Source organism: Proteiniclasticum aestuarii, assembly GCF_017368455.1.
In the GTDB taxonomy this organism is placed as follows: domain Bacteria; phylum Bacillota; class Clostridia; order Clostridiales; family Clostridiaceae; genus Proteiniclasticum; species Proteiniclasticum aestuarii.
Genome location: NZ_JAFNJU010000001.1, coordinates 461,371 through 519,041, shown reverse-complemented (window position 1 = coordinate 519,041; position 57,671 = coordinate 461,371). Strand labels below are relative to the sequence as shown.

Annotated in this window: 54 protein-coding genes, 3 tRNA genes and 1 riboswitch (2 of these 58 only partly in view); of the genes, 44 read left to right on the top strand and 13 right to left on the bottom strand. The window is 45.4% G+C overall.

Annotated elements, in window-relative coordinates; translation table 11 throughout:
• The 11 genes from J3A84_RS02555 to metK all read left to right on the top strand — a co-directional run.
• On the top strand, positions 1-62 hold the 3' end of the coding sequence (locus J3A84_RS02555) for a DUF1385 domain-containing protein (RefSeq protein ID WP_207598418.1). It extends 838 nt beyond the left edge of the window; 62 of the gene's 900 nt are visible here — the last part of the coding sequence; the start codon falls outside the window, past its left edge; its stop codon occupies positions 60-62.
• A 1-nt stretch (position 63) separates the two neighbouring features.
• On the top strand, positions 64-915 hold the full coding sequence (gene prmC / locus J3A84_RS02550; RefSeq protein WP_207598417.1) for a peptide chain release factor N(5)-glutamine methyltransferase: 852 nt from the start codon (positions 64-66) through the stop codon (positions 913-915).
• Between the two features lie 48 nt (positions 916-963).
• On the top strand, positions 964-2,043 hold the full coding sequence (gene prfA / locus J3A84_RS02545; protein ID WP_207598416.1) for a peptide chain release factor 1: 1,080 nt from the start codon (positions 964-966) through the stop codon (positions 2,041-2,043).
• Between the two features lie 42 nt (positions 2,044-2,085).
• Positions 2,086-3,135, top strand: coding sequence for an L-threonylcarbamoyladenylate synthase (locus J3A84_RS02540; RefSeq protein WP_207598415.1), 1,050 nt, complete (start codon positions 2,086-2,088; stop codon positions 3,133-3,135).
• A 2-nt stretch (positions 3,136-3,137) separates the two neighbouring features.
• Positions 3,138-3,569 (top strand): arsenate reductase/protein-tyrosine-phosphatase family protein, encoded by a 432-nt coding sequence (locus J3A84_RS02535; RefSeq protein ID WP_207598414.1) that lies wholly within the window; start codon positions 3,138-3,140, stop codon positions 3,567-3,569.
• Positions 3,570-3,571: 2 nt separating this feature from the next.
• Positions 3,572-4,036 carry a ribose 5-phosphate isomerase B gene (gene rpiB / locus J3A84_RS02530; protein ID WP_207598413.1) on the top strand — a complete coding sequence of 155 codons (465 nt, stop codon included), beginning with the start codon at positions 3,572-3,574 and terminating at the stop codon, positions 4,034-4,036.
• A complete protein-coding gene (upp, locus tag J3A84_RS02525; protein WP_207598412.1) occupies positions 4,036-4,665 on the top strand; it encodes a uracil phosphoribosyltransferase in 630 nt (209 codons plus the stop codon). Before rpiB ends, upp begins: the two co-directional genes overlap by 1 nt.
• Before the next feature lie 273 nt (positions 4,666-4,938).
• Positions 4,939-5,013: transfer RNA gene (locus J3A84_RS02520), tRNA-Thr, on the top strand.
• A gap of 7 nt (positions 5,014-5,020) precedes the next feature.
• Positions 5,021-5,105 (top strand) — tRNA-Tyr (locus tag J3A84_RS02515).
• Positions 5,106-5,190: 85 nt separating this feature from the next.
• A tRNA-Tyr gene (locus tag J3A84_RS02510) sits at positions 5,191-5,275 on the top strand.
• A 53-nt stretch (positions 5,276-5,328) separates the two neighbouring features.
• A riboswitch (SAM riboswitch) is annotated at positions 5,329-5,429 on the top strand.
• Between the two features lie 73 nt (positions 5,430-5,502).
• Positions 5,503-6,693 (top strand): methionine adenosyltransferase, encoded by a 1,191-nt coding sequence (gene metK, locus J3A84_RS02505; protein ID WP_207598411.1) that lies wholly within the window; start codon positions 5,503-5,505, stop codon positions 6,691-6,693.
• A 101-nt stretch (positions 6,694-6,794) separates the two neighbouring features.
• Here the strand turns inward: metK and J3A84_RS02500 are convergent, their stop codons facing one another.
• Positions 6,795-8,528, bottom strand: a complete 1,734-nt coding sequence (locus tag J3A84_RS02500; protein WP_207598410.1) for a DUF4153 domain-containing protein — start codon at positions 8,526-8,528, stop codon at positions 6,795-6,797.
• Between the two features lie 238 nt (positions 8,529-8,766).
• Positions 8,767-9,891 (bottom strand): N-acetylglucosamine-6-phosphate deacetylase, encoded by a 1,125-nt coding sequence (gene nagA / locus J3A84_RS02495; protein ID WP_207598409.1) that lies wholly within the window; start codon positions 9,889-9,891, stop codon positions 8,767-8,769.
• Between the two features lie 245 nt (positions 9,892-10,136).
• On the opposite strand from nagA, the gene recD2 reads away from it, so the two are divergent.
• The 7 genes from recD2 (at position 10,137) to pflA (ending at position 19,237) form a co-directional block, all read left to right on the top strand.
• Positions 10,137-12,356 (top strand): SF1B family DNA helicase RecD2, encoded by a 2,220-nt coding sequence (gene recD2 / locus J3A84_RS02490; protein ID WP_207598408.1) that lies wholly within the window; start codon positions 10,137-10,139, stop codon positions 12,354-12,356.
• Positions 12,357-12,381: 25 nt separating this feature from the next.
• Positions 12,382-13,365 (top strand): DEAD/DEAH box helicase family protein, encoded by a 984-nt coding sequence (locus J3A84_RS02485; protein ID WP_207598407.1) that lies wholly within the window; start codon positions 12,382-12,384, stop codon positions 13,363-13,365.
• A 136-nt stretch (positions 13,366-13,501) separates the two neighbouring features.
• Positions 13,502-13,966 carry a ComF family protein gene (locus tag J3A84_RS02480; RefSeq protein WP_207598406.1) on the top strand — a complete coding sequence of 155 codons (465 nt, stop codon included), beginning with the start codon at positions 13,502-13,504 and terminating at the stop codon, positions 13,964-13,966.
• Positions 13,967-14,407: 441 nt separating this feature from the next.
• Positions 14,408-15,103, top strand: a complete 696-nt coding sequence (locus J3A84_RS02475) for a polysaccharide deacetylase family protein (RefSeq protein ID WP_207598405.1) — start codon at positions 14,408-14,410, stop codon at positions 15,101-15,103.
• Between the two features lie 10 nt (positions 15,104-15,113).
• A complete protein-coding gene (locus J3A84_RS02470; protein WP_207598404.1) occupies positions 15,114-15,635 on the top strand; it encodes a YkoP family protein in 522 nt (173 codons plus the stop codon).
• A gap of 551 nt (positions 15,636-16,186) precedes the next feature.
• Positions 16,187-18,415: a formate C-acetyltransferase gene (pflB, locus tag J3A84_RS02465; protein ID WP_207598403.1), complete on the top strand. Its 2,229-nt coding sequence runs from the start codon at positions 16,187-16,189 to the stop codon at positions 18,413-18,415.
• A gap of 48 nt (positions 18,416-18,463) precedes the next feature.
• Entirely contained in the window at positions 18,464-19,237 is a 774-nt protein-coding gene (gene pflA / locus J3A84_RS02460; RefSeq protein ID WP_281069604.1) for a pyruvate formate-lyase-activating protein, read from the top strand.
• A 102-nt stretch (positions 19,238-19,339) separates the two neighbouring features.
• On the opposite strand, the gene rd is transcribed toward pflA, so the two are convergent.
• A complete protein-coding gene (rd, locus tag J3A84_RS02455; protein WP_207598402.1) occupies positions 19,340-19,501 on the bottom strand; it encodes a rubredoxin in 162 nt (53 codons plus the stop codon).
• 154 nt (positions 19,502-19,655) lie between these two features.
• On the opposite strand from rd, the gene J3A84_RS02450 reads away from it, so the two are divergent.
• Complete coding sequence (locus tag J3A84_RS02450) at positions 19,656-21,017, top strand: MATE family efflux transporter (protein WP_207598401.1); 1,362 nt, start codon at positions 19,656-19,658, stop codon at positions 21,015-21,017.
• Between the two features lie 99 nt (positions 21,018-21,116).
• On the opposite strand, the gene rocF is transcribed toward J3A84_RS02450, so the two are convergent.
• A complete protein-coding gene (rocF, locus tag J3A84_RS02445; RefSeq protein ID WP_207598400.1) occupies positions 21,117-22,028 on the bottom strand; it encodes an arginase in 912 nt (303 codons plus the stop codon).
• Positions 22,029-22,410: 382 nt separating this feature from the next.
• Here rocF and J3A84_RS02440 point away from each other — a divergent pair, with 382 nt between their 5' ends.
• Together J3A84_RS02440 and J3A84_RS02435 are read left to right on the top strand one after the other, a co-directional pair.
• Positions 22,411-23,361 carry an L-lactate dehydrogenase gene (locus J3A84_RS02440; RefSeq protein WP_207598399.1) on the top strand — a complete coding sequence of 317 codons (951 nt, stop codon included), beginning with the start codon at positions 22,411-22,413 and terminating at the stop codon, positions 23,359-23,361.
• Positions 23,362-23,469: 108 nt separating this feature from the next.
• Positions 23,470-23,793 (top strand): cupin domain-containing protein, encoded by a 324-nt coding sequence (locus J3A84_RS02435; protein WP_207598398.1) that lies wholly within the window; start codon positions 23,470-23,472, stop codon positions 23,791-23,793.
• Positions 23,794-23,870: 77 nt separating this feature from the next.
• On the opposite strand, the gene J3A84_RS02430 is transcribed toward J3A84_RS02435, so the two are convergent.
• Positions 23,871-24,488: a hypothetical protein gene (locus J3A84_RS02430; RefSeq protein WP_207598397.1), complete on the bottom strand. Its 618-nt coding sequence runs from the start codon at positions 24,486-24,488 to the stop codon at positions 23,871-23,873.
• Positions 24,489-24,708: 220 nt separating this feature from the next.
• On the opposite strand from J3A84_RS02430, the gene trmB reads away from it, so the two are divergent.
• Both trmB and J3A84_RS02420 read left to right on the top strand, forming a co-directional pair.
• Positions 24,709-25,362 carry a tRNA (guanosine(46)-N7)-methyltransferase TrmB gene (trmB, locus tag J3A84_RS02425; RefSeq protein WP_207598396.1) on the top strand — a complete coding sequence of 218 codons (654 nt, stop codon included), beginning with the start codon at positions 24,709-24,711 and terminating at the stop codon, positions 25,360-25,362.
• Entirely contained in the window at positions 25,362-25,751 is a 390-nt protein-coding gene (locus J3A84_RS02420; protein ID WP_207598395.1) for a hypothetical protein, read from the top strand. The genes trmB and J3A84_RS02420 overlap by 1 nt, the downstream gene beginning before the upstream one ends.
• Before the next feature lie 73 nt (positions 25,752-25,824).
• Here the strand turns inward: J3A84_RS02420 and tpx are convergent, their stop codons facing one another.
• Genes tpx through J3A84_RS02405 form a run of 3 tightly spaced genes read right to left on the bottom strand, consistent with a single transcriptional unit; the run spans position 25,825 to position 28,788 of the window.
• Positions 25,825-26,325 carry a thiol peroxidase gene (gene tpx / locus J3A84_RS02415; protein ID WP_207598394.1) on the bottom strand — a complete coding sequence of 167 codons (501 nt, stop codon included), beginning with the start codon at positions 26,323-26,325 and terminating at the stop codon, positions 25,825-25,827.
• A gap of 25 nt (positions 26,326-26,350) precedes the next feature.
• Positions 26,351-27,226, bottom strand: a complete 876-nt coding sequence (locus J3A84_RS02410) for a DUF2156 domain-containing protein (RefSeq protein ID WP_207598393.1) — start codon at positions 27,224-27,226, stop codon at positions 26,351-26,353.
• 41 nt (positions 27,227-27,267) lie between these two features.
• Positions 27,268-28,788 (bottom strand): Ppx/GppA phosphatase family protein, encoded by a 1,521-nt coding sequence (locus J3A84_RS02405; RefSeq protein WP_207598392.1) that lies wholly within the window; start codon positions 28,786-28,788, stop codon positions 27,268-27,270.
• A gap of 184 nt (positions 28,789-28,972) precedes the next feature.
• On the opposite strand from J3A84_RS02405, the gene argS reads away from it, so the two are divergent.
• The 10 genes from argS to J3A84_RS02355 all read left to right on the top strand — a co-directional run bounded on the left by argS (position 28,973) and on the right by J3A84_RS02355 (position 41,340).
• Positions 28,973-30,658: an arginine--tRNA ligase gene (gene argS, locus J3A84_RS02400; RefSeq protein WP_207598391.1), complete on the top strand. Its 1,686-nt coding sequence runs from the start codon at positions 28,973-28,975 to the stop codon at positions 30,656-30,658.
• A 119-nt stretch (positions 30,659-30,777) separates the two neighbouring features.
• Positions 30,778-32,379 carry a gamma-glutamyltransferase family protein gene (locus J3A84_RS02395; RefSeq protein WP_207598390.1) on the top strand — a complete coding sequence of 534 codons (1,602 nt, stop codon included), beginning with the start codon at positions 30,778-30,780 and terminating at the stop codon, positions 32,377-32,379.
• Positions 32,380-32,498: 119 nt separating this feature from the next.
• The gene (locus tag J3A84_RS02390) at positions 32,499-33,494 is read left to right on the top strand and encodes an ABC transporter ATP-binding protein (protein WP_207598389.1); all 996 of its coding nucleotides are present in this window, start codon (positions 32,499-32,501) and stop codon (positions 33,492-33,494) included.
• A gap of 3 nt (positions 33,495-33,497) precedes the next feature.
• Complete coding sequence (locus J3A84_RS02385) at positions 33,498-34,307, top strand: ABC transporter permease (protein WP_342590926.1); 810 nt, start codon at positions 33,498-33,500, stop codon at positions 34,305-34,307.
• A gap of 1 nt (position 34,308) precedes the next feature.
• Positions 34,309-35,100, top strand: coding sequence for an ABC transporter permease (locus tag J3A84_RS02380; RefSeq protein WP_207598388.1), 792 nt, complete (start codon positions 34,309-34,311; stop codon positions 35,098-35,100).
• 404 nt (positions 35,101-35,504) lie between these two features.
• Positions 35,505-37,400, top strand: coding sequence for a type I glutamate--ammonia ligase (locus J3A84_RS02375; RefSeq protein WP_207598387.1), 1,896 nt, complete (start codon positions 35,505-35,507; stop codon positions 37,398-37,400).
• 122 nt (positions 37,401-37,522) lie between these two features.
• Positions 37,523-37,936 (top strand): arsenate reductase ArsC, encoded by a 414-nt coding sequence (locus J3A84_RS02370; RefSeq protein ID WP_207598386.1) that lies wholly within the window; start codon positions 37,523-37,525, stop codon positions 37,934-37,936.
• A gap of 208 nt (positions 37,937-38,144) precedes the next feature.
• Positions 38,145-38,876 (top strand): ferredoxin reductase domain-containing protein, encoded by a 732-nt coding sequence (locus J3A84_RS02365; protein WP_207598385.1) that lies wholly within the window; start codon positions 38,145-38,147, stop codon positions 38,874-38,876.
• 115 nt (positions 38,877-38,991) lie between these two features.
• The gene (locus tag J3A84_RS02360; protein WP_207598384.1) at positions 38,992-39,354 is read left to right on the top strand and encodes a DUF5412 domain-containing protein; all 363 of its coding nucleotides are present in this window, start codon (positions 38,992-38,994) and stop codon (positions 39,352-39,354) included.
• Positions 39,355-39,390: 36 nt separating this feature from the next.
• Positions 39,391-41,340, top strand: a complete 1,950-nt coding sequence (locus tag J3A84_RS02355) for an amylo-alpha-1,6-glucosidase (protein ID WP_207598383.1) — start codon at positions 39,391-39,393, stop codon at positions 41,338-41,340.
• A 540-nt stretch (positions 41,341-41,880) separates the two neighbouring features.
• Here the strand turns inward: J3A84_RS02355 and hpt are convergent.
• The 5 genes from hpt to J3A84_RS02330 form a co-directional block, all read right to left on the bottom strand.
• Complete coding sequence (hpt, locus tag J3A84_RS02350) at positions 41,881-42,399, bottom strand: hypoxanthine phosphoribosyltransferase (RefSeq protein ID WP_242693927.1); 519 nt, start codon at positions 42,397-42,399, stop codon at positions 41,881-41,883.
• Complete coding sequence (locus J3A84_RS02345; RefSeq protein ID WP_342590933.1) at positions 42,392-43,309, bottom strand: cytidylate kinase family protein; 918 nt, start codon at positions 43,307-43,309, stop codon at positions 42,392-42,394. Before J3A84_RS02345 ends, hpt begins: the two co-directional genes overlap by 8 nt.
• Positions 43,310-43,481: 172 nt before the next feature.
• A complete protein-coding gene (locus J3A84_RS02340) occupies positions 43,482-43,676 on the bottom strand; it encodes a FeoB-associated Cys-rich membrane protein (protein ID WP_207598382.1) in 195 nt (64 codons plus the stop codon).
• A gap of 9 nt (positions 43,677-43,685) precedes the next feature.
• Complete coding sequence (feoB, locus tag J3A84_RS02335; RefSeq protein ID WP_207598381.1) at positions 43,686-45,437, bottom strand: ferrous iron transport protein B; 1,752 nt, start codon at positions 45,435-45,437, stop codon at positions 43,686-43,688.
• Entirely contained in the window at positions 45,437-45,664 is a 228-nt protein-coding gene (locus tag J3A84_RS02330) for a FeoA family protein (RefSeq protein WP_207598380.1), read from the bottom strand. The genes feoB and J3A84_RS02330 overlap by 1 nt, the downstream gene beginning before the upstream one ends.
• A gap of 236 nt (positions 45,665-45,900) precedes the next feature.
• Here J3A84_RS02330 and pgmB point away from each other — a divergent pair, with 236 nt between their 5' ends.
• The 11 genes from pgmB to mtaB form a co-directional block, all read left to right on the top strand.
• A complete protein-coding gene (pgmB, locus tag J3A84_RS02325; RefSeq protein WP_207598379.1) occupies positions 45,901-46,545 on the top strand; it encodes a beta-phosphoglucomutase in 645 nt (214 codons plus the stop codon).
• A gap of 23 nt (positions 46,546-46,568) precedes the next feature.
• Positions 46,569-47,294, top strand: a complete 726-nt coding sequence (locus J3A84_RS02320) for an HAD-IB family hydrolase (protein ID WP_207598378.1) — start codon at positions 46,569-46,571, stop codon at positions 47,292-47,294.
• Positions 47,295-47,317: 23 nt separating this feature from the next.
• On the top strand, positions 47,318-48,094 hold the full coding sequence (locus tag J3A84_RS02315) for a ribonuclease H-like domain-containing protein (protein WP_207598377.1): 777 nt from the start codon (positions 47,318-47,320) through the stop codon (positions 48,092-48,094).
• A 194-nt stretch (positions 48,095-48,288) separates the two neighbouring features.
• Positions 48,289-49,389 (top strand): DUF4236 domain-containing protein, encoded by a 1,101-nt coding sequence (locus J3A84_RS02310; protein ID WP_342590925.1) that lies wholly within the window; start codon positions 48,289-48,291, stop codon positions 49,387-49,389.
• Positions 49,390-49,748: 359 nt separating this feature from the next.
• Positions 49,749-50,801: a heat-inducible transcriptional repressor HrcA gene (gene hrcA, locus J3A84_RS02305; RefSeq protein ID WP_242693925.1), complete on the top strand. Its 1,053-nt coding sequence runs from the start codon at positions 49,749-49,751 to the stop codon at positions 50,799-50,801.
• Positions 50,788-51,447 (top strand): nucleotide exchange factor GrpE, encoded by a 660-nt coding sequence (gene grpE, locus J3A84_RS02300; protein ID WP_207598376.1) that lies wholly within the window; start codon positions 50,788-50,790, stop codon positions 51,445-51,447. Before hrcA ends, grpE begins: the two co-directional genes overlap by 14 nt.
• 12 nt (positions 51,448-51,459) lie before the next feature.
• On the top strand, positions 51,460-53,298 hold the full coding sequence (gene dnaK / locus J3A84_RS02295) for a molecular chaperone DnaK (RefSeq protein WP_207598375.1): 1,839 nt from the start codon (positions 51,460-51,462) through the stop codon (positions 53,296-53,298).
• A 116-nt stretch (positions 53,299-53,414) separates the two neighbouring features.
• The gene (dnaJ, locus tag J3A84_RS02290; protein ID WP_207598374.1) at positions 53,415-54,557 is read left to right on the top strand and encodes a molecular chaperone DnaJ; all 1,143 of its coding nucleotides are present in this window, start codon (positions 53,415-53,417) and stop codon (positions 54,555-54,557) included.
• Positions 54,558-54,782: 225 nt separating this feature from the next.
• Positions 54,783-55,727 (top strand): 50S ribosomal protein L11 methyltransferase, encoded by a 945-nt coding sequence (gene prmA, locus J3A84_RS02285; RefSeq protein WP_207598373.1) that lies wholly within the window; start codon positions 54,783-54,785, stop codon positions 55,725-55,727.
• Positions 55,720-56,457 (top strand): 16S rRNA (uracil(1498)-N(3))-methyltransferase, encoded by a 738-nt coding sequence (locus J3A84_RS02280; protein ID WP_207598372.1) that lies wholly within the window; start codon positions 55,720-55,722, stop codon positions 56,455-56,457. Before prmA ends, J3A84_RS02280 begins: the two co-directional genes overlap by 8 nt.
• Positions 56,458-57,671 carry the 5' portion of a tRNA (N(6)-L-threonylcarbamoyladenosine(37)-C(2))-methylthiotransferase MtaB gene (gene mtaB / locus J3A84_RS02275; RefSeq protein WP_207598371.1) on the top strand. The gene runs 85 nt beyond the window's last position, so only the first 1,214 of its 1,299 coding nucleotides appear in the window; its start codon is at positions 56,458-56,460; its stop codon lies off the right edge, out of view.

Sequence of the window (57,671 nt, the reverse complement as noted above, 5' to 3'; positions counted from 1 at the left end):
CTCTGGATGATATGCTGGAAGTATCCATCAGAGCGTTGAAGGAAGCGGAGGGGCTGGTCTAGCATGCTTACAATCGGAGAAGCCGTTAAACTTGCACAGGAAAAACTGAGTGGGATTTCCGATACACCATCGCTGGATGGCAGAGTGCTGCTGAAAGAAGTGCTGAGTGAAGATGAAGTGTTTCTACTGACTCACCGCGAGATTGAATTGAGTGAGAAAGAAGAGCGGGCATATCGCGCGAAACTTACTCAGAGAGAAAAGGGAATGCCCATTGCCTATATCATAGGATACAAGGAGTTCATGGGGTTTCGATTCAAGGTGAATGCCCATACGCTGATCCCGAGACCGGATACGGAAATTGCCGTGGAGAAAGCGTTGGAAGTGATCAGAGAGAAGAAATACCGCAAAATTCTTGATCTATGCAGTGGTTCCGGAGCCATCGGATTATCCATTGCGGGGATTTTGGAATTTACAAATGTTACACTTTCTGATATAAATAAAGAGGCCATTTCGGTCTCCATGGAAAACGCGAAGCATATGGACGTGTTTCATCGCGTCAAATTCATTCAGTCGGATCTCTTTGAGAAGATTGATGAAAAGTATGATCTCATCGTAAGCAATCCTCCCTATATCAGCGGGAAGGATATGGAGGAGCTGTCTGTTTCCGTAAAGGAATATGAGCCTCACACCGCGCTGTACGGAGGAATTCATGGACTTGATTTCTATAAGGAAATCACGAAGAATGCAGGAAGACATCTGACGGAAAATGGGATGCTGATTTTTGAAATCGGGTATGACCAGAGTCAAGAGGTGGAAAGAATGTTAAAAGAAAACGGATTTAAAAATATAATCACCCTGAAAGATCTTTCAGGTCATCATCGCGTAGTTTCAGGAGAGCTCATCCCGGAAACTTAGCTTACTGACGTTATTTTTCAAATCAGATGAATTAAAGGAGAGAAAGTAATGTTAGATAGATTAAGTTTTGTAGAAGGTAAGTATGAAGAGCTTACCATGCGTATAAGCGATCCCAGTGTCATAGCGGACCAGGAGAACTGGCAGAAGCTCGTGAAGGAGCATTCGGACCTGGAAGCCATCGTCATGAAGTATCGTGAATTCAAAGGTCTTCAGGAAGAGCTGGATGCCAATATGGAAATGCTCCAGTCTGAAGATGACCAGGAAATGAGAGAGATGATCAATGAAGATGTAAGAAACATCAGGGCTCAGCTGGAAAGCATCGAGTCTGAACTTCAGATCATGCTTCTTCCCAAGGATCCCAACGACGACAAGAACGTATTCGTTGAAATCCGTGGTGGAGCAGGAGGAGATGAAGCGGCTCTATTCGCCTATAATCTCTATAGGATGTATGTGAAGTATGCCGAGAGCAAGAGATGGAAAGTGGAGATCATGAGTCTGAATGAGACCGATATCGGCGGATTCAAGGAAGTGGTCTTCATGGTCAAAGGGCATGGTGTGTACTCCCTGATGAAATACGAGTCTGGTGTGCATAGAGTCCAGAGGGTTCCGGATACGGAAAGCTCAGGAAGAATCCATACCTCCACCGCAACGGTGGCAGTGCTTCCTGAAGTGGATGAAGTGGATGTGCAGCTCGATATGAACGACATCAGAGTGGATGTATACCGTTCCTCCGGTAACGGTGGACAGTCGGTCAATACAACAGACTCCGCTGTTCGTGTGACCCATATTCCTTCAGGGCTTGTGGTAGCAGTGCAGGACGAGAAATCTCAGCTGAAGAACAAGGAGAAAGCGCTGAAGATTCTTCGCTCCAGACTCTACGAAATCGCGGAGAGAGAAAGAAACAAGGGGATTGCCGACGAAAGAAAATCACAGGTGGGTACCGGGGACCGTTCCGAGAGAATCAGAACCTACAATTATCCACAGGGCAGAGTGACGGACCACAGAATCAACCTGACACTTTATAAACTGGAATCCTTCCTGAATGGAGATATGGATGAAATGTTTGATTCCCTGATCCGATTTGACCAGGCCGAAAAACTGAAGGCGCTGGGGAATAGAAGTAATTGATGATGAGGGGGCAGTTTTACTGTCCCCATTTTTGGAGTGAAAATGGAAACAATAAAAGTGAATTTCGAAAACGGAATAGAAATGAATCGGATTGAGCAGGGTGCCGAAATCATCAAAAGAGGGGGCGTCATCGCCTTTCCTACAGAAACGGTCTATGGGCTCGGTGCTGATGCATTGAATAAGGATGCAGTGAGAAAGATATTCGAAGCCAAAGGCAGACCTCAGGATAATCCTCTGATCATCCATGTGGCGGACAGGGACATTTCGGCCTTTGCAGCGGAGGTTCCCGAGAAGGCGCAGGCGATGATGGATAAGTTCTGGCCAGGACCTCTGACGCTCATTCTGAAAAAGACGGACATTGTGCCTCTGGAAACCAGTGCAGGACTTGATACGGTTGGGATCCGAATGCCTTCCAATGAAACCGCAAGGCTTCTTATAAAGGCTTCGGGATGTCCTGTCGCTGCGCCGTCGGCGAATATTTCCGGAAAGCCCAGTCCCACAAATTTCAAACGCTGTGTGGAAGACCTTGATGGAAGGGTGGATATGATCATTGGAGATGGAAGCTCCATTGTCGGACTGGAGTCCACCATCGTGGATTACAGTGTTCATCCACCACGTCTTCTTCGCCCAGGCTATATCACCTATGAGGATCTACTTGTGATGGATCCGGAGGTGGTTTATGATGAAGCAAAGACCAGAGCGGATGAAAAGGAGATTCCCAAGGCGCCAGGCATGAAATACAGGCACTATGCGCCTAAAGCTCCGCTGACCATCATCTCAGGAGATGTGGAAAAAGCAGGAAAAGAGATTCTGAAGCGGACAGAAAAGTATCGGTCGGAAGGGAAGGTTGTAGGGATTTTAGCTCCCAAAGAACGCGAGACGATGTATAATAGAGAGAACATCAGGTTTATTTCATTGGGAAGCGAGAAGAATTCCTCTGAGATTGCAAGAAATCTTTTTGAGGGGTTACGGATGTTTGATGATCTGAATGTGGATGTGATACTTGCGGAGGGTTTTTCCGAGACAGGTGTCGGCATCGCCATCATGAATCGCTTAAAGAAGGCATCCGGATTCAATATAGTAGAGGTGTAATCATGAAAGTATTATTTGTCTGTACAGGAAATACTTGCAGAAGTCCCATGGCGGAAGTTATATTCAATGAGACGTATCTGAAGGCGGAAGCTGATTCACGGGGCCTCTTTGTTCAAAGAGGAAGCACAATTTCGGAAGAAACCAGAAAGATCCTGAAAAGAGAGTACGGATACGATGAGGACAGAGAAGCGGAAGAACTCATGGACCTGGACCTTGCAGAGGCAGAGTATGTCATCACCATGACAGAAGCCCAGAAACGGGAAGTGAAAAGGCGTTATGGCGGGGAAAGGGTTTATACCCTGAAGGAGCTTGCCGGTGAATCTGGGGATGTTATGGACCCCTATGGCATGAAGGAGGAAATCTATCTCAGGACGTTCAGTGAGATCAGGAGATTGATCCATAAAATCACACAATTCGATAAATACAGGAGGTAAACATGAAAATTGCAATTGGTTCAGACCACGGTGGAGTAGGATTAAAGGAAGCGGTGAAGGAACATCTGGAGAAGAAGGGATATGAAGTCAAAGACTTCGGAACCTACACAAGAGAATCCTGCGATTATCCTGACATTTCGAGAGCGGTGGCTTTCAGTGTAGTGAAAAAGGAGTCCGATCTCGGGATCCTCGTATGCGGTACAGGCATCGGCATCGGCATCGCAGCGAACAAGGTGAAAGGAATCAGAGCGGCATTGTGTCATGATACCTTCAGCGCCCACGCATCCAGAGAGCATAACAATGCAAATATCCTGACCATGGGAGAAAGAGTCATCGGCCAGGCCCTGGCTCTGGATATCGTGGACACGTTCTTAGGTGCGAAGTTCGAGGGCGGAAGACATCAGAACCGTATTGATAAAATAACCAGACTAGAAGAAGAGAATGCAGACGTTGAGGAGGAAAACTAATGAGCAGAATTATTGAAATCAACCATCCGCTGGTACTACACAAACTGGCCATCATACGAGACAAGAATACAGGGTCCAAGGAATTCAGAGAAGTGGTGGAAGAAATCTCCACACTTATGGCCTATGAGGTCACAAGAGACCTTCCAATGGAAGAGGTGGATATCGAGACTCCTGTGGCAACAGCCCACTGTAAAATGATCACAGGAAAGAAGCTTGCTATCGTGCCGATTCTGAGAGCCGGGATCGGTATGGTTGATGGGATGCTTAAGCTCGTCCCAGCGGCGAAGGTCGGACATATCGGATTATATAGAGATGAGAGCACACTGCAGCCTGTGGAGTACTTCTGCAAGCTTCCCAAGGACATTGAAGAAAGAGAAGTCATTGTGGTGGATCCGATGCTTGCAACAGGTGGCTCTGCCATCGATGCGATTCATATGCTGAAGAAAAGAGGAGCGAAGAGCATCAAGTTCGTCGGTCTTGTGGCAGCACCTGAAGGGATCAAAGCCTTATCGGAAAAGCACCCTGATGTGGACATCTTCATTGCTTCCATCGATGAGAAGCTGAATGAACACGGATATATTGTGCCTGGTCTGGGGGATGCTGGAGACAGACTCTTCGGTACCAAGTAACTGTAATCAGGATCTGTCAGGAGACTGATGGTTCCAGACACCCACAAAGCGGAAGTGGTCTGCTTTGTGGGTGTATTTTGATTCGGCGGATTTCATGAATAAAATCAGCTTGAGTGAGATCATCGTCTAATTGCAATGTCATAAGAGCCTCAGGAGGTTTACTCTTTTAATGTGCGGTGAGGAAAAACTCCCTGGAAAAAATGAGGATTTTTTTGAGAAAAACCCTTGAAATATCTTTCTCCAGGCTATATACTAGTCTTTGTCAGTTCATTTGCTGGTGTGGCTCAATGGTAGAGCAGCTGATTTGTAATCAGCAGGTTGATGGTTCGATTCCGTTCACCAGCTCCACATTTTCGGAGGAGTACCCAAGTGGCCAAAGGGGGCAGACTGTAAATCTGTTGCAAGTTGCTTCAGTGGTTCGAATCCACTCTCCTCCACCATTTCAACCAATGAAAAACATAAGCAAATGTTATTGACAAAATCCTTTGACTGTTGTACTATAAAAAGGCAGTTGTACACTGATAGGGAGGAGTACCCAAGTGGCCAAAGGGGGCAGACTGTAAATCTGTTGCAAGTTGCTTCAGTGGTTCGAATCCACTCTCCTCCACCACAAAAGACACAATTGTTTCAATTGCTGTCTTTTTTTATGAAAAAAATTGAATACTCTTATCAAGAGAGGTGGAGGGAAAGGGCCCTGTGAAACCCGGCAACCTGTAGCGATACGTGGTGCCAATTCCTGCAGCATGGTTGCTGCGAGATAAGAGAGATGTAGAACTTACGACACCTCTTCTTATTGTGAAGAGGTTTTTTGTTTGCCAGAAAAAAGGGAGGAAAAAAATGAAAAGATTATTTACATCAGAATCTGTAACAGAAGGACATCCTGATAAAATCTGCGATCAGATTTCAGATGCCATACTGGATAGTATTCTTGAACAGGATCCGAAAGCTAGAGTTGCCTGCGAAACTGCAGTGACCACCGGTATGGTCATGGTGATGGGTGAGATTACAACAGACTGCTACGTGGATATCCCCAAGGTGGTAAGGAAGACTGTCACTGAGATCGGCTATGTCCGTGCCAAGTACGGTTTTGACGCCGAGACATGTGCTGTACTTACTTCCATTGATGAGCAGTCACCTGACATTGCTCAGGGTGTCAATGCATCTCTGGAGACCCGTGAAGGCGACCATGATGCCATGCTTCAGACAGGAGCTGGAGACCAGGGGATGATGTTCGGTTTTGCCACCAACGAAACGGAAGACTATATGCCCATGCCCATCAATCTTGCGCAGAAACTGGCAAGAAGACTAGCGGAAGTGAGAAAGAATGAGACACTCACTTATCTCAGACCAGATGGGAAAACCCAGGTGACCATTGAATACGATGAGAACGACAAGCCGGTCAGAGTGGAAGCCATTGTTGTTTCCACCCAGCATAGCTCTGTTGTGACGCAGGAAGAAATCAGAAAAGATATCATTGAACATGTGATCATGGCAGTGGTGCCTGAGGACCTCATGGATGAGAACACCAAGATCTATGTGAATCCTACCGGACAGTTCATCGTTGGAGGACCACAAGGAGATTCCGGTCTGACTGGAAGAAAGATCATCGTGGATACCTACGGCGGATACGGCAGACATGGAGGAGGCGCTTTCTCAGGAAAGGACCCCACAAAGGTTGACCGCTCTGCAGCCTATGCAGCAAGATGGGTGGCGAAGAACCTTGTGGCAGCAGGAGCTGCCGACAAGCTGGAAGTGCAGTTGAGCTACGCAATCGGTGTTGCGAAGCCCATCTCCATTGAAGTGTTCACCTTCGGAACCGAAAAAATCCCTCATGAAAGGATCATCGAAGTCATCGGCAAGGTGTTCGATCTGAGACCCGGTGCCATCATCAGAGATCTGGATCTTCAGAGACCGATCTATAGAAACATTGCAGCCTATGGGCACTTCGGCAGAAATGACCTGGACCTGACATGGGAGAAGCTTGATAAGGTGGAAGAAATCAGAGCTCTGATGCCTGAACTGGCATAAGGGTATTAGCTGAACGCACAAGCAGGACAGCAAGCAGAAAAGTAATAAGCCTCAGTCACTCAAAATCAATTGAGAAGACTGAGGCTTTTCTTTTCGTGCAATCAGTTTTTCACCTGCACCAGGATGTTGAAGTTGATGTAGTCAAAATCCAGTGTGTCCGCATCTGTTTTTCTTGCGGAGAGTTCTCTCAGGATGAGCTTGACGGAAACGCTGTCGTTCTCCTTCAGGATGATGGCATCTTCAAAGGAAATCTGTGCTCTTTCTATTCTGCCCTCATTGTCACTGACGATTCTTTCGATGTCCTCAGACAGGTCTTCAGTCATGATCACCTGTCCATTCAGGCTGACGATCAGGTCTGTCACGTTGTCCAGCTGAATGGTGAGTCCGTCGGTTTCAGCTGTTTTCGTGTTGTAATTCACTGTAAAGAGGTAATCGAATCCCTCAATGAGAATACCGGACTGATCCATATCGGTGCTTAAGTAGATATAGTCCATTTGCGGATATCCGTAGTAGTCCTCTCTCTTGAATCCGAATACTCTTTCAAAATCATTGTACTCAAAATCATCAGCCACGTATTTCAGTTTACTGGGATCTCTGGAATCGAAATAGCTCACGATGCTGGAAATATTTCTCCGGTCTTCTTCAGAGACACCCGTGCCTGGCTGGATGCTACCTGACTGAAGCATATCGTTCTTCTCCAGAAGAGCAGTGAATCTCTGATTCTGGCTGAAGTTTGATACGCTGAAGGCGGACAGGGGTCCCAGTATGGATACCAGTGCGAAGATCGAGAGGGTCACAGGGATGAAGATGTTTGTGAGCTTCTTCTTCACAATGAAGTAGACCATGATCAGCAGTACCCAGATGCCCAGAAGCACCACGAAGTATCTGTTTTCCGTCACGCCGTATTGTGCGATTCTCTTTCCGATGGAGACGAACATCATGGCCAGAATCGGAAGGAGGATTCTCGGGAACCAGGTCCTGAAGAGCATGGCCAGTCTGTTTTCTTCCAGAATCGGAGTAATGAAGAAGATCACGGCAGCGGATACCACAGAGTACCACAGGACAAGATTTGATACCAGACCCCTTGGCCATTCCTGTGTTACAAGAATTCTGATGAAATAGACATACAGGATTCCGGTATAGATGGTGATCAGCGGAATGACGATATACAGCAGGAGGATTTTCAGTGCTTTGCTGTAAGGGTAGTCTTCGAAGTGTTCCTCTTTTATCGGAAGCTTCGACAGGAACATCAGTGCTCCGAAAATGAAAGTCACCATAAGGAAGAAGTAGAAGAACCATTTCCCGTCGATGTCTGCATCAAATAAGGCGTTTATAGTGAATAAGATGGCGGATATTCCAAAATACAGTACTCCGGAATAGAGGACGGTGAGGAAGAATCCGTTGAAGATTCTTATGACATAAGGTTCGTAATTTCTGTTCGTCTTCAGCTTGAGGGTGTAGAAAACAGCTATGATGAGGGTAAGTATGAAGCCGATGAAACGCATGCCACTGATCTGATTCATATCTTCCGTGAAAAAGATGTAATACAAGGTCATAAGCAGAGCAGATGGCACGGTTACAAGGATCAGAGCAGGTTTGTCCGGCCAGAACCGTTCCTGCAGATGTTTCAGAGAAATGCTGGCAAGCATGCCGATGGCTGCGGTCATGGCGAGTCTTCTAAGCATTTCGGTATCATAGATACCGTCTATGTTTCTTTCGTTCTGGATGATCAGAATGACCATCAGTGTGATGGAGAGCAGCACGGTGACAGGATATCTTAAGAAGCTGTCGCCAAGTCCTGCGAATTGTCCCTTGATTCGTTCTATGACTTTCATGGTATAGAAAACACCTGAAAAGGGTGTTTTCTGTTCACCTCCTTGATGTAAAGTAGGGATTTCTTGCTTATATTGTATAGTGCTATATCTTTATAGTAGTATCAAAATCATTGCAAATACAAGAATTCGTGCAATCTTCATAAAGAATTAAAACATTCTGAACACTGTGCTGGTCTTCCTATGTGCAATATAAGATAAAACCCGCCACCCCACAGGAGTGAGGGAGCGGGAAATGAACTTACTTGAACTGCTTTCCTTTGATGAAGACATGCTCCACTTTCAGGTCATCGGATAGAATCAGAAGATCCGCATCGTAATTAAGTGCGATTTTACCTGTAATCTTTTCAGCGCCGATGAAGAGGGCTCCATTGTAGGAGGCCATTTTGATGACTTCGTGAAGCGGCAGATCGGTGTGCTCAAAGACATTCTTCACGGCCTTATCCATGGTGAGGATGGAGCCTGCCAGTGCACCGGAAGTGAGTCTTGCTGCACCTTCCTTGGAAATGACAGCCTGTCCGCCAAGTGAGTAGGTGCCATCGGGCATACCACATGCCATCATGGCATCGGTGATGAGCAGCACTTTATCGGAAGTTTTGATTTTGTATGCCGTCCTCAAGGAAGGATAGCTTACATGGATTCCGTCGGAAATGGTTTCCGTTGTGATGTCCGTATCAAAGATTGCACCGACGACACCGGGTTTTCTATGGGTGAAAGGGGTCATGGCATTGAACAGATGGGTGGAATGATTGACTCCAGCTCGGATTCCCTCCATAGCTTCCTCGTAGGTTGCCACGCTATGACCCATGGAGACATTGATGCCATTCTCTCTCAGGTAGGGAATCAGTTCCAGAGCGCCTTCCACCTCAGGTGCCATGGTGATGTTCTTGATCAGATCCAGATTGTTACCGACCATCTCCTTGAAAGCTTCCAGAGTAGGCTTCTGCACATATTTCGGATTCTGTGCACCGATGGCGCCTTCGCTTATGAAAGGCCCTTCCAGATGCACACCTCCGATGGATGCCCCGCTTACCTGACCCTGGGCTACTTTGGCGGCTTCCACGGCTTTTCTGATTTCCTTTGTGTCTACTGTCATTGTGGTGGGGAGAAATGTTGTTGTACCATATTCTGCTATGGTTTTTGATATGGTTTCAAGTGCATCGAAGGTACCTTCCATGGTGTCGTGATTACCAGCGCCATGAATATGTATATCGATGAAACCCGGTGAAAGGTATCTTCCTTTTCCTTCGATGACTTCGTCATCAGCATCGTCCGGGTTGAAACTTGTGATTTTACCATTTCTGATCTGAACGGACATCGTTTCTATTCTGTCCGTGAAGATCACTCTGAAATCCTTGAATATCATGTCTACACCTCTTATTCCATTAATGTTCTGTATAATTTCCTATGAGTATATTATACATGAAAATAACAGGGGGAGATTACTGCAGGAGGCGTTCTTGTAAATTCTTCAGTAAAAATTTACAGATTACGATGAATAATCTTCCTCCATCTCCTTATAATAATCCCTGTAAGGAAATGTGGAAACCGGTAGCCTTTTAGATTATGATATAACTATGAAAAGTATAGAAACAGATAAAGGGAGTAGTTATGGAGAGTTTAGAAGGTGTTGTACGGGACATCATATTTCAGAATGAAGAAAATGCGTTCTGCATTTTCAGAATAGAAGACGACAAGGATATTCACATCGCATTGGGCACCTTTCCCTTTATATCAGTAGGACAGACCTACATACTCAAAGGGGAGTGGGTCCTCCATGCGACCTTCGGGAAGCAGTTTAAATGTGAGACCTATGAGGAGGTAATGCCCAATTCGCTGAAAGGAATTGAAAAGTATCTGGCATCGGGTTCCATTTCCGGTATTGGTCCTATTACAGCGAAGAAACTTGTGGAGAAATTCGGAAGCGAGATTTTCAATATCATTGAAAATGACACCAGAAGACTCATGGAACTGGATGGGATCGGAGAAAAGAAAATCAAGCTCATCTATGATTCCTACATCAAAGGCAGAGAAGTGAAGAACATCATGGTCTTTCTTCAAAGCTATGGGGTAACGCCCAAACAGGCATTGAAGATCTATCGGGTTTTCGGGAATGATGCCATTGCGAAAGTCAGGCAGAATCCCTATGTATTATCGGAAGAAGTGCCAAGCATCGGTTTCAAGACAGCGGATGGTATTGCCAGGAATCTTGGGATCGAAATCGATTCGCCCTTTCGTATTCAGAGTGGAATCACCCATATCGTCAATGAGTACTGCGCACAAGGCAGCACCTTCATTCCCAGATCCGAACTCATGGAAAGAGGCCGGAGTGTGCTGGAAGTGCCCGAAGCGCTCATTGAAGAGAATCTCATGCACTCAGTCATGACAAACAGACTGGCGATGGAGAAAGTGAATGGTATGGATGGCGTATTTGCGCTGCCTTATCTGTACGCTGAGGTTTCAGTGACGAAAAGAATCTTGAGTCTTGCACTGGACGAGGTGGATGATCTGAAACTTCCGGTGGAGGACTATATCCGGGATTTCGAGCGGGACAACCATATTTCATTCCATGAAAAACAGATTGAAGCTATTGCAGGTGCTGTACATAATGGAATTGAAATCATAACGGGAGGTCCTGGAACCGGGAAGACCACCATCATCAAATGTATACTGGAAATCTTTGACCGGGCTGGTAAGAAGGTCCTCATGGCAGCACCTACGGGAAGAGCCGCGAAAAGAATGTCCGAAGCCACAGGACGGGAATCCAAAACCATTCACAGGCTCATAGAACTGGGCGTCTCCACCGAAGATGAAGAGGTTCTGTTTGACGAAGACCATACCTTAAACTGTGATGTGGTCATCATAGATGAAGCGTCCATGATCGATGTGATGCTCATGAACAATCTTCTGAAAGCCATAAAACCGAAGACCAGGCTGATTCTGGTAGGGGATGTGGACCAGCTGCCGTCAGTGGGATCTGGAAGAGTACTGGAAGATCTCATTGAAAGTACAGCATTCAAGGTGGTTAAGCTTCAGTTCATCTACAGGCAAGGCAAGGAGTCCTACATCACTACCAATGCGCATAGGATAAACACAGGAGAGATGCCTCAGCTCAATGCCAAGGACAGTGATTTTTTCTTCATCAGTGAAGCCAGGCCAGAAGAATCTCTGGACACTCTTGTGGAGCTGATCACGAAAAGACTGCCCAATTTCAATAAGAAGTGGGATCGGGTGAAGGACTTTCAGGTGCTTACGCCCATGAGAAAAGGAGAGCTCGGGGTACATAATCTGAACCGGGTACTCCAGAAATCGCTGAATCCGAACAACAGGAGTTATGATTTCACGGATTTCCAGATCGGAGATAAGGTCATGCAGACGAAGAATAACTACATGATCAAATGGAAAAAGGTGAAGCGAGTATTTGGTGAACCCCCTGAGGGGCAGGGAATCTTCAATGGAGATATCGGCTATGTGACGGGAATCAATACGGAAGACAATACCGTTTCTGTGCTTTTCGACGAAGACAAAATTGTGGAATTTGAATCCCAGGATCTGGATGAGCTGGAACTGGCCTATGCTGTGACCATTCACAAAAGCCAGGGGAGTGAATTCAAGGTCGTGATCATTCCTGTGTTCATGGGACCGCCGCTTCTCATGAGCAGGAATCTGATCTACACAGGGGTGACAAGAGCGAGGGAGCTTCTGGTCCTTGTGGGTTCCAAGAAAGCGCTCAGCTATATGATCAGAAATACCAGAACCTACGAACGGCACACATCGCTGAAATATAGAATATTAAATGTACTGGACAATGTCAGCGTAGAAGAAACATAATCAGGAATAATATTCGGGGGTATCTATGAAAACGGAAAAAAGAATGCAGCTTTTCAGCTGGTATGAAACATCCCAGGAGAAAGCAATCAATATGAAGACCGTGCCATATATGGGCATTGAACCGGTCAGGGATCTGGTGGAGAAAGTGCTTAAGGAAAATGGGAGGGTTCTCTACATAACAGGTGAAGACAAGGACAGGGTTCTGATTGTCCGTGCCATGAGGGATCGGGGCATAGACTCCATATCTGTCCATCAGGATCTGGAAATCAACGAGAAGGAGTCGCTGGTGATCTGCGATTATCTGCAGGCTTTGAGGGTAAGAGAAGAATACGATCTGGTGATTTATGATGATGTGAATTCCTTTCCCATTCATAAAAAACCGGAAATGCAGCATCTCATCGGATTCATCTTTCCGAAATGCAGAAAAGTCGTTGCGTATTCACTTGAGTCGGTCTTCATGGGCATGGATGTCATTGAAGTGCCCATGGCGGGGAAAAGTGGATTTGTTTCAGAACCCCGGGTTCTGGAGACCAGACTGAATCTGGATGAATTCGTACCCACTTCTGTGTATGAGTACCTTCTGTGGTTTGTCTTTGAGAAGAAGAAGGTGCTCTTCATCACAACCAACAAGAAAGTGAAGAAGAAGGTTGCGCGTTTTCTCACGAAAATCGACGAGAGCCTGGAAAGCTGCATCTATGATGTGGATGAGATCGGAATGAAGACCATGCGAGAACTCTGCAGTGATCATACGAAATCTCATATTTTCATCACGGATAATCTGGATGATTATGTGGATATGGAAACAAACTTCGAAATCATCATCCACGGTGCAGATGCCGGTCGCTACTCCTATCGGGAGCTGATCTTTCTATGTCTCAGAAGCGGCTACTATGATGAGATGAACGGAGAAGTACTCATGATTTGTCAAAACGTGACAAGAGACATTGAGAAGACAAGGGATCTGGCGAGACACTTCAACAAGGTGTTATGGGATGAAGGCTTTGAGTAGAATAGCGGATTTCTTTTATCCCAGACTCAGATGTCCGGTCTGTCTGACTTTTCATGAGGGGCTCTGCATAACCTGCAGGGCCTCTTTTTTTTCCTATGACCAAAGAATTCTTTCTGAATCGGAATCGGGGATTTCCATGTATCGACATCAGGAATCTGCAAAAATTCTGATCTCCAACTATAAGAAGAAGATGATTTTTTCCGCTGGGGACCTTATGGGTACGCTCCTAACAGAGAAGCTGTCTGCTGAAGAGGAGCGCTTCGACTTCATCACCTTTGCTCCATCATCGAAGTCTTCATTGAAGAAGCTCGGCTTTGACCATGGCGCCTACCTGGCGAAGCGGATCGGGCATCGACTGCATATTCCGGTCAGAGCATTGTTTCGACCGTCTGATAAAGAGCAGAAAGTTCTGGAACGCGATGAGCGCTGTGAGAATGCGAAGAAGATAGCCCTTCTTTCAGAACATATGGATGCTCTGAAAGGAAAGAGAATGCTGCTGGTGGATGATGTCTACACAACGGGCAGTACGGTGACAGCATGTCTTGCGCTCATGAAGAAGCATGGCATCGAGGGCAAGTACATCACTTTCTCCAGAATCTAGAAGGGGCAAGCTTTTTCATGACAGAAAAATTTCGTCTATCGCTTGATAAATCAAAACAACATCGCTATAATTGATAAATGAAAGTTATGTTTGTAGTTGCTCAAGGGTAACCTTGATAGTCCATGCCAGTTGCAGGCGAAAGGATCCACGTAAGTCAGTCAAAGCACTGACAATCATGGTGCAGCTTAGAGGTAAGTCCTGCCAGAAATGAGAGGGTTAGTAGTGAGAGGTTAAGTCCGGGTAGCAAAAGCTCCAGCAGGCGAGTGTGGGGTCAAATACTAGGTCAAGTAACTTTCAGCACGTAAGTGCAGTTGAGCAGCCTTTGGCTGCTTAATTTTTTTAGCGGTAGAACTGATAGAATTTCAGCATATGTACTGTAATTTGGACTATAATAGAACTGAAAGCCGACATAAAGAATAGTAATAGTGAGAAGGTGAGGACTTGGATACGATTTTGTTCTATCTGTTTTTGATATATTCCATCATACCGAATATCTATTTCAGGTTTTTTGCGAAAAACGTAAGAAGAAATGTGAAATCCGGAGATAAGGAGATTGCGCTCACTTTTGATGACGGTCCGGATCCCAGGTATACACCCCAGGTGCTGGATCTTCTAAAGAAGAACAATGTGAAAGCGACTTTTTTTGTTCTTGGGGAGAAAGCGAAGGAGAATCCGCAGCTTATCAAAAGAATGGTGGATGAAGGACATACCATCGGGCTTCATGCCAATAAGCATATCGGAGCGCCGTTTAGAACCTATAAGGCCATGAAAGAAGATTTTTTCAGTTCCAATAGTGTTTTACGGAGTATGGGCGTAACCGTCCATCTATACAGACCTCCATGGGGACTTGTGAACATCGCTTCGTCAAAATTCATCCATCAGTATGACTTTGAACCGGTTCTATGGTCCATTCATGCTTCGGACTGGAGCAGATATGTGGATGAGAAACATATTGAAAGAATACTGACACAAAAAGTGAGGCCGGGAGACATTATTCTTCTGCATGATGGAAGAGGAGCGAAAAATGCACCACAGAGAACCATCCTTGCACTGGAGAATGCACTTCCATTAATGAAAGAAAAAGGATATCATTTTGTGAAACCAGTGAATGAGGATAATACCATCGTTTCAGCGTGAGGAGGTTGGCATGAGAATATTCAGTAGAATCATTGCAGCGTATGATAGAAATATAGTGAAGCTGCACGGGTGGAAAAAAGTACCCGGCAGCACCCTGGAATTTCTGTACATGGTGCCGAAAACCTATAAAGGTAATCCGGTCAGAATCAAAGACGGGACGGTGATTCAAAAAGGGGATCGATATTATGAGATCCACATCATCAACACCAATCTGTCGAAACTCGATACCAGTTACGGTAATCTGTTCATCATGCTGAATGAAGAGCTCAAGCTCATTGGAGATCATATGAGAAGAGATGAAGCCGAAGAGTATAAAGCTGTGCTTGCAGTGACGCTTCTGCACAGGCTGGCGAGGCGTGCGGGCTTTACTATCAAGGACATCGATAATCCGGTCATGAGAAGGCTGGTCTCCACAGGAGAAGTGATCCTTCGTACAGCGCTCAGAAAAGAAAAGGACACGGGACCGAAGAAAAAGAGAGTAGCCAAGGAATGCTGGATATCAAGAAACCAGGTTCTGTCCATAGAAACCTAGCCTAGCAGTAAAGCAGACAGGGAGTCTTCCGTTTTGGAAGGCTTCCTTTTTGATTACTTTGCATTTATTGAATCAGGACAGAATCTGTTTCAACAATTTAGAACATAAGTGGGGATAATCAGGAATTCTGTACTATAAATATTGGACATTGTTATATTATTAATTACTGTAACCGCTTACTGATCCAACCTGAACCCCGTGAGTTGAATACCGGATCTCTCATCTGATACGGAAGAATCATGATATGATTAGAAATTTATCTGTAATATAAAAAAATATTTTCAGGCGAAATCTGTCATAATTAGCAGTACAAAATAAGCGATATTTTATTATTTGTAATATATCTGTACTAAATATAGCCATTTCAATGGCGAAATTCATAGAACAGAGTGAAAATCAAATCAATTTGAGGATTCCTAGGAATTACCAATAAAAAATATTATTGATTAGGTATTAACAAAAGAGGAAAGTTATTGTATAATGCATTTGTAAGTTAAAACAGATTAAGAAAATTAAGCAAATCTGTTATAAAATTAGTAGGAGGAATTCAAATGCATACAGAATGGCAGGGATTTGTTCAGGGAAACTGGCAGAACGAGATAGATGTGAGAGACTTTATTCAGAAAAATTATACTTTATATGAAGGGGATGATTCCTTCCTGGCAGGACCCACAGAGAATACCTTGAAGGTCTGGAAGAAATCCAGTGATCTGATTGTAGAAGAGATCAAGAAGGGTGTTCTTGGGGTAGATGAAGAGAACATTGCAGGAATCAACAATTTCAAACCAGGATACATCGATAAGGATCATGAATCCATCGTAGGACTTCAGACAGATGCTCCACTGAAAAGAATCATCAACCCTTATGGCGGATTCAGAATGGTTCAGCAGTCTCTGGAAGCCTATGACTTCACCGCATCGGATTCCATATTGAAGGAGTTCCCTAAATACAGAAAGACACACAATGAAGGTGTGTTCCACGCCTACAACAAGGAAATGAGAGCAGCAAGAAGCACCGGACTCATCACAGGATTGCCAGATGCCTACGGAAGAGGAAGAATCATAGGTGATTACAGAAGAATTGCTCTCTATGGTATCGACAGACTCATCGAAGAGAAGAAAAAGGATCTTGAAAATCTTACAGGTCCTATGCTGGATGATCTGATCAGACAGAGAGAGGAAGTCAACGAGCAGATCATTGCACTGGGCGAGATGAAGAAGATGGCAGCGAGCTACGGATTCGATATTTCAAAGCCAGCAAAGAATGCACATGAAGCAGTGCAGTTCGTCTACTTCGGTTACCTTGCAGCGGTGAAGGAAAACAACGGTGCAGCCATGTCTCTTGGAAGAACCAGTACATTCATTGACTGTTATATAGAAAGAGATCTCAAAGCCGGTATTCTTGATGAAGCACATGCTCAGGAGCTGATTGACCAGTTTGTCATCAAGCTGAGACTGGTAAGACATCTGAGAACACCTGAATACGATGATCTGTTTGCCGGAGACCCAACATGGGTAACAGAGGCCATCGGAGGAGTGGGACTGGACGGTAAAGCGCTGGTCACCAAATCATCTTTCCGATTCATGCATACACTGATCAATCTTGGCACAGCGCCAGAACCAAACATGACTGTGCTCTGGTCACAGGATCTGCCAGAGAACTTCAAAAAGTTCTGTGCGGATATGTCCATTCAGACAGATTCCATCCAGTATGAGAATGATGATCTGATGAGACCGATCTACGGAGACGACTACGCCATCGCATGCTGTGTATCCGCCATGACACTAGGCAAGCAGATGCAGTTTTTCGGAGCGCGATGCAACCTGGCGAAATCTCTTCTCTATGCCATCAACGGTGGCGTCGATGAAAAGACCGGAAAGAAGGTCATTGATGGAATTGATCCGATTACAGATGAAGTGCTGAGCTATGAAACGGTACTGACCAACTACACAAAGGTTCTTGAATATGTGGCGGAACTTTATGTGAATACCATGAACATCATTCATTACATGCACGACAAATATGCGTATGAAGCAGGCCAGATGGCTCTTCATGACACCGAAGTCGGTAGACTCATGGCCTTTGGCGTGGCAGGTCTGTCTGTAGCTTCAGACTCCCTTTCCGCAATCAAGTTTGCGAAAGTGATGCCGAAGAGAGACGAAAGAGGAATCACTTCCGATTTCGAAATCGAAGGAGACTTCCCTAAGTATGGAAACGACGATGACCGTGTGGATGAACTTGCAGTGAAGCTTGTGGAGAAGTTCTCTGAAGAGCTGAAGAAGCATCCAACCTACAGAGATGCGAAGCACACACTTTCAGTGCTGACCATCACATCCAATGTGGTATATGGTAAAAAGACCGGATCCACACCAGACGGACGTAAGGCGGGAGAACCATTTGCACCAGGAGCTAATCCTATGCATGGAAGAGATATGGAGGGAGCGCTGGCTTCCTTGAACAGTGTAGCGAAGATTCCATACTGTGATACCTGTGAAGATGGAGTATCCAATACATTCTCTATCGTGCCCGATGCCCTGGGAAAAACCGGTGAAGAAAGAATCAATAACCTGGCTTCCGTTCTGGATGGATACTTCTCACAGGATGCGCATCACTTGAATGTGAATGTGTTCAACAGATCCAAGCTGGAAGATGCCATGGAACATCCGGAAAAATATCCTACACTGACCATCAGAGTTTCAGGATATGCGGTGAACTTCAACAGACTTTCCAGAGAACAGCAGATGGAAGTGATTTCAAGAACATTCCACGAGGCGATGTAAGGACAGCAACCTGACTATTAACAAAGATCAAAACAAGGAGTGAGGGCTTTGAAAGGTAGAGTACATTCAATAGAGAGCATGGGACTGGTAGACGGACCCGGAATAAGAACTGTAGTGTTTCTGCAGGGATGTAAACTAAGATGTCTATACTGCCACAATCCTGATACCTGGCTTATGGGTGATGGAGACCAAGTAGAAGCAGCGGACCTTGTGAAGAAGATCAGAAGATACAGACCTTATTTTGAGAAATCAGGCGGCGGAGTCACGTTCTCCGGAGGAGAACCTCTTCTGCAGCCGGAATTTCTTCTGGAAAACCTGAAGCTGTGCAAGGAATCAGGAATCCATACAGCACTGGATACGGCAGGTTACGGATTTGGAGAGTATGAGGAGATTCTGAGCTATACAGACCTGGTGCTCTTTGACATCAAGCATGAGGATCCGAAGCAGTATCTGTTTGTGACAGGTCAGAAAGAGGATAAGTCAAAGAGATTTCTGGAAGCGGTCCAGAAAGCGGGAACCAGAATGTGGATCAGGCATGTGGTGGTTCCTGGAATCACGGACAGTGAAGAGCACATCAGGAATCTGGCGAAAAAGATCAGAGGCCTCAGGAACGTGGATAAGGTGGAACTTCTTCCTTATCACACCATGGGTGAAAACAAGTATGAAGCCATGAATATGAAGTATAAACTCGAGGGCGTGGAAGCCATGGACAGGGAGCGAAATGCGGAGCTTACAGAACTTCTACTCCAGGAGCTCGGCAAGGATTTCTATGTCACACAGGAAGAAGGAAAAGAAAAAACATATATCAGACGCATCGGGTAACAAGATTCTGCTGAATGTTACGATAGAAGAAAAGTCACATCAGCATTTATATAGAGATATGAAAAAGCACCAGGCGAAATGCCTGGTGCTTTATTAGGGATTTTACTCCTCAACCTCAAACTGGTCCTTGCCGACTCCGCAAAGTGGACATACCCAATCCTCAGGTAGATCTTCGAAGCTCGTTCCTGGAGCGATTCCATTGTCTTCGTCCCCGACAGCTGGATCATAAACATATCCGCATACTAAACAAACGTAACTCTTCATAATATTCCCTCCTATTTTTTATCAGTGTTATATAAAACATAACCTAACTTGATTATAGAGGAGAAAACTTCAGCTTTCAATACATTTTGAGAGAATACATATTTTCGAATCACAATTAATCCTGTATACTTATTACTCGTGAGGTACTAAAATTATGCAAATGAATAAGAAAATTTCCCTGGATGATCAAAAATTCTATAAAGTTCTCTTCACCATTGCACTGCCCATCATCGTTCAGAATTTTCTCTCCTCCTCTCTGAATATGGTGGACAATCTGATGATCGGAAATCTGGGTGAAGAGTCCATCGCTGCAGTAGGACAGGCCAACCAGCTGTTCTTTCTGTTTACGCTCATGTCCTTTGGGCTGAACAGCGGGGGAGCAATCTTCTTCTCCCAGTCTCATGGCAGTGAAGACTACAAGAGCCTGAAAAAATATCTTGGTATGACCATGGTCATCGGTGGTATGATTGCGCTGTTTTTCACGCTCATTGCCCTGGTGATTCCGGAAAGGATCATGTCCCTGTATTCCCAGGATCCGAAGGTGCTCAGCGAGTCGGTGAATTACCTGAGGATTGTAGGATTCAGCTACCTTCTGAGCAATCTGTCCTTCACCATGATTTTTGCCCTGAGATCCACATCGCAGGCTTTCGTTCCCATGATCTCCAGCATCATAGGGCTTAGCACCAATACTTTTCTGAATTACTGTCTGATCAACGGGGCCTTCGGATTTCCAAGGCTTGAAGTCCGGGGAGCGGCACTGGCGACACTCATCGCGAGAATCATCGAATTCGGGATTCTCTTCTATAATGTATTCGTCAAGAAGAATATATTGAATGCCAGCCTGAAAGAACTACTGTCCTTCAGAAAACCGAACATATCAAAATATCTCATAGTAGCAGCACCTGTTCTTCTGAACGAGACCTTCTGGTCTCTTGGCATCCTGGTGTATAACTACTCCTATGCGAAACTTGGAGTTTCAGCTTTCGCGGCGATTCAGATTCAGAATACCATCACACAGCTGTTCTATGTATTCTCCTTCGGCATCTGCAACGCGGCTGCGATCATCACAGGAAATCTCATCGGGAAAGGGGACATTGAAACCCTGAAGATCTATGCGCGGAAAATCATCAGACTCACGTTCTTCATCGGTCTGGGCACATCGGTCCTGATTCTCGTTGCAAGAAATCCGATACTTTCGCTGTATAAGCTGGAGGATTCTACCAGAGCCACCACAAGCAATCTACTCAGTCTGATTACAATTATGGTGCCTATACGTTTTCTGAATGTCCTGTTCGTTGTAGGGCTGTTCAGAGGAGGCGGGGATACAAGGTACTCCTTGTTTGCGGAGACGGCCAGTCTATGGTTTGTTGGTGTACCGATGGTTTCTATAGCGGCACTCTACTTCAGACTTCCGGTGGAATATGTGCTGATGTGCAGCTTTGCCGAGGAAATCGTGAAACTGATCATCTGTTATCCGCGATACCGCTCTCATAAATGGATCAGGCGGATCGTATAGCTTCATGATTCAGACAGTAATTTCAGCAAATCAAAGAAGCTCTTCCAGGACGGGATGCCAGATATAGGCATGTCCGGGAAGAGCTTCTTCATTTCTGTTTTATTTCACGTTACCCAGTGCTTCAGAGAATGCCTCCAGCATGGTGAGGGAAGAGTTCAAGGTGATGTCATCCTTGTCGATGACTGGATTGAACTCCACAAAATCAATGCTTCCGACTTTTCCTGTGGAAATGATCGCTTTGACCAGAGCCTTGCTTTCCTCAAATTCCAGCCCGTCTTCCACTGGTGTTCCGGTTCCTGGAACCAGACGAATATCCAGAGAATCGATGTCATAGGAGAGGTGGATCTTGCCGATACCGCTATCTCCAAGCATCTCCAGAAGTTCATGAATAACAGTATCCATACCTCTTTCGCGGATGTCCGTCATTCTCCAGATGTTTATGCCATGCTCTCTGATGATGACTTCTTCTCCTTCATCCACACTTCGTAAACCGATGATGTAGATGTTCTCTGGCTTCACTTTCTGACCCTTCACATAGAGTGAAGTCAGTGCTTCATCGCCGAGACCTGTGGATGCACCCAGGGGCATGCCGTGAATGTTACCCGATGGGGAGGACTCTGTTACGTTCAGATCCGCATGGGCATCGATCCAGATGACAGCATATTCCTCTTCTGAAGCCGCTTTGACGCCAGCCATGGATCCAAGACCCAGAGAGTGGTCTCCACCGACCACAAAAGGAAGATTTCCAGCCTTTAATGATTTTTCCACCGCCTGCGCCAGTTTCAAGTTTCCATCGACAACTTCATCCAGATATTTCATGGACTTGTGACTTGCATATTTTCGATCTGTATCCACGCTCATCACGTCTATATTTCCAAAGTCTTCTACTTCTTCATTGTGCTTTTTCAGTATTTCCACTAAACCATTTTCTCTCAGTTTATCTGGTCCATGTTCCACGCCAGGTCTGTCGCAACCATAAAACATGGGAAAACCAATCAGTTCTATTTTCATTTATGCACCTCCATGTAATTTCAATTCATTATATATCATATGCAGTGCAATTTCCATGATTTAAAAGGAAAAATCTTTATTCAAAAAACTGTATAAATCCTCATATATCAATGGTTCAGCTGTCATCAGCCATTCTTTCAAAGGCTATTTCAGGCAAAGATTTCCCGATTACGAAGGGTGGAAGTTAAACGTTTACTCAAGATTTATGCTGTAAACAGTTACATGTATAGTCACAGCATAAAAATTAATGGAGTCAAGCAGCGACAGCCGGTGAGAGGCTATATCCAGGGAGCAAATTATGAATTTCAGAGGACTGATTTTTCAATCCCAGTTCATAAAGTTCAGTTATAATAAAATGAATTCTGAAAAGGAGGAAAATTGAATGAAACTGAAAAACGTTAAGATCTCCATCATCGGAGCCGGGTTTGTCGGAGCGACCACCACCTATGCACTCATGCTCGGTGGACTCTGTGAAGAACTGGTGCTGGTGGATGTGAATAAAGACAAAGCCATTGGTGAGGCCATGGATATCTCCCATGGAGCCGCATTCGTGAAACCGGTGAAAGTCATGTCCGGTGATTATGAGGACACGAAAGGATCCGACATCGTCATCATCACTGCCGGAGCTGCTCAGAAACCTGGTGAGACCAGACTGGATCTTGTGAACAAGAATATCGGTATATACAGGCAGATTATTCCGGAAATCGTGAAATACAGTCCGGATTCCATACTGCTTGTGGTATCCAATCCTGTGGATATTCTAGCCTATGTGGCCTATAAATTATCAGGGTTCCCAAGGGAGAGGGTCATCGGATCAGGTACTGTGCTTGATACAAGCAGATTCAGAACCCTTCTGGCAGAGTACCTTGATGTGGATGCCAGAAGCATCCATGGATATATCATCGGTGAACATGGTGACTCTGAGATCGCCGCATGGTCTTTGACCAATATCGCAGGGGTCAATCTGAAGGAATATGTCAGCATTACGGAAAAAGGAAAGGGGGACCTGTCCTTCATGGAATACATTCCACTGTCCGTGAAAAATGCTGCCTATGAGATGATCAACACCAAGGGATATACCAACTATGCTGTAGCCCTGGCGGTGCGAAGAATCTGTGAAGCCATCACCGGTGACGAGAAAGCCATTCTTACGGTTTCTTCTCTACTGGATGGTGAGTATGGTCTGAAAGACCTATATATCGGCATTCCAAGCATTGTGGGAAAAGAGGGGATAAAGAAAGTGATTGAAGTGCCTCTGAAAGAGAAGGAAAGGGAAGATTTCATCGCTTCTGCTGAAACCATGAAAAAAATCATTGAGGGCTCCTCTCTATGATTTCCACCAGGATCGCTGACCATATCACAGATCGTAGTGTAATGAATATTCTTTCTGAGGTATAATGGTGTAGTAAAGGTAATCAGTGTAATAGAGTCTGGAGGATAAATGATGTTTGTATTGAATCAGGAAATTCTGAGTGTGAACTGTGGCCCTGGGGTCCATCGTAAAGTGCTGGCTCATAATGAAGACATGATGATGTGTGAAATCAGATTTGAGAAGGGAGCAGTGGGAGCATTGCATGCACATCCGCATTTGCAGACCACCTATGTGGTCAGTGGATCTTTCGAGTTCACCATCGGTGATGAGAAGAAAGTGGTGAAAGCCGGAGACAGTCTTCTCATGCCTCCCGATGTTCTCCATGGAACCGTTGCGCTTCTTGATGGCGTTCTTGTGGATGTGTTCAGTCCCATGAGGAAAGACTTCCTGTAACAATCGAATTGAAAGAGAAATAGCCACTGTCTTCCATTCAAATGGGAGCAGTGGTTATTTCTCTTGTATGAGAGCTGCTAGAAATGTGCGCTGTAAAGAATGCCGTTTTCGGTGCAATCCATGTCAAAGAAGGATACATCCAAGCTGGTCAGAAAGCTTGCGAGAAAAGATCTCCTGAGATTTGGATAGAGACCTTCTGGAAGATTCTGTTCTTCATAGTATCTGCTGTGCAGATCCCTTCTGCTTTTCCAGACCAGATGACGTTCTCCGGCTTCTACCATTTCATTGATCTTGTCACAGGGCATGCCATCCAGCATGACGGTGTTGAGGTATCCATATAGCTGCTCTCCGTTTGAGAACTGAATCTTCTCTTTCAAAGACTCCGCCAGCCTTTTTCCATATTCTGCATGGGCGAGAAGCAGAGCGGGCTCATCGTGGCTTTTCAGGATCTCTCTGGAGAGCATGCTGAGTCTCTTCTCATTGGCCACCAGATGAGATTCCAGCCATCCGTGGATATCATCATGGTCGATCTGGATTTCCAGAGCTTCCTCGCTTGTTCTAGGGCCATGAATGTCTATCAAATGCGCATCCACATCCTGAAGACCGAACAGGTCGATGAGAAATGTTTCCAGGTTCTCCTGGATTTTGATGCGGTTGTGCTGTACAAAATGTATGGGGGCCAGTTTTTCTTTCATAAAAATCCTCCAATTATTATTTTCTTATATAGCGTACAATGAATGCTGAGATAAAAGTATGACTTAAATCAAATTTCAGGATAAGTTCCTGTTTTTTTATGTATTGCTCCGTATCCACATGGGATTTTTCGATTTCATGAGGAAAAGAACAGAAGAGGATGAAAAAACAGGAAAAATATTGTATACTTCTCTAAGTGATTAAATTGGAATAGGTGATGAAATGAGATTAAGAAAAAAGTGGTGGGCTAGACCGGAAATGGAAAAGGATGACAAAGCGATCATAGAGCCCTGGGATATGAAGGGAAAGTGGAGTGCGCATTTCGGAAACGATCATCCCATTCATCTGGAGCTGGGGTGCGGAAAAGGACAGTTCATCAGCACACTGGCGGCGCAGAATCCGGATATCAACTACATCGCAATCGACCTGAAGGATGAAGTGCTTGTTTTTGTCCTGAGGAAAATCAATGAGCTGGGACTGACCAACGTAAGATTGATTCCTATGTTCATCGAACGGGTGGATGAGATTTTTGATGAAAAGGAGATTTCCAAAATCTACATCAATTTCTGCAATCCCTGGCCGAAGGCTTCCCATAACAAGAGAAGACTGACTCATCCAAGGTTTCTTTCAAAGTACAAAGGATTCATAAAGCCGGGGACGGAAGTGTGGTTTAAGACGGATGATGATGATCTGTTCGAAGCATCTCTGGAGTATTTTAAAGAAGAGAATTTTGATGAGATCTACAGAACATGGGATTTGGGAGAAAGTGGGTTCACGGAGAATATCAAGACGGAATATGAAGAAAAATTCAGTGCCTTCGGGATGAAGATCAAGTTTGGTATCTTCAGGCTTCAGGAAGAGAAGGGTGAGTTCTGATGGAACTCTTGGAAATCAGGAAGGATCTGCTGAAATTTGTTCAAACCTACTATAAAGATTCTGAAATTCGTCATCTGGATGTGCCTAAGGGGGAGATTGAGCTGCAGTTCAGTTTCACTCAGAACGAACGGATGAATATATTGAGGTTTTTTGAAGACAACATCCACATCTTCACGGAGTATACAGAGGATACCAGAAAAGACATTATGGAAATCAGTGAAATATTCATCCGATTCGATGGAGACGGACTCTATTTCGGTAAATCGGGATTTGACTATACCGCATCCAATGCGGCAGCCTACTATGTACTAAACCGCTATCTGGATGAAATGGTGGAGGAGCTGCCGGGCAAAATGAACTATTATAAGGAAAACTATCTGTATCAGTGAAAACTGGATCCATGAATCAGGACAATATAAAAGCGGTGTGTTGAAACACCGCTTTTATGCTTTATTTGTGAGGCTATAGTGAGAAGACCTTTTTCGCTTCTTCCATGATCTTCTCGTAATCCGGCTCATCGCCTATTTCAGGCAGATACTCTGCATAGGTGATTCTATTGTCCTTGTCGACGACAAAAGCTGCTCTAGCGAGAATGGCAAGTTCCTCCACATAGGTTCCGGTCACTTCTCCGAAGTTTCTGAACTTGTGGTCAGATAGCATGGTCACATAATCACCCGCATTGTCTCTCACCCATCTCTTCTGGGTGAAGGGAAGATCCATGGAGATGCCATAAACACGGATATCCGGGAAAGACTCCAGCTTGTCGTTAAAAGTCAGAAGTTCCAGTGAACAGGCTGAAGTGTCAACTGACGGGAAAACCAGAAGGACTTTCGGTGAAGAGAGCTCTGCAGACTCCACATCGTTCAATCCCGTGTCCGTTAGTGTGAACTCGGGCAAGACGTCTCCGATTTTCAGCTGCGTTCCGTAAAGATGCACTTCATTTCCGCCGAAGGTTATTTTCATTCGCACAACACTCCTTTGCTAGGTATCAGTGAAAGGTCACAATGTATTTTTTTTCCAGAAATTCCGGCATATAGGATTCCTTTGACTTACGGAGTCCCGGGATGCCCATATCCTGTTCCCTGTTTGTGTACCGGATTCCTTTGCCGAAATACTCCATGGAAGTTCTTGCAAGGAAAGCATAAAGTCCGCTGATGCGTCTGTCCGCTTTTTCAATGTGATTCAGGATGACTTCATCGTTCAGAACTTCCAGCAGGGAAAACCCCTGACAGATTTCATCCACAAAAACAGAAATACCGACTATGCCGAAGAATTCCTGATGCTCCAGAAGAGTTCTGATTCCTGTCAGCTCATGCCTTAAAGCCTCAGACTGGCTGCTGTCTTCATACCACTTCAAAGCAAGGGCAAGACAGTCCTCTTTGGATTCTTCTATATACCTGATAGTATATTGGTTGTATCTTATAAAATTATTAAAATGATTTCTCTTGCTATGCAGATCCTTTCCGCTGAAGGTGCTCATGCTTTCCACAGAGTAGATGTACTCGGCGGAATCCCGGTCTGATTCGACGGTGATCTCGTAGCCAAGCTGTCTGATTTCCTCCAGCTGCTGCGCTGATACATCTCTCATGACCTTCTCCAGACTGTTCTCTTCCATGTAGGAGAGAAGGGAATCGTAAGCGGCTTTCCTCTGTTCCTTGTTTTTGCAGATCGGAGGGAGGAAGAAGGTCTTCTCCTTTTCTTTTTTCACAAACAGCGCCTGATCCGTGTGCGCATAGTGGATTTTATGGGCGTTACGCCAGATAAAGAGATTCGTGAAATTATAGGTGGAAGAAAGAAAAGGATAGGGGGTCAGGAACTGATCGAAAATCTTTTTGCTGTCCATATCCAGTGGTTTAAAATTCATACTTTTCTCCTTGTATCCTGTATTTCATCATAGGGGCCGGTTCATCTAGGCTCCTTCGTATGGAGTACTTCCAGTCTTTTCCCATACATATCTATAATGGTCTTGTTCAGTTTCATGATTTCATGGATTTCAAATTCCAGCGTATGCGCTGAATGTACTTCAAGCAGGATTTTCTCCTCCAGAACGGAAACCTTCTTCACATGAATGTCCTTTTTGCTGGAACTTAAGAGCTTTTCCGCAATACTGATGCAGATTCCGATATCGGAAATCATATCGATGTCCAGGCGATTGATGATCTGACCAAACTGAAGAAGGGGTGCATCTCGATGAATCCCGTCTGTAAAGGTGGCTGCCATGGCGGATTGTATGATCTCCCGATGGTCCATGCCGTTGATTTCCGAATTGGAAATGATGTAGAAATTGTGTTTGTGATGATTATAGTATCTCACGGACAGTCCCACATCTCTCAGCATGGAGCTGACTTTGATGATGTTCTCTGCGTTTTTCCACTGCTTGTGAACGCCGGAAAAACCGTCGTAGATGGCTTTGGTCAGGATGTAGAGGGACTTCGCCTTTTCCACATCCACATTGTGTATTCGGAGAATGTTCAGGATGGAACGGTCAATCATATCCGGAAGGGTTCCATAATTCCTGTCAATATAATCAAAAAGAAAACCCTCTCTGATTCCGGTACCGCTGACACGGATGCTTATGATCCGTGTCTTTCTGATCAGCGCATTCAGGATTGAAAGCGCTGCAGGCAGAATATCCGCTCTTTCTCTGTCAATTCCCTGAATGGTGTATCGCTGCTTCAGATTCTTTGTGATCATATTTCTGTACATGGATATCAGATCCAGGTCCTGCATGGTGTACTCATGAATGATGTTGATAGGGTAGCGCTTCTTCTTACGGTCTATTTTACTGATGGCTCTCGAGGACCCACCAAGAAGAATCATTTCATGAAAATTCTCTCCGGTCAGCCAGTCCACTTTATTCAGTTCCTCCATGACGTGCTTGTCGAGTCCTGTATGGTCTTCCTTCGTTACATGGTCCTCCAGGTGGAACTTTTCTGTCAGTGACAGGGTTCCGATTGGAAGACGATAACTTTCAATCAATGTGCCATCTTTCATCCATCCCAGCTGGGTGGAGGCTCCGCTTATATCTACAAGCAGAGAATTGTTGAGATTCATGGAGTTTTTCACGGCAAGATAATCCAGATGGATTTCCTGTCTGTTGGTCAGTTCTATGACGTTCAGATTCAGTTCTGACTCCAGTCTTTTTCTGATTTCATCCTTATTCGTAATATGCTCGAAAAATTCGGACAGGATCACATGAGGGTTTTCGGCCTCCATGGCATCAGAAAAGTCTTTGAAAAAACTCATTATTTTCAGAAGAGCATTCACTTTCTCCTCTTCAATCGCGAACTCCTCTTTCGTGTTTTTTCCTAACTTCAGGTTTTCCTTGAAAGATTCCAGAAGTCTGTAGCTTTTATCATCTTCAATTTTCCAGAGAGCATATCGGGTTGTATTACCACCTATATAGATCAATGCCAGTTTTTCCACTTCTTACCCCTCCTCTGTGAAATATCAATATTATACTACAAGAGAGGAAAGAGGAGTACAAGTTTCTTTGTGCAGATGTTGCGGGGCTATGGACGGGAGAGGATCTCTGTAGTAAAATAGATAAGATATAAATGGATTCATTGAATAGGTGATACATCTGAGAATCACTACAAGGAGGTAAACATTGGACTATAAGAAACTGATAGCGGACAGCATAAGCAGTGCACTGGAAATTGAGGCGGAAGACGTATTAAGATCCATAGAAATCCCACCGAAGCAGGAAATGGGAGACTTCGCATTTCCCTGTTTTCAGCTTGCCAAGACGCTTAGAAAAGCACCGAATATGATCGCGGTAGATCTGAAAGAAAAGCTGGATATACCGGAAATAGAAAGAGTGGAGGTCATGGGACCTTATGTGAATTTCTTTCTAAACAAGAGCATCTATCTTGAAGGGGTTGTGAAGAAGGTTCTGGAAGAACAGGCGGACTATGGCAGCTCAGAATCCGGAGAAGGTAAAACAGTTATCGTCGAGTATTCTTCGCCCAATATCGCGAAGCCTTTCCATGTAGGGCATCTGTTCACCACAGTCATCGGTAATTCTCTCAGCAGAATATTCAAATTCCAGGGATTCCATACGGAAAGAATCAATCATCTGGGTGACTGGGGAACCCAGTTCGGAAAGCTGATTTCCGGTTATGAAAGATGGGTGGACAAGGAAAAGCTTCAGAAGAGTCCCATTGAGGAGCTCAACAGAATTTATGTGAAATTCCACGAAGAAGCGGAGAAAGATCCGAGCCTTGATGATGAAGCCAGACAGCACTTCAAGAATCTGGAAGACGGCAAGGAGTACGAGTATAATCTCTGGAAGGAGTTCAGAGAGCTTTCCCTTATGGTCTTCGAGAGAGTGTACAGGGAGCTGGGTGTGGAATTTGATTCCTATGCAGGAGAGAGCTTCTATGGGGATAAGATGGATGAGGTTGTGGATATCCTGGAAGAAAAGGGCATCCTCACGGAAAGCAACGGCGCCAAGGTCGTGATGCTGGATGACTACAACATGCCTCCGACCATCATCAAGAAGGCGGATGGGGCAACCATCTATGCCACAAGAGACTTGGCTGCAGCCATCTACAGAAAAAGAACCTATGACTTCCATAAGAACATCTATGTCGTGGGAACTCCCCAGGCGCTGCACTTCAAGCAGGTGTTCAAGACCCTTAGTCTGGCAGGATTTGAGTGGGCGGATGACTGTGTCCATGTGGGCTTTGGCCTTGTGAAGTTCCCTGGGAAGATGATGTCTTCCAGAAAGGGAGATGTGGTCCTACTGGATGATCTTCTGAAGGAAGCGGTGGTCACAGCGGAAAAGATCATTCATGACAAGAATCCGAACCTGGCGGACAAGGAGAATGTGGCAAGAAAAGTCGGAATCGGCGCCATCATCTTCACCTATCTCAAGAACTCCAGAGAAAAGGACATCATCTTCAACTGGGATGAAATTCTTTCCTTTGACGGTGAAACCGGACCTTATGTTCAGTATACCTATGCCAGAGCAAAGAGCATACTGAGAAAGAACGAGAAGCCGGAGCAGGCGGACCTGACACTTCTATCCACCCAGGAAGAGTTTGAACTTTCCAAGACGCTGGAAGGATTCGGGAATGCGGTGAAAGTGGCCATGGAGAAGTATGAGCCTTCCGTGATCACACGATACGTTCTTCAGGTGGCAAAAGACTTCAACAAGTTCTACAACAACTGCCAGATCAACTCTGCAGAGGCAGAGCTGAAAAAGGCGAGACTGCAGCTTGTGGAGGCGACCACCATCGTCATCAGAAATGCGCTGGAACTTCTGGGGATCGAAACCGTAGAAGAAATGTAAAACAGAAACAGATAAAAAAGGATTGGCACAGTTCCATGGAGAACAATGCCAATCCTTTCCTTTTTTCCACTATACTATATATGAACATGCAGATAATGAAATGACTGGGAGGTATTATCATGAAATTTGATCCACTCTATATGCCCTATCACAGCAGAAGAATTCCCCTCAGCGGCAGAAATGGGGTTGTAGCCACATCCAATGCCCTGGCTTCGGAGGCAGGACTTGAAATCCTCAAAAAAGGAGGGAATGCTGTGGATGCGGCCATCGCGACAGCTGCCTGTCTCACAGTGGTGGAACCCACAGCCAATGGCATCGGGTCTGATAATTTCACATTGGTCTGGATGAAGGAGAAGCTCTATGGCTTAAACAGCAACGGTCCTTCTCCAGAAGGAATCACGCTGGAGAAGGTGAAGAAAAACCATGAATCCATGCCGGTCCATGGATGGACGCCGGTGACGGTTCCAGGCGCCCCCAAGGGCTGGGCAGAGCTGAGTAGAAGATTCGGAAATCTATCTCTTCTGGACTGCCTGATGCCTGCCATAAGCCATGCCGAGAACGGTTTCGCCGTGGCAGCGAACGTGGCTCATATGTGGAAGAGAGCCTTCCATAAATACAAGGAAATCTTCAAAGGAGATGCCCATGAGGAGTGGTTCAGAACCTTCACTGTAAACGGTGAAGCGCCGGAAGCTTTTGAAATCATGCGTCTTCCCGACCATGCAAGGACCCTGAGACTGATTGGGGAGACTGAGGGTGAAGCATTCTATACGGGAGAGCTGGCGGATAAGATGGAAGAAGATGCCAGAGCCCATGGCGGGTATTTAAGAAAGAGTGATCTGGCTTCTTTCTCTCCAGAATGGGTGACCCCACTGACAGTCAACTATCGGGGCTACGAAGTGGCGGAGCTTCCCCCCAGCGGTCAGGGCATGGTGGCGCTCATGGCGCTGAATACACTCTCCCGATTCCCGGTGGAAAATCGTGACGCAGAGTATTATCATCGTGCCATGGAGTCCATGAAGATGGCCTTTGCCGATGGAATGCATCACATCACGGACCCAAAGGACATGGAATTTGGCCCCTCTGATTTTCTTACAGAAGATTTTGCGAGAAGAAGAGCCGAAATGATCACAGAAGAAGCGCAGATCTTCACCCATGAAGATCCTTTCCAGAGCGGAACAGTGTATCTTGCCACGGCAGATAAGGAAGGCAACATGGTGTCCATGATCCAGTCCAATTATATGGGATTTGGAAGCGGCATCGTCGTGAAGGGCACGGGTATCTCCCTTCAGAACCGCGGAGCGGACTTCAAGCTGGATGAAAATCACAGAAATGTTCTGGCGCCGAAGAAAAGAACCTATCATACCATCATTCCAGGGATGCTTCTTAAAGACAGGAAGTGCATTGGAGTGTTCGGTGTCATGGGCGGATACATGCAGCCCCAGGGTCATCTTCAGGTCATGAGCAGTCTTCTGGATTTCAATCTCAATCCTCAGGCAGCACTGGATTGTCCCAGATGGCAGTGGGTGCGGGAAAAGAAGATCATGGTGGAGGACACCTTTGATGCTGAAATGATCGAAGAACTGAAGAAGAAAGGGCATGATATAACCGTGACGGAGGACAATTCGCACTTCGGTCGCGGGCAGATGATCCTGAAAATGCCAAATGGCGTCTATGTTGCGGGAACGGAATCCCGAACTGACGGTAACATCTCCCTCTACTGATGATCAGGTGAAAAGGAAGCTGGAAGGCTTCCTTTTTCAGTGAGAAAAATCATATATTATTGACCGTTCAAGTGATATAATAACCATTGCAGGATTAGAGAATCAAAGAGGTATTTAACATGATTGAAGTGAAGAATCTCACAAAAGAATTCAGAATGAATAAGAAGTATCCGGGGTTTAGGGGTGCGGTGAAATCTTTTTTCACCAGAGAGCAGACTGTGACCAGGGCAGTGGACGATGTGAGCTTTCATATTGATGAAGGGGAAGTCGTCGGGTATATCGGTGCCAACGGCGCAGGGAAATCCACAACCATCAAGATGATGACGGGTATTCTCACACCGACCTCAGGGGAGGTGCATGTCAATGGCATCATCCCCTATGAAAACAGGCAGAAGAACGCCATGGACATCGGTGTGGTCTTCGGACAGAAGACCCAGCTCTGGTGGGATCTTCCGTTGTCTGAAACCTTCACCCTGCTTCGTGACATCTACGAGGTGGATCAGAAGCGCTTTGCGTTCCAGATGGATTTTCTGAGTGAAGTGCTGGAGCTGAAGGATTTCATCCTTCAACCTGTGAGAACGCTCTCCCTTGGACAGAGAATGCGTGGAGATCTGGCAGCGGCGCTGATTCACAATCCGAAAGTGATCTATCTGGATGAGCCCACCATCGGACTGGATGTGGTGGTGAAGGAGAGTGTGAGAAAAGCCATCAGAAAAATCAACGAGACCTATGGCACTACAATCATACTCACAACCCATGATCTGATGGACATCGAGGAGCTTTCCAGTCGCATCATCATCATCGACAAAGGAAGAATGCTCTACGACGGTAATGCGAAGCATATCAAGGAAACCTATGGATACATGGCGGATATTGAAATACAGACTGTAAATGCCATCGATCTTTCCGAGGTTCAGTTCATCAAAGCGCTGGATCAGGAGTTCATCATGCTCCAGGCGGAAGAAAATCGTCTGAAGGTCCAGTTCAACAAGAATCGGACCACCACCACGGAAATCACAAAGAGGCTCATGGGGAAACTGGACATCACCGATTTCACCATCCACGAGCCTTCCATTGAAGATATTGTCAAAAAGATCTACAGAAACGAGGTGTGAGGAGTGAAACGGATCAAGGCATATCTGCCTTTCACCATAAATACCTTTCAGATGCTCCTTTCCTATAAGGCCAATGTGATCATCTTCATGCTTGGAGAATGGATGATGCTTACGGTGTCGTTTTTTCTGTGGAAAGCCATTTTCTCCAGTTCTCCGGATAAGGTGCTCAGAGGATTCACACTCAATGAGATGATTCTGTATATCATCATATCCTTTCTTACCACGCTGATCACATCGGTGGATATCTCTTTTGATATCTCCAGGGAAGTGAAAGACGGGACCATCGCCATCAATCTCATCAGACCCGTAAGCTATGAGAAGAGAATGCTCTTTCAGGCTTTTGGTGGTGTGCTCTATAATTTTCTCATCATTTTTGTTGGAGCCTTCACGGTGATCAATCTCATTGTGTACAGCAGTGAGGGTTTTTCTGGGGAGTACAACATTCCGCTGTATCTTCTCAGCATGGTCATGGGCATCTTCATCAATTTCTACTTCAGCTACAGTTTCGGACTGCTTTCGTTTAAACTAACCAATATGTGGGGTATGGCTCAGATCATGGGCGCGGTGATGCAGCTCCTATCCGGCGCGCTGATTCCTGTGGTGTTCTTTCCGGAGATGGTCAGAAACCTCATCACGCTTCTTCCTTTCAGCTCCATCATCTACACACCGACCATGATTTATCTTGGAAAGCTGCAGGGCATGGAAGCCTATGGAGCTCTGGGGATGCAGCTTTTCTGGATCATTGTGATGATTCTGGTCTCTAAAGTCATATGGAAATCCATGGTCCGCCATCTGACCATACTGGGAGGTTGACATGAGAAGATATGTCAGATTATACAATCAGTTTCTCAGGCAGTATCTGAAATCTCTTATGGAGTATCGTGCGGATTTCGTGTTCGGACTGATAGGATTCATTTTTGTTCAGCTTACCGGGGTGATCTTCATACAGCTGATCTTCAGCAGCATACCTTCTCTGGATGGATGGAGTTATGATGAAGTGCTCTTCATTTATGGCCTGGCTCAGGTGCCCAGAGGCATCGATCATGTGTTTACGGACAATCTGTGGATACTCAGCGGAAGAATCATTCTCCAGGGGGGGTTCGACAAGTATCTGCTGAGACCACTGAATCCCTTGTTCCATCTGCTGGCGGAGAGGTTTCAGCCTGATGGGTTCGGGGAAATCATCATAGGGGTACTGCTTATGTTCACATCCTGGAGAAGGCTTCAGTTTGACATGACACCGCTGAAGCTGCTGGCCCTATTTTCAACCATCCTTTTCGCCACGCTGATCTATACAGCCATAAAACTTGCCGTAGCAAGTATTTCCTTCTGGATCAAGTTCGCACAGTCCTATCTCTATATGACCTACCAGCTGAGCACCTTCACCAAGTATCCTTTATCCATCTATCCGAAGGCGGTGAAGTTCATATTGACCTTTCTCATTCCCTTCGCTTTCACAGGGTATTATCCTGGTGCTTATTTTCTTGGAAGAGAGAACTTCTGGAATGGGATTCTTCTCACACATATCGTAAGTCTCTTCAGCATTACCATCGCATATGTAATCTGGCTGCAGGGTCTTAAGAAATATGAAAGTTCCGGCTCATAGAAAAATCGGCAGGTGAAAGCACATCTGCTGATTTTTCATTTTCTTCAGATGCTGAAGGGAATCTATCTCGTGAGGAACAATAGGATGGAATATTCCAGTCATCATTCGTTAAAGAAGTATCCACCTTAATATTATTAAGTGAAGGTCGCGAAAATACCTGAGTGAGTCGGTTAATGACTAATTAAGTTAATTGATGAAATGGGTGAAAAGGAGATTACCGGACGCTTCCGGTTTATATGTCTTAAGATTATTATTCTGAAATCGTTGTGATGAAAGAATAGTTAAGTGAAGCTCCTGTAAATATTTTTATCCTGAGAAAGTGGCTGATTATAATATACGGGAAGTTTTATTCTGTGGTAGTCTTTTCTTGTTGATTTTTAATCTTGATTACTGGAGGAGTTACCATGAGAAAAGACCTTATCTATACTTTTCATAAAAATGATCTGGCCAAGGAGGTGCTCATCGGAAAGCTGAAGGAGCATCCGGAGATTCGGTTCGTGTCTCTGGCTGCAGTGGATCTCATCGGCCATGAGACGGACACGAAAATCCCGGTGAGCTTATTCATTGAAGACATTGACAACTATCTCTACGGATTTGCGGCGCAGACGGACGGTTCTTCTGTATTTCTTCCCAAAATCGCCACACTGAACAATGCGAAAGTGAACATGAAAGCGGATACCGAGGTGAAGTGGTTTGTGGAGTATAATGAGTCGCTGACGGACGTGGATACAGGAAAACCTGTGGGTACGCTGAAGATTCCATGTTTCCTCTATCATGATGGCATCCCGGTGGACTCCAGACACATCCTCACCGAAGCGGAGAAAAGCTTCAGGAAGCATATCCTGGAAGCGTTCAGCGAAAGTACGCAGCTGCAGAAGGAATTCGGATTCACCAGTGAAGACATCGAGAAGGTGGACATCACTTCCGCAACAGAGCTGGAATTCTGGGTGAAATCACCAGATACTTCAGGAGACATTGAAGCTTTGAGCACTTCACAGGAGCTCAAAGAGCAGTACTGGAGCAAAACCAGAGGTGCAGTGAGAAGTGCTGTGGAAGAAACACTGATTCTCATGGAACTTTACGGCATCAAGCCCGAAATGGGCCATAAGGAAGTTGGTGGGGTCCGTGCGAAACTGAACAACGACGGAAGATTCGAAGGCGTTCTGGAACAGCTAGAAATAGACTGGAAGTACGCCAGTCCCAAGCAGACTGGTGACTACGAGCTTTTCGTGAGAAATCTGGTTCGAGAAGTGTTCATACGGTATGGACTGGAAGTGACTTTTCTCGCAAAACCCCTGGACCGGATAGCCGGTAGTGGGGAACATACCCACATCAGTGCATCCGTGAAGCTGAAAAACGGCAAAAGAGTCAATCTTTTTCATACCACCGCCAAGGATTTCATGAGCTCCATCGGTTATGGTTCGCTTATGGGCATTCTGAAGAACTATGAAGTGATCAATCCTTTCGTGACATCCTCCAACGAAGCCTTCAAGCGGCTGAAGAAAGGATACGAGGCACCAATCTCCATCGTGTCTTCACTGGGCTATGAGCCTCATATCCCTTCCAGAAACCGAACGATCCTCATCGGTCTCATCAGAGACGAAAACAGTCCTCTGGCGACGAGGTTTGAGCTCCGTTCACCAAACCCTCATACCAACACGTTCCTGTGCATCTCTTCCATGCTCATGGCCATGACCGACGGAATCCTTTATGCTAAGGATAAGACCTGTGAAGCGCTTCTTAAAGAGCTTTCCAAGGAGCCAGGAGAACCTGCGGACTATCTGGACAGAGAAAGAGCATACAGAACGGAAAAAGATGTCTTCGATGATTTTACAGATGAGGAGAGAGAGCGCTATTTCGGAGTGGCTCCTGAAACGGTCTATGAGAACATCAAAGCCTTCCATCTGTATCCTGAAAAAGTGGACGTGCTGAAGAGAGATGATGTGTTCAGCGAAAAAATCATCGACAGCTACGCGGCAGGTCTCTTGTACAAATGGTACACGGAAATCGACCATAGAATGATTCCAAGCTTCATCAGTGAGATCAGAAGATGTCGGAAGTTCCACAAAGATGGCGTATTCCTGGATGACAGAGCCAACTGGGACCGCGTGGAGAGACTGAAGATCGCGCTTATGAAGAACACGGATAAGAGCAAGGGGATCTTCAACTACATGAGAGAAGCTCTGGAGAAGGAGGACTACGATGTTCTGTCTGATACGCAGAAGGTCATGTACGAGAAGATCAGCGAACTGAGGCAGGCGTATAAGGAATACAAAGATAATCTGATGGATATCTGCTAAGCGTGAATAGAGAAGGGTCTGCTGATGATGGATAACCATCCTCGCGGACCCTTCTTAACATGGTTTTAACAGGGGTTTTCCATAGAACCTGATATACTGAAAAGAAAAAGGACTGATGTAATTTGAAACCGAAAGTCGCATTCGTATGCGTTCATAACTCCTGTAGAAGCCAGATGGCGGAAGCTTTGGGAAAAGCACTGGCAGGAGATGTATTTGAATCCTACTCTGCAGGAACAGAAACGAAACCTAAGATCAATCAGGACGCGGTGCGAATCATGAAAAGCATTTACGGCATAGACATGGAAGCGACACAGCATTCCAAGCTCATAGACGATCTGCCTGAAAATGTGGATGTGGTCATCACCATGGGCTGTAATGTGGAATGCCCTTATCTTCCTTCCAGGCACCGTGAGGACTGGGGGCTGGATGATCCGTCCGGCCAGTCGGATGATGCGTTCATACTGACTGCCCAGATCATCGAAGAGAAAGTCAGGGAGCTGAAAACCCGTATCGAAACAGGCGAAATATTTACATAGGATCGAAAAGGTGTGGAGAGTTTCACATCTTTTTTCTATGGCTCTTCTGAGGGAAAATGGAGGATCGAGGAGTACGGCCATGACAGATTCAGCTGGGACAGATAAAAGGATATTGTTAAATTTTGACATATTCCGGGGGATTCACTATAATATTCTTATCGGACAAAAAGATTGTATACAATCAAATCAAATCAAAGGATGAGGTATTATGGTAAAGTATAGATTGAAGATCACGGATATTGTGGAAGAAGCCTTCGGCACACGCACCTATTTCATGGATATGCCGGAGGATTTTCTCTGGGATGAGGGCTCCCATGCACACATCGGACTGGCTGGATATGATGCGGGCGAAAAACCTGTTTCAGCCTGGGTAAGACATATGTCCATCATGACCCTGCCTGAGGAAAAGAAAATCGGGTTCACCACTCGTAAAAGAGAAAACTGCTCAGAGTTCAAGGAGAAGCTTTTCGAGTCCAAGGTGGGAGATGAAATCGTGGTCTTCAAGCCGGGTTCCAGAATGGGGCTTCGAAGAGAAAAAAGACCAGTGGTCCTGATTTCCATGGGCGTGGGCATCGCCACCATGAGGCCGCTGGTACTGGCCTATAATAAGGACAGAACAGACATACCAGAGGTCATGAACATCAACGTAGACGCTTCCGGAGAATTTCTTTATCGAAGCCATCTGGATCGGATTTCCTGTGAGAGTTACTGCAATGTCTGGCTTGATGGAAGGGAGAAGCTCCATGCACTGATGGAAGGCGCAGCCATGCCTGATAATGCCGTCTATTATCTGGTGGGCAGTGATTCCTTCCTTATCGATCTCATCCATAGACTGGGGACAAAGGGTGTTCTGATTGAAGACATCATGATCGATAAGAAGCCGGAATTCATGTCGAGATTTCTCATGATCAGCCCCGGCGAGTTCAATGTTCTGCTGTGAATAATTAAGAAAAATATAAAAGAAATAGTGTGAAGCTATTTCTTTTTTTATGGGAAGATGAAACCAGAAATGAAATGGTACGATATAATAAGAACAGGTGAAGGGGTGCAATATGATGAAAAAAGTCATAACGGTCGTGACCATAACCATGCTTCTGCTTTTCATAGGCGTCTATTACTTTTTCTATGACATGAGCCATTTTTCCGGGGGGACCCTCATTGCCGAAGAAACCTCCCCGGATGGAACCTATACGGTGAAGGCCTATCTAGGGGAACACGGCGCCACGGTGGCAGATACGGTCCGAGGAGAGCTAGTGTTTAATGAGATGGGGAGAAGACCGAAGAACATCTACTGGAACTACAGAGAAGAGGAAGCGGACATGTACTGGGTGGATGAAGATACGGTGGTGATCAACGGCATAGAGCTCACGGTTCCATCGGAGATCTATGACTTCAGAAGAGACGAAGGCAGGGAATAGTTGCGAAAGAGAAGGCAGAATGATAGGGAGGAAATGATGAAATTCACTTATGGAAAACGAGACTGGAAAACACTGAGAAGGGGACAGGAAAACTGCTATCTTCTGACCAACAGGAAAGGGGGATATTCATCGCTCAGTATGGTGGGCTCAGCTACAAGAAATGAACATGTTCTCTTCATGGCTTCCGTGAAAGCACCCAATAACTGGGTACAGCTTATTTCTGGTCTGGAAGAAATCATCAGCGTCGATGGCCAGGAAACGACTCTTAGAAGCCAGGAATATGTGGGTTACACAAAGAATAAGGAAGGATTCCGTCATCTGGACGGATTTTTCATGGATGATTTTCCTGTATGGAAGTATCGGTTTCAGGGTGTATCTCTGGAGAAAACCATTGTGATGAAATATGAGGAGAATCTGGTGCTTGTGTCTTATGAAATGGAAAATCATAGCGGCAAGGATGTGGAAATCAAGGTGAAGCCATGGATGAGATTCACACCGAAAGGGACCATGCCGATGAAGGGGCAGACGGCTGAAATCTCTGATGATCATATCGTCAGTGGTGACTATACGCTCTTCTACAGAACCGATGGAGCGGTAAGGAAGACTAATGTCCTGTGGGAAGGGGATCTCTACTTTCAAGAGGATGCGAAGGATGAGAGAGAGGCCATCGGATCACAGTTTTCAGACCATGAGTACTATTACAGCCTGCATCCGGAAGAAAAGAGAACAGCTTATATTCTGTACAGCCTCCATGAAATCAGCGATGACCCCAATGAAATCACCACTTTAGAGAGGGAACGGAAGCAGCACCTGGTGGAAGCTTCCGGGATGCAATCGGATCTGGGCAGGCAGCTGGCCATAGCCTCAGATGCCTACGTTGTGGATCGGGCATCCGTTTCTGGCAGAACCATCATTGCGGGATATCCTTTTTTTGGAGACTGGGGCAGAGACACCATGATTGCTGTCATGGGATGCTGCATCTCAACCGGCAGGAAAGAGGATGCTGAAAGCATTTTCCGCAGTTTCATGAAATACATGAGAAAAGGAATCATGCCCAATATGTTTCCTGAAGGGGAGAAGGAGCCCATGTATAACACGGTGGATGCTTCCCTTCTCTTCATCTATGCGGTCTATGAATACTATCAGGCGTTCAGGGACCTGGAGTTTGTGAAAGAAGCCATGCCTAAAATGATGGAGATCATCGACTGGTACAGGAAGGGAACCGATTTTCATATAAGGATGGAGGAAGATCATCTCATTTCTGCAGGCAGCGGTCTGGAGCAGGTGACCTGGATGGACATCAGAGTAGAGGATCACCTTCCTACGCCAAGACATGGAAAGCCGGTGGAAATCAACGCCTACTGGTACAATGATCTGAAGATCATGGAATATTTCTCGGGGCTTCTGAAGCACGAACGCATGCAGGAGTATGGCATGCTTGCGGATCGAGTGAAAGAGTCCTTTCTGGAGAAGTTCTGGAATGATGAGGAAGGATGCCTGAAAGACGTTGTATCCGGAACAGAATCGGATCATCAGGTGAGATGCAATCAGATATGGGCAGTTTCGGTTCCCTTTGGCATGCTGAGCAGAGAGCAGGAAAGAAGAGTTGTAGAGAAAGTCTACCAGAAGTTGTATACACCCTATGGCCTGCGTTCCCTGTCACCGGAGGATCCGCAGTATCGTCCTTTCTATGGGGGCTCCTTGTGGGACAGAGACACGGCTTATCATCAGGGAACAGTCTGGGCTTTTCCCCTTGGCGCATACTATCTGGCCTATCTCAAGGTGAACGACGATTCCTGTGCTGCAAAAGAGAAGGTTATAGAGGATATGGATCTTCTGGAAGGCACCTTGAGAGAAGGGTGCATCGGCCAGATTGCTGAGATATTCGATGGAGAGGATCCACAGACATCCAAAGGGTGCTTCGCCCAGGCGTGGAGTGTGAGCGAACTTCTGAGAGCGCTGAAGAAAGCGGAACAGAAAGAATAATTATGCATATTTTGCACGGAAAAAGAATAATTATTTATGATTTTACGAGAAAAGGAGAGAAATAGAGATAATTATACATAGGAGAAGCAGGGAAGAGCCATTTCTCTTTCTCCGCCCTTTAAATTATCAGTAAATTCTGCTATCATATAAATAAGCTCCAAGGAATACCTAAGACGGAAAGCTTACGGAAGCTGTATTCAGAAACAAAACTTAATAGGAAACTTAGATACGGTAGACCCAAAATCTGCTATACCTGAAAAGTGAAAGAGAAAAATCGACTTACCATATGTCCAGAAACATTGAACAATATACACAAGAAAGTAAAAAATCTAGTATATCCAGAAATGGAAAAAGACTATAGTAAACAATTAGTACCAAGTATCTTAGCAGATGAAGTATTTAAGAAAATGACTATTTAAGTGGAAACGAAGAACATGGCAGAACTAAGAAGGAACTCGATGAAGGTTCGTTGGAGCTCCCTTATGCTCAAAAACAAGAGGCAATCTCTATGGAGAAAGCCTCTTGTTTTTTGAGCATTTTCTATTTTCTGTATTCCACAATCTCTCTGAGATTGCGATATCTTTCATTGTAGTCCAGTCCGTAACCCACAACAAAGAGATCGGGCATGGTGAAGCAGATATGGTGAATGTCGAAATTCAGCAGTCTCTTTGCAGGGTTGTCCAGAAGGGTACAGACCCGAAGGCTTTTAGGCTGGAAGGACTCCAGATGCTGCAGGACATATCCGATGGTCAGACCCGTACCGACCACATCCTCCAGAAGGAGGACGTTTCTGCCTGTGATGTCCAGATCAAGATCCTTGATATAGGTGACCACTCGATGCTTTTCCTGATCCTTTTTGACACCGATGGAAAGAAAATCCAGCTTGACGGGCATGGTGAGATGTCTTGTAAGATCTGAGAGAAAATAGATAGACCCTTTGAGAATACTGATGATGATGAGCTCCTCATCCTTATAATAGGCATTGATTTCCTCTGCAGTTTCCTGAACTCTTTTTCTGATTTCGTCCTCCGTGAAGATTGTTTTACCAAGATTATTCATCTACAGGCCCCCCCCATTGCGCAAATCGCTCCACCAGACTGTGAAAATCGTTCTTATATACGATGCTGATATTTGTTCCCGGATAGAGTTTCTTCAGCAGCGCCATCTTCTTTCTCTTGATGGCGGTGTACTTCTGGTTCATGATGGTGAGTTCGATATAGGTGTTGAAGCGAGGCAGATAGAAGTCCGGAGAGAAAGCCTGGGTGATGTTTCCTTCCGAATCCCATTTCAAAGGGAAGGTGCGAGGCTCGTATTCCCACTCCAGGTTATACAAGTCAAGGACCTTTGCAAACTCTTCTTCGGACTCGTTCTTGAAGTGGATCTCCTGAGGCTGGTCATCTTCCTCACTATCGTTTCTGTGTGCGGTGCTTTTGTGAAACAGATCAAGAATCATACTGATGGCTTCCCTGGTGTCTACTTTGTCCGTATTGATGGTCAGGTGGTAGAGGAGGGGATCCATCCAGTCGGTGCCATACAGGAGCTGAATGTATCGTCTGTGTCTTCGGTCGGTGTGCTCCAGAATCTTCTCCGCATCCTCACGGGAAAGTCTGCTGCGACGGATCATCCGATCCATGCGAACCATCTTGGACCCTGTGATTTTCACGTGCAGAGCATCCTTGTGATCCTGGAAGATCAGCTGGGAACCCAGACCGCTGATGACCGCCGTTTCCTTCTCAACAACTTCTTGAAGCTTCTTTTCCAGAAAATCCTGAAAGGAAGTTCCACTTACGGAGGTCTTCAGGTAGTATCCGGGACTTTCGGAAAGCATGTGCAGCTCATGGGCATTGGCGATTTCAGGGTACCAGTTCTTCAGTGCAGAATCTCTGGTGATATGCTGTGCATGAAGCGCTTCAGCAAGACCTTTCGCAATATCATCGCCTAAACTTCCCGTATCTCTTGATAGGGTCACAAATTTCAATTGGATCACCGCCTTGATGTTTCATTGTTATTCTAATTCTATCATGAAACCGGCCATTTTTGATAGGCTCCTTGCGTAAAGAGCAGGCTGCACACCCATCAATGTAAATGCATTAAAAAGGAACGATTCCTGCGAGAATCGCTCCTGACCATTACTTTATATTCTAATTGTCTGCTGTTTTCTTTTCTTCCTCACGATTTATGAATTCTATGCCCATGGCTCTTTCCGGAGTATAGATGGAACAGTCCGTATCACAGGTTCTGCATGTACTGCAGTCCGCATTCTTGGTGGCTCTGATCTTCTTCATGAGAAAAAAGAGTGCAGCAGCTACAATTCCTATGGTTATGATGATTTCCATTACATCCTCCTATAAGAACAGTGAACCGATCTGGAATACCAGAAGGGACATCACCCAAGCAACACCAAAGTAGAAGAAGGAGCTGAAAACGGCGAATCTGGCTCCATATTCCTTTTTGATTGTTGCGATGGTAGCGACGCAAGGGGTATACAGAAGAACGAAAACCAGAAAACTGGCTGCGGTCAGCTGTGTAAACAGGGTAGGAAGGATCATGCCCAGATCTCCACCGTAGATGACCCCCATGGTGGATAAAACCACTTCCTTGGCCATGATTCCTGTAACAAGGGATACAGCGGCTTCCCAGGTGCCGAATCCCAGAGGAGCAAAGATCGGTGCAAGTAGGGAACCGAACCCTGCCAGGAAACTGTCTCCCATCTCTGAAAGTCCACCTGCATTGAAGTTAGACAGGAACCAGACGAATACGGAAAGGGAGAAAATGATGGTGGATGCCTTACGGATGAAACCTTTTCCTTTGTCCCATGTGCTGCTTGCCACCAGACCGAAGGAAGGCACTTTATATTCAGGCAGTTCGATGATGAAGGGCTCTTCATCCTTCTTGAAGATCGTGGTTTTCAGAAGCATGCCCATGATTATGGCCACAAGTCCTCCAAAGAGGTAGAGGCCCATGACTGCGAGCTCCGCATGATTCCTGAAGAAGATGGTTCCGAAAAGGATGTACACAGGAAGCTTTGCGTTGCAGGACATGAAAGGAGCCAGCAGAGCGGTGAGCTTTCTGTCCTTCTCACTTTCAAGGGTTCTGGCGGCCATGATGGCAGGAACGGTGCATCCGAATCCCATGAGGATGGGAATGAATGCTTTTCCTGAAAGGCCGATCTTTCGCATGAGCTTGTCCATGATGAATGCACCACGTGCCATGTATCCGGAATCTTCCAGAATGGATATGGCGGCAAACATCACCATGATGATGGGAAGAAAGACCAGTATCGCACCCACACCACCGATGATTCCGTCGATGATCAGGGACTGGAACCAGGGGCTGCTTGTGGAAAGGATTCCTGTCATGAAGTCAGAGATTCCTGTGAGCACATAGGCGTCCAGAAGATCTGAAAGGGGAGCGCCCACCCAGCTGAATGTCAGCTTAAATACCAGATAGATCATCAGGATAAAAATGGGGTAGGCCAGTATGGGGTTCAGAACGACTTTGTCGATTTTTCTTGTCACCGACTGGGACTCCTTGACCATCTTTGATGCTTTTGAAAGGATTTTGTTGATTTCCTCATAGGCAGTTTTTTCATCCGGAAAATCTCCCAGTTTCGGCTTCGTAAAAATGTCCTTTTCTTCAAGAGCCTCCTTGAGTTTTTCGATTCCCTGGCCCTTTGTGGCCATGATGGGGATCACTCTGATGCCAAGCTCTTCCTCCAGAATTTCCGGATTGATGTCCATACCCTTCAGATCGGCGATATCCAGCATATTCATTGCGATGATCACTGGAATATTGTATTTGAGAATCTGAGTGGTGAGATACAGGTTTCTTTCCAGATTGGATGCATCCACAATATTGAGAATCAGATCCGGCTTTCCGTTTTCAAGAAAATCCTTGGAAACTTTCTCCTCATTAGAATAGGTATCTAATGCATAGATACCTGGTAAATCCGTTACTTTTATATCATTATGGTAACCCTCTTTTTTCTCCACGGTCACACCTGGCCAGTTACCGACATACTGGTTGGACCCGGTGAGCAGGTTGAAAAGAGTGGTTTTCCCTACGTTAGGGTTACCGATTAACGCAATATTTTTCATTAAAAAGAAGCCTCCACCATTATGCTGCCGGCATCTTTCTTTCTTATAGCCATGCTCGAACCTCTGAGAGATAACACGATGGGATCTCCGAAAGGAGCTCTGTTTACTACCTCGATCTGACAGCCTTCTGTACAGCCCAGGGCAGATAATCTCTTCACCAGCTTCTCATCACCAAAGACATTTCGCACAAACGCCTTTTCTCCGAGCTTTAAATCATTCACACACATATTCTACACCGTCCTATTGAAAATCATTATCAATTACTAGAATATTATATTACTTTGTGGCTTATGAGTCAACAGCATATTGAAATGTCAGAAAATTAACAAACAGAAATTCTATGGATACATCAAAAGATACGCTATAATATGAATAACAGGAAGAAATATGGTATCATTGATTCTATAATTTCAATGTTTTCATTATTTTTCAGAATAGGATTATTATCATTTGGAGGTTGTATATGGGGATCAAGGCTGTCGTTTTTGACCTGGATGGAGTTTTGGTCAACACGGACAGATTTCATTATCTTGCGTGGAAGAGAATACTGTGGGAACTGGGGAAAGAGTTTTCTGTTGAGGACAATGAACAGATCAAGGGGGTTGCACGTTCAAAGTCTCTGGAGATTCTCCTGCAGATGAAGAATATCACCATGAGTGAAGTGGAGAAGATGCGGGTCCTTCGAAAAAAGAACAATCTGTATCTCGAATATATCACAGAAATCGATGAGGAGTATCTGCTGGAAGGCGTGGAGGAGTTTCTGGAACTGCTGAAGTTCAACGGACTAAGAACAGCCATCGCCTCCACCAGCGACAATACTTCTCTGGTGCTGGAAATGACGGGGCTGAAGAAATACTTTGATGTGATCATCGACGGTCACAAAGTGAAAGCGCCAAAGCCCAATCCGGAAGTGTATCTTGTATGCGCCATGGAACTTCAGATAGAACCGGATGAATGCGCTGTCTTTGAGGACAGCAGGGCAGGTGTGCTGTCGGCGAAACGGGCTGGGATGAAAGTGGTGGCGGTCAGTGGACGAATCATAGGTGAAGCGGATAAGTGCATAGAGAGCCTGAAAAATCTGGATATGAACATTCTGGATTTCCAGTGAAGAATGATGAGGAGGGACCTTTCATGAAAACAGCAGCTTTTTTCGATATCGATGGAACACTTTATAGAGAAGTGTTCATGAAGGAACTTTTCAAGAGAATGATCCGGAGTGAAATCATCAAGGAAGAGGACTGGTTCACTCAGGTGAAACCCTACTATGACAAGTATGATCGAAGAGTAGGGTCCTATGATGACTATCTGATCAAGATGGCGAATATCTATACGTTAGCGATCAAAGGATATCATCGCAGTTTCATCGAACACATCATTCATAATGTGGTACGGGATATGGGGCTTCGAAACTATCTCTTCACCAGAAATAGAATCAAATGGCACAAAAATGAAGGCCACAAGGTCCTCACTATATCAGGCAGCCCCATCGAGCTTGTCAGAGAGATGGCCAGTCTTCATGATTTCGACGACTATAGAGGATCCATTTATCCCATGGATGAAAAGGAGCGCTATACCGGTGAAGTCCTGCCCATGTGGGATGGAAACTCGAAGCAGAATGCCATCTTCGAATTCAGAGATCTCTACGACATCGATCTTGAGGCCTCTTATGCCTATGGGGATACAGCGGGGGATTTCACCATGTTCAAACTGGTGGGGCATCCGGTGCTTGTGAACCCCACAAGAGAACTGGTGAATCTGGTGCTTCAGGATCCGGAAGTGAGAAAGAAGGCGGAAGTAGCGGTGGAAAGAAAGGATATCATCTATCATGTGAAGATTGATGATCTAGACATAGATTAATTGAAAGAAAAGAGGGATGAAGAATGCTGGTACAACAGGAAAGAATTCCCGTTGCCGTCAACTCTTCTGCGTATACCCTGAAATACCGCGGTGAAGAAATCATTAAGGATTCGATCTTTTTTGATCTGGAACATTATCTATATAAAGAGCCCATAGCCATTGGTGTGTTCGGGGCAGCGATATATCAGGAAGAGAAGAAGGCCATTGAGACAACGCAATACATGATTGAAAACAGAAAAGATGCAAGAGCGATACTGAAGATGACCAAAGAGTATTTCGAAGCCATGAAGACCATGGGTAAAAAATATCTTGTGACTTTTTCCGGGAACAATGATTTCCTGGTCATCAATCATCTCTTCAAAAAGCATGAGATCGAATATGATTTTTCTGAAGAATTCGAGCTCGTGGATATTCAGAAGGAGTATGAAGCGAAGTACAAGAAGAACATTGGTCTGAAGAACCTGGAAAGACTCCACCAGATTGAAAGAGACGGAGAACTGATCTCCGGGATGACCCTGGCGAAGACATTCTCCAAGATCATCAAGGACCATAGCTACATTCATAGAATGCCGGAAGAAAAGATCACCAGAATTATGAAGTACAACGAGCAGGATGTGGTGAATCTCTTCAACATCATGAACCGCTGGGAAGAGGTCACTTTAGAGGATGTGCTGACGCTGGAGGAAAAGCTTCTGGAAGAGAAAATCAGGAAGATGGAAATGAAACAACTTCTTGAGGAAGCAGAGAAAGAGAATCAGAAATCTCTGCCTCTGGATGATTTGGCCAACGAGATGGGTTAGATAGCATACATTTTCTTTTGTCAGGAAAGTGTTATAAAACCTGCATGGAATCATGCAGGTTTTATAATGCGCTTCTATAAGGGACGTGCGGAAAGGCAATCGTTGATAATTGGCGAAACATTCGTTAAAATGAGAAGTAATAAAGCAGATAGGGCACAGACATATTCTGCAGCAGAAATGAATAGGAAGGATAAGTGGATACAGTACCACAGGTGAATAAGATGGGATTTAATTTCAGAAAAAGAATAAGACTCGGAAAACTCTTCAGCCTGAACATCGGAAAATCCGGAGCAAGCATTTCCTTCGGCGCAAAGGGCTTCAGACAGAGCTTCAGTACCAGGGGGAGTTCGAGAACAACATTCAGCCTCCCGGGAACGGGGCTTTCCTACAGCAAGACCATCAGTGCCAAATCCATACTGAAAAAGTTCGGAAACAGAGAAGTTTTCAAAAAGCATCCTGGATCAGAAAATCCGGAGGCGGAGGTAAACGCGTACAGGGAAGACATCGCTCTGATCACCACCCTTCATCATTATGAAGATTACCCCGGAGGCGTCAACTGGGAAGAAGTGAAAAGCGAAGAGGAACCATTTGAAAAAGGAAAGGCCGGTCCGCATACGGAGGAGGCCATGAAGATGGTTGAAGAGAACAGGCCGGGACTGTTTGCCAGAGTCTTCAGGAAAAGCGATTTCGAAGACAGGTCCAAAGAGGTTCTGGAAGAAGCCAGAAAAATGGATGAGGAGCTCTATGCTGCCTGGGAAAACAACAGAATCATCGCTGAGCGCATGTTGCATGATGATAAGGAAAGTCATCTGGAGGTTCTGGAGGACCTGAAATTGAGCGAAGAGCTTGGCTACTACATCAAAGACATGGACTTCAGCTACACAGACCAGGACTCTCTGAGGGTGGAGATGACGCTCAGCATCGATGATTTCATTCCGGAGGAGTACAAGTCTCTGACACCCACAGGGAAGCTGTCTATAAAAAAATACACAAAGACGGATTACTATGAAATCGCAAATCAGTTTGTTTCAGGAATTGTGCTGCGAACAGCACGGAATGTCTTTAACATTCTGCCGGTGGAAGATATCTTTGTGAATGTGTGGGAAACGGAATTGAACAAATACAGCGGTGTTCCGGAGAAGGAAAGAATTCTTTCCATACTGATCGACAGAGACACGTTCATGAAGCTGAATCTGGAGAAGGTAAATCCCTTCGATGCCCTGACGAACTTCAGGCATGAAGTGGAGTTCGTGAAGACCAGAGGATTCAAAGAAATCCATGAACTGACGATCTGATGAAAGTGCCCCAGTGATGGGGCTTTTCTGATGTGAATCATCATAAGCGTTTCTGCGCCTTTAGAGGGATATGGTGCATATTCTGGGAGGGAAAAGCGTTTAATTCTTTTTTAATATTCATTTGGTACAATCTCATTGTTCCTGAAATGCAGAATCTTTCGGAAGTATCAGATGATATATGAAGAAAACGAGAGAATCCGGAAGAAAAAAGCTGATAAGTTCAGGAAATCAGGAAAATCAATAATGAATCCTTGAATTTTAGTATTTAAGGGTATTTACAAATAACATCTTAGATGTTATTTTATTATCGTAGCTGTTAGCACTCATTGAGTGCGAGTGCTAGTAAAGGGGTGAGAAAGATGTCAAATCAGATGGACAGCAGAAAACTTGAAATACTGAAAGCCATTGTCACGGACTACATCATGACGGGTGAGCCAGTGGGATCGAGGACGCTGGAGAAGAAATATCAGCTTGGAATCAGTTCTGCCACCATCAGAAATGAGATGTCTGACCTGGAAGAACTAGGATATCTCGATCAGCTTCATTCATCCTCCGGCAGAATACCATCGGCCAAAGGATACAGAATGTACATCGATAAGCTGATGACGCTGGAATCGCTAAGTCCGGAAGAAGTGTCATTTATTGAAGAAAAAATCATCACCATGGCTGCTTTCGAGATCGACAAGATCATGAAGCAGACAGCCATGATGCTCTCAGAGCTGACGAATCTGGCCGTTGTGGCCAAAAAGCCCAGTCTGTCCAAGGCTCATGTGAAGAACATCCAGCTGATCAGCATGGAGAAAAACACAATCCTTGCAGTGATCATGGTCGACCATGGAGCCATCACACATAAACTGATCAGGCTGAACCATTCACCGGAACCGGAAGTGCTGATGAACATCTGCAATCTGCTGAATCTGAAGTTGAAGGATATGAACATCGAAGACATCAATCTACATATCGTGAACAGTCTCAAGAATGACCTGGAAGGATATGATGAACTGTTCCTTTCGATTCTGTCAGCAGTGTATGAGAGTCTCAATGATGAGGCTCAGGAGAACAGATATTTTGTAGATGGTACATCCAAGATTCTGAACTATCCGGAATTTTCCGATGTGAATAAAATGAAGGATTTTCTGGGTCTTTTGGAGCAGCCGGACCTTCTGTTTCATGATGTGGATGATGCCAATGAAGATATGCTCATCACACTAGGAGAAGAGCTGAGTCTGCCCGAAGCGAAGGATTTCACGATCATCACTACCAGTTACAAGATCAATGATGAGAATGTAGGAACGATCAATCTCATCGGACCCAAGAGACTGGATTATTCCAAGGTAGTGTCAATCATAAATAACGTAAAGAAAGAGCTTGGTAAAAGGCTCAATGAGGAGGATGTAAATGACGGAGGATAAGAACAGGAATCCAAAGAATGTCGCTTCGGATGAAGTAAATCCGCAGGACACGGTAGAAGAAGCTGGCATGGACCAGGAGGTTTCTGTGGAAGAATCTGAAGAGATGGAAACATCTGCAGAGGATGAGACAGCAGAGGAAAAAACGGAAGAGCAGGTAGAGAATACGATCGATATGAAAGAATTATTCAGAAAGAAAAAGGAAATGCTCGACGGAATCAGAAAGCTGGAAAATGAGAACCAGACTCTGAAAGACAGACTTGCAAGACTCAATGCCGAATATGAGAATTACAGAAAAAGAACCCAGAAGGAAAAGGACGGAATCTATACAGACAGTATCGTGGAAGTGGTGAAAGAGCTGCTGCCGGTGCTGGATAACCTGGAAGCTTCACTGAAGGTGGAGTCCGCTGATGTGGAATCGCTCCGAAAGGGTGTGGAGATGACACTGACTCAGTTCAGAGAATCCCTGCAGAAACTGAAGGTGACTGAAATCGACACAGAAGCACCTTTTGATCCCAATTTCCACGAAGCGGTCATGCATGTGGATGATCCATCCCTGGGCGAAAAGGAAATCGCACAGGTATTTCTCAAGGGATACCAGAGAGATGAAAAAATTATAAGATATAGCGTAGTTAAAGTCGCAAATTAGGAGGAATGATTAATGTCAAAAGTAATAGGTATTGATTTAGGAACAACAAACTCAGTAGTTGCTGTAATGGAAGGTGGAGACCCTGTCATCATCACCAGCTCTGAAGGCGGAAGAACAACTCCATCCGTGGTTTCTTTCCAGGCCAATGGTGAAAGACTGGTTGGGCAGGTTGCCAAGAGACAGGCCATCACAAACCCGGACAAGACCATCGCCTCTGCAAAGAGATACATGGGAACAGACAAGAAGTTCAACATCGAAGGAAAAGAATATACACCACAGGAAATCTCAGCCATGGTTCTTGGAAAACTGAAGGCGGATGCTGAGGCCTATCTTGGCGAGAAGGTGACACAGGCTGTCATCACCGTACCAGCATACTTCAATGATTCCCAGAGACAGGCAACCAAGGATGCAGGAAAGATTGCTGGACTTGAAGTCCTCAGAATCATCAACGAGCCGACAGCAGCTTCCCTTGCCTATGGACTGGACAAGGGTGACGAAGCGCACAAAATCCTTGTATTCGACTTAGGTGGAGGTACCTTCGACGTATCCATCCTGGACCTTGGAGATGGCGTATTCGAAGTGCTTTCCACAAACGGTAATACAAAGCTTGGTGGAGATGACTTTGACGACAGAGTCATGAACTACATCGCAGATGAATTCAAGAAGAACAACGGAATCGATCTGAGATCCGACAAGATGGCTCTTCAGAGACTGAAGGAAGCTGCAGAGAAGGCGAAGGTAGAGCTTTCCTCTTCCACTTCAACCTCCATCAATCTGCCATTCATCACAGCAGATGCCACAGGTCCAAAGCATATCGACATGACTCTGACAAGAGCGAAGTTCAATGAACTGACAGGAGACCTGGTGAAGGCGACCATCGAACCGATGAAGAAATCATTAAGTGATGCAGGTCTTACCATGAATGATATCGACAAGGTCATCCTTGTAGGTGGTTCCACAAGAATTCCAGCGGTAATAGATGCCATCAAGGACTTCACAGGAAAGGAACCTTCAAAGGGTGTAAATGCGGATGAAGTGGTTGCGCTGGGTGCGGCAATCCAGGCTGGTGTACTGACAGGTGAAGTGAAGGACATTCTTCTGCTTGACGTGACACCACTTACTCTGGGTCTTGAAACCTATGGCGGCGTATCCACACCGATCATCGAAAGAAATACAACCATACCTACAAAGAAGAGCCAGATCTTCACCACAGCAGCTGATGGACAGACTTCAGTAGAAGTGCATGTGGTGCAGGGTGAAAGACAGATGGCTGCTGACAACAAGACCCTTGGAAGATTCACATTATCTGGAATCGCCGCTGCAAGAAGAGGCGTGCCTCAGATCGAAGTCACCTTCGACATCGATGCCAACGGTATCGTGAAGGTCACAGCTGTGGACAAGGCCACAAACAAGGAAGCGAACATCACCATTACAGCTTCAACCAACCTGTCCGATGAAGAAATCGACAAGGCAGTGAAAGAAGCGGAAAGATTCGCTGAAGAAGACAAGAAGAAGAAGGAAGAAGTAGAGACCAAGAACAATGCCGATCAGGCCATCTATCAGACTGAAAAGTCTCTGGAAGAGCTGAAGGATAAAGTAAGCGATGAAGACAAGGCGAAGATCGAAGAGAAAATGGAAGTACTGAAGAACATCAAGGACAGCAACGACATGGAAGCGATCAAGAAAGCCACAGAAGAGCTGACCAATGAATTCTATAATGTCTCTTCCAAGATCTACCAGGCTGAAGCAGCTCAGAATCAGAGCGCTGAAGCATCTGATGCCGGCGCACAGGGCCCACAGGGTGATAATGTGGTCGACGCGGATTTCAAGGTTGAGGATGACAAGGAATAAGGTTATAATACTAAAGGTGTTCAATAGGGATGGGCAGGATTGCCCTTCCCTACTTGAAATTAATCCGTATTCTATGCCTTGACTGAAGGCAGTGCGAAATAATAGGTGGTGTAAGAATGGCAAAAAGAGACTTATATGAGGTTTTAGGACTTCAGAAGGGTGCCGATGAAAAACAGATTAAGAGTGCTTTCAGAAAGCTTGCGATAAAATATCATCCAGATAAGAATCCAGGTGACAAGGAAGCTGAAGAAAAGTTCAAGGAAATCAATGAGGCCTATCAGGTGCTCTCGGATCCTCAGAAGAAAGCCCAGTATGATCAGTTCGGAACAACGGACTTCAACGCGGGAGGAGCTGGCGCAGGCTACAGTGCACAGGACTTCGGTGATTTCGGAGACATCTTCGAATCCTTCTTTGGCGGCGGATTCGGTGGAGGATCCAGAAGAAGAACCGGACCAAGACGTGGTGCGGATCTGGAGTACAGACTGGATCTTACTTTTGAAGAAGCGGTGTTTGGTGTAGAAAAGGATGTTACCATAACAAGAACCGAAGACTGTGATGTCTGTCATGGTTCAGGCGCCAAGAAAGGATCCACGCCGGAAACCTGTAAGACCTGCCACGGTTCAGGCACAGTAAGAGTACAGAGACAGACTCTGTTCGGAAACATGGTGCAGGAGACGGTTTGTCCGACCTGTGGCGGTAACGGAGAGATGATTTCAGACCCCTGCGACAACTGCAAGGGCAAAGGTCAGGTCAGGCAGCGAAGAAAAATCAGCGTCAAGGTGCCAGCAGGTGTGGACTCAGGCAATGTGATGCCCCTTCGAGGACAGGGGGATAAAGGAGCCAAGGGAGGACCTTCCGGGGATCTACATATCGTAATCAATGTGAAGCCTCATAAGTTCTTTATCCGAAAAGGTAACGATATCTATGTGGATACCCATATCAATATCGCGGAAGCCGCTCTTGGAAAAGAAGTGAAAGTACCAACCATTGATGGCGACGTGTCCTATGAGATTCCAGCTGGAACTCAGTCCGGCACACTTTTCCGATTGAAAGGAAAAGGGGTCACCATGGTCAATTCCAGAAGCGGAGCGCGCGGGGACCAGTATGTGAATGTCATAGTGGATGTGCCGAAGAAACTGAACGATGCACAGAAAGAAGCCCTTTATCAGTTTATGGAAGCCTCCGGTCAGATCATCGATCGTGGTGAAAAAGACGACAAGAAAGACAAGAAAGAAAAGAAAAAGTTCGGGATCTTCTAAGGGCCTGAACAAAAGATATAGAAGATGAATAGCCTCAGCTGCTCCAAATGGAAGCAGCTGGGGCTAATCCTATGTAAGTTTACTGGATTTACTCCAACAGGAAATAAGTGTATTATAATAAGGATAATGAAGAAACATCGGAGTCTGAAACGGAAAAGAAACAGTTCAGTGCAGCTTTTGTGCGTGAAATAAGCACCTGGGATAGATAGAGGAGAGAAATTTTTTATGAGTACATGGAATGAAATAAAAATCATACTGAATGAAGAGGATCTGGAGTATATTCAGGGGATCCTGTATTCGATGGATGTCAGAGGCGTTTCCATCGAAGATCCGAGAGACCTTCTGGATCGGGAAAAGGGGCCGCTTACATGGGATTTTGCCGATATCAATATCTTTGAATACGGAAAAGATAAGGCGGTGGTCAGAGCTTACTTTAATATTGATGTGGATGTGAAGGAAGTCATCCATGAAATCAGAGAAAGAATCGAAAGTGCCAAGGAATTTGGTGTGATCATAGAAGATTTTGAAATCTTTTCGGAAGAGGTCCATGAAAGCGACTGGGCCAATGAATGGAAGAAGTACTACAAACCGACCAGAGTGGGGCGTAAATTCGTCATCAAACCTTTATGGGAGGACTATGAGCCGCAAGGGGATGAAATCATACTGAATATGGACCCTGGTATGGCCTTCGGTACAGGTACTCATGAAACCACAAGGCTTTGTCTTGAAGCCATTGAAGACCATATGAGAAGCGATACTAGAGTATTTGATATCGGTACCGGTTCAGGGATCCTTGCCATCGGGGCAAGAATGCTGGGAGCCAGTGAAGTGGTGGGTGTGGACCTGGATGTGGTGGCTGTGGATTCAGCAAGAGAAAACGTGGGATACAACCATCTTGACCATGTGGAGATTCTTCATGGGAATCTCATGGATGTGGTGGAAGGCACCGCAGACATCATCGTCGCCAATATCATTGCGGAAGTCATTCTTGTACTTATCGATGATGTGAAGAAGAAAATCAATGTGGATGGAGTGTTCATCGCATCCGGAATCATCAGGGAAAAAGAGAAGATGGTCAGCGATGCCCTTCATGAAAAAGGGTTTTCCATTGTGGAAGTGAGAAGAGAGGGCGAATGGGTCTGCATCGTATCGGAGGTGTCTCATGCATAAGTTCTTCACAGATGAGATAGAGAATTCTGTAGCGACCATTTCAGGCGATGATCACAAGCATCTTTCACGGGTGCTGAGACTGAAAGAGGGGGACTCCATTATTGTCAATGATCTGAACGGAGTGGATTATCTTGCACGGATCGAGCGTATCGAAAAGCAGGCCACAAGTGTGGAGCTCAGAGAAAAAATTCAAGGAAGCAATGAGAGCTGCCTTGACATCACGCTTTATCAGGGGCTGCCCAAAGCCGGAAAGATGGATCTCATCGTTCAGAAAGCCACAGAGCTAGGCGTCAATCGCATCGTACCGGTCATTACGGAAAGAGTGGTAGTTAAAAGCAGTTCGGAATTCAAGAAACTGGACAGGCTGAAAAGAATCATATTGGAAGCTGCGAAGCAGTCAAAAAGAAGCAGGATTCCTGATATTGAGCTTCCTATGAACTTTAACGAAGTTCTTCAGGATATGAAAAAGAATGAGATTCTCATTGTACCCTATGAAAATGCCGAAAACTATGGTTTCAGTGCGCTCAAGAAGGAACTCTGCGAATTGAGATCCTGCGGGATTCTCATCGGTCCGGAAGGAGGTTTCACGGATGAGGAAATCGCATCACTTCGTGTGAAAGGTGCGAAAGTTGTGACTCTGGGAGGCCGGATACTGCGCACTGAGACTGCGGGATTCACGGCAATCACCATGGCTCAGCTGCTTTATGGAGATATGGGAGGAAAGATATAGATGAAAGTTGCATTTCAGACCCTTGGCTGTCGGGTGAATGTCTATGATTCGGAAGCCATGATCGAAATGTTCAAGAAAGACGGGTATGAACTGGTGGATTTCAATGAACCCGCAGATGTGTATGTGATCAATACCTGTACCGTCACCAACATGGGAGACAAGAAATCAAGACAGTACATCAGCCGTGCCAAAAGGACAAACAAGGATGCTGTAGTGGCTGTGGTGGGATGCTATTCCCAGGTGAGCAAAGAGGATGTCATGGAGATTCCTGGTGTGGATGTGATTCTGGGATCAAGGAACAAGAGTGACATCGTATTTCATGTGAACCGGTCGAAAGCGGAGAAGAAGCAGATTGTGGAAGTCACAGACAAGATTCTTTTGAACTCGAAGTTTGAAGATCTGGGGGTCACAGGCTATGAAGGAAAGACAAGAGCCTTTCTCAAGATCCAGGACGGATGCAATCGCTTCTGCTCCTACTGCATCATCCCTTATGCGAGAGGGGGCTTATCCAGCAAGAATCCTGAAAGTGTACTGAAGGAAATCAGGAAACTGGCAGAGGAGGGCTTTACAGAAGTCATTCTTTCAGGCATCCATATTGCATCCTACGGACACGATCTTCCGGAGAAGACAGACTTACTGGACCTTCTGGAAGAAATCGAGCTGATCGATGGAATAAAAAGAGTCCGCATCGGCTCCATAGAGCCCATGTTCTTCAGAAACGGCAGAATGGACCGTATCGTGAAGCTGAAGAAGCTGTGTCCTCATTTCCATCTGTCTCTCCAGTCCGGAGCGAGAGAAACGTTGGTGCGGATGAACAGAAGATATACCCCGCTGGACTTCAGTGAGGTTGTGGATGAAATCAGAAGAAGACTTCCAGAAGCGTCCATCACAACGGATGTGATTGTAGGTTTTCCCGGTGAAACGAAAGAGGAATTCAATGAAACCTATTCATTTCTTGACAGGATGAAGCTCACAAAGGTTCATACATTCAAATACAGTCCGCGAAAAGGGACGCCGGCATATCATATGGAAGATCAGGTGGACGGAAATGAGAAGGATCGTCGAAGCAAACTGATCATGACACAGAGCGATAAAAATGAAGATGATTTTCTAAAGAGCTATGTGGGGAAAACCTGTGAGGTTCTGTACGAGGAAGGAAAAAACGGAGTTCACATGGGCTATACCGCTAATTATATGAAAGTGAGCGTATTGTC

What these genes read in the sequence shown, in the direction of transcription:
- J3A84_RS02470 (WP_207598404.1), top strand. Translation starts at nt 15,114, where the DNA reads ATGAGAATATTCAGTAGAATCATTGCAGCGTATGATAGAAATATAGTG.
- prmA (WP_207598373.1), top strand. Translation starts at nt 54,783, where the DNA reads ATGAGTACATGGAATGAAATAAAAATCATACTGAATGAAGAGGATCTG.
- J3A84_RS02440 (WP_207598399.1), top strand. Translation starts at nt 22,411, where the DNA reads ATGAAACTGAAAAACGTTAAGATCTCCATCATCGGAGCCGGGTTTGTC.
- J3A84_RS02320 (WP_207598378.1), top strand. Translation starts at nt 46,569, where the DNA reads ATGAAAACAGCAGCTTTTTTCGATATCGATGGAACACTTTATAGAGAA.
- J3A84_RS02480 (WP_207598406.1), top strand. Translation starts at nt 13,502, where the DNA reads ATGTATCGACATCAGGAATCTGCAAAAATTCTGATCTCCAACTATAAG.
- nagA (WP_207598409.1), bottom strand. Translation starts at nt 9,891, where the DNA reads ATGATATTCAAGGATTTCAGAGTGATCTTCACGGACAGAATAGAAACG.
- upp (WP_207598412.1), top strand. Translation starts at nt 4,036, where the DNA reads ATGAGCAGAATTATTGAAATCAACCATCCGCTGGTACTACACAAACTG.
- J3A84_RS02330 (WP_207598380.1), bottom strand. Translation starts at nt 45,664, where the DNA reads ATGTGTGTGAATGATTTAAAGCTCGGAGAAAAGGCGTTTGTGCGAAAT.
- prmC (WP_207598417.1), top strand. Translation starts at nt 64, where the DNA reads ATGCTTACAATCGGAGAAGCCGTTAAACTTGCACAGGAAAAACTGAGT.
- trmB (WP_207598396.1), top strand. Translation starts at nt 24,709, where the DNA reads ATGAGATTAAGAAAAAAGTGGTGGGCTAGACCGGAAATGGAAAAGGAT.
- J3A84_RS02360 (WP_207598384.1), top strand. Translation starts at nt 38,992, where the DNA reads ATGAAAAAAGTCATAACGGTCGTGACCATAACCATGCTTCTGCTTTTC.
- J3A84_RS02315 (WP_207598377.1), top strand. Translation starts at nt 47,318, where the DNA reads ATGCTGGTACAACAGGAAAGAATTCCCGTTGCCGTCAACTCTTCTGCG.
- J3A84_RS02535 (WP_207598414.1), top strand. Translation starts at nt 3,138, where the DNA reads ATGAAAGTATTATTTGTCTGTACAGGAAATACTTGCAGAAGTCCCATG.
- J3A84_RS02340 (WP_207598382.1), bottom strand. Translation starts at nt 43,676, where the DNA reads ATGGAAATCATCATAACCATAGGAATTGTAGCTGCTGCACTCTTTTTT.
- J3A84_RS02355 (WP_207598383.1), top strand. Translation starts at nt 39,391, where the DNA reads ATGAAATTCACTTATGGAAAACGAGACTGGAAAACACTGAGAAGGGGA.
- J3A84_RS02420 (WP_207598395.1), top strand. Translation starts at nt 25,362, where the DNA reads ATGGAACTCTTGGAAATCAGGAAGGATCTGCTGAAATTTGTTCAAACC.
- prfA (WP_207598416.1), top strand. Translation starts at nt 964, where the DNA reads ATGTTAGATAGATTAAGTTTTGTAGAAGGTAAGTATGAAGAGCTTACC.
- feoB (WP_207598381.1), bottom strand. Translation starts at nt 45,437, where the DNA reads ATGAAAAATATTGCGTTAATCGGTAACCCTAACGTAGGGAAAACCACT.
- hrcA (WP_242693925.1), top strand. Translation starts at nt 49,749, where the DNA reads ATGTCAAATCAGATGGACAGCAGAAAACTTGAAATACTGAAAGCCATT.
- grpE (WP_207598376.1), top strand. Translation starts at nt 50,788, where the DNA reads ATGACGGAGGATAAGAACAGGAATCCAAAGAATGTCGCTTCGGATGAA.
- recD2 (WP_207598408.1), top strand. Translation starts at nt 10,137, where the DNA reads ATGGAGAGTTTAGAAGGTGTTGTACGGGACATCATATTTCAGAATGAA.
- rd (WP_207598402.1), bottom strand. Translation starts at nt 19,501, where the DNA reads ATGAAGAGTTACGTTTGTTTAGTATGCGGATATGTTTATGATCCAGCT.
- J3A84_RS02450 (WP_207598401.1), top strand. Translation starts at nt 19,656, where the DNA reads ATGCAAATGAATAAGAAAATTTCCCTGGATGATCAAAAATTCTATAAA.
- J3A84_RS02280 (WP_207598372.1), top strand. Translation starts at nt 55,720, where the DNA reads ATGCATAAGTTCTTCACAGATGAGATAGAGAATTCTGTAGCGACCATT.
- J3A84_RS02380 (WP_207598388.1), top strand. Translation starts at nt 34,309, where the DNA reads ATGAGAAGATATGTCAGATTATACAATCAGTTTCTCAGGCAGTATCTG.
- hpt (WP_242693927.1), bottom strand. Translation starts at nt 42,399, where the DNA reads ATGAATAATCTTGGTAAAACAATCTTCACGGAGGACGAAATCAGAAAA.
- dnaJ (WP_207598374.1), top strand. Translation starts at nt 53,415, where the DNA reads ATGGCAAAAAGAGACTTATATGAGGTTTTAGGACTTCAGAAGGGTGCC.
- J3A84_RS02395 (WP_207598390.1), top strand. Translation starts at nt 30,778, where the DNA reads ATGAAATTTGATCCACTCTATATGCCCTATCACAGCAGAAGAATTCCC.
- tpx (WP_207598394.1), bottom strand. Translation starts at nt 26,325, where the DNA reads ATGAAAATAACCTTCGGCGGAAATGAAGTGCATCTTTACGGAACGCAG.
- pgmB (WP_207598379.1), top strand. Translation starts at nt 45,901, where the DNA reads ATGGGGATCAAGGCTGTCGTTTTTGACCTGGATGGAGTTTTGGTCAAC.
- J3A84_RS02365 (WP_207598385.1), top strand. Translation starts at nt 38,145, where the DNA reads ATGGTAAAGTATAGATTGAAGATCACGGATATTGTGGAAGAAGCCTTC.
- rpiB (WP_207598413.1), top strand. Translation starts at nt 3,572, where the DNA reads ATGAAAATTGCAATTGGTTCAGACCACGGTGGAGTAGGATTAAAGGAA.
- rocF (WP_207598400.1), bottom strand. Translation starts at nt 22,028, where the DNA reads ATGAAAATAGAACTGATTGGTTTTCCCATGTTTTATGGTTGCGACAGA.
- J3A84_RS02435 (WP_207598398.1), top strand. Translation starts at nt 23,470, where the DNA reads ATGATGTTTGTATTGAATCAGGAAATTCTGAGTGTGAACTGTGGCCCT.
- J3A84_RS02485 (WP_207598407.1), top strand. Translation starts at nt 12,382, where the DNA reads ATGAAAACGGAAAAAAGAATGCAGCTTTTCAGCTGGTATGAAACATCC.
- J3A84_RS02540 (WP_207598415.1), top strand. Translation starts at nt 2,086, where the DNA reads ATGGAAACAATAAAAGTGAATTTCGAAAACGGAATAGAAATGAATCGG.
- J3A84_RS02390 (WP_207598389.1), top strand. Translation starts at nt 32,499, where the DNA reads ATGATTGAAGTGAAGAATCTCACAAAAGAATTCAGAATGAATAAGAAG.
- dnaK (WP_207598375.1), top strand. Translation starts at nt 51,460, where the DNA reads ATGTCAAAAGTAATAGGTATTGATTTAGGAACAACAAACTCAGTAGTT.
- J3A84_RS02375 (WP_207598387.1), top strand. Translation starts at nt 35,505, where the DNA reads ATGAGAAAAGACCTTATCTATACTTTTCATAAAAATGATCTGGCCAAG.
- metK (WP_207598411.1), top strand. Translation starts at nt 5,503, where the DNA reads ATGAAAAGATTATTTACATCAGAATCTGTAACAGAAGGACATCCTGAT.
- pflB (WP_207598403.1), top strand. Translation starts at nt 16,187, where the DNA reads ATGCATACAGAATGGCAGGGATTTGTTCAGGGAAACTGGCAGAACGAG.
- J3A84_RS02430 (WP_207598397.1), bottom strand. Translation starts at nt 24,488, where the DNA reads ATGAAAGAAAAACTGGCCCCCATACATTTTGTACAGCACAACCGCATC.
- J3A84_RS02500 (WP_207598410.1), bottom strand. Translation starts at nt 8,528, where the DNA reads ATGAAAGTCATAGAACGAATCAAGGGACAATTCGCAGGACTTGGCGAC.
- J3A84_RS02410 (WP_207598393.1), bottom strand. Translation starts at nt 27,226, where the DNA reads ATGAATTTTAAACCACTGGATATGGACAGCAAAAAGATTTTCGATCAG.